Source organism: Halalkalibacter sp. HAAS-P013, from assembly GCF_056619925.1.
Genome location: NZ_JBWQTU010000019.1, coordinates 1 through 51,803, shown reverse-complemented (window position 1 = coordinate 51,803; position 51,803 = coordinate 1). Strand labels below are relative to the sequence as shown.

General features: G+C 39.6%; 51 protein-coding genes, 1 tRNA gene and 1 rRNA gene. 51 read left to right on the top strand and 2 right to left on the bottom strand.

Annotated elements, in window-relative coordinates:
- Nucleotides 1-339: hypothetical protein (locus AC1FXP_RS20600; RefSeq protein WP_480063855.1), on the bottom strand; the 339-nt coding region annotated here is incomplete at its 3' end.
- 149 nt (nt 340-488) lie between these two features.
- Nucleotides 489-779: an AbrB/MazE/SpoVT family DNA-binding domain-containing protein gene (locus AC1FXP_RS20595; protein ID WP_250098149.1), complete on the bottom strand. Its 291-nt coding sequence runs from the start codon at nt 777-779 to the stop codon at nt 489-491.
- Nucleotides 780-979: 200 nt separating this feature from the next.
- Between AC1FXP_RS20595 and AC1FXP_RS20590 the strand changes: the two genes are divergently transcribed.
- The 51 genes from AC1FXP_RS20590 to AC1FXP_RS20340 form a co-directional block, all read left to right on the top strand.
- A complete protein-coding gene (locus AC1FXP_RS20590) occupies nt 980-1,939 on the top strand; it encodes a DNA double-strand break repair nuclease NurA (protein ID WP_480063854.1) in 960 nt (319 codons plus the stop codon).
- 33 nt (nt 1,940-1,972) lie between these two features.
- Complete coding sequence (locus AC1FXP_RS20585; RefSeq protein WP_480063853.1) at nt 1,973-3,805, top strand: ATP-binding protein; 1,833 nt, start codon at nt 1,973-1,975, stop codon at nt 3,803-3,805.
- 392 nt (nt 3,806-4,197) lie between these two features.
- Complete coding sequence (gene metG / locus AC1FXP_RS20580) at nt 4,198-6,180, top strand: methionine--tRNA ligase (protein ID WP_480063852.1); 1,983 nt, start codon at nt 4,198-4,200, stop codon at nt 6,178-6,180.
- Nucleotides 6,181-6,247: 67 nt separating this feature from the next.
- Nucleotides 6,248-7,015, top strand: coding sequence for a TatD family hydrolase (locus tag AC1FXP_RS20575; protein WP_480063851.1), 768 nt, complete (start codon nt 6,248-6,250; stop codon nt 7,013-7,015).
- A gap of 229 nt (nt 7,016-7,244) precedes the next feature.
- On the top strand, nt 7,245-8,468 hold the full coding sequence (locus AC1FXP_RS20570; RefSeq protein ID WP_480063850.1) for a ubiquitin-like domain-containing protein: 1,224 nt from the start codon (nt 7,245-7,247) through the stop codon (nt 8,466-8,468).
- A gap of 191 nt (nt 8,469-8,659) precedes the next feature.
- The gene (gene rnmV, locus AC1FXP_RS20565) at nt 8,660-9,229 is read left to right on the top strand and encodes a ribonuclease M5 (RefSeq protein ID WP_480063849.1); all 570 of its coding nucleotides are present in this window, start codon (nt 8,660-8,662) and stop codon (nt 9,227-9,229) included.
- Nucleotides 9,223-10,104 (top strand): 16S rRNA (adenine(1518)-N(6)/adenine(1519)-N(6))-dimethyltransferase RsmA, encoded by an 882-nt coding sequence (gene rsmA, locus AC1FXP_RS20560; RefSeq protein WP_480063848.1) that lies wholly within the window; start codon nt 9,223-9,225, stop codon nt 10,102-10,104. The genes rnmV and rsmA overlap by 7 nt, the downstream gene beginning before the upstream one ends.
- Before the next feature lie 49 nt (nt 10,105-10,153).
- Nucleotides 10,154-11,011 carry a sporulation peptidase YabG gene (gene yabG, locus AC1FXP_RS20555; protein WP_480063847.1) on the top strand — a complete coding sequence of 286 codons (858 nt, stop codon included), beginning with the start codon at nt 10,154-10,156 and terminating at the stop codon, nt 11,009-11,011.
- Between the two features lie 1,037 nt (nt 11,012-12,048).
- Nucleotides 12,049-12,315: a biofilm formation stimulator Veg gene (gene veg / locus AC1FXP_RS20550; protein WP_480063846.1), complete on the top strand. Its 267-nt coding sequence runs from the start codon at nt 12,049-12,051 to the stop codon at nt 12,313-12,315.
- A 146-nt stretch (nt 12,316-12,461) separates the two neighbouring features.
- A complete protein-coding gene (locus tag AC1FXP_RS20545; protein WP_480063845.1) occupies nt 12,462-12,650 on the top strand; it encodes a small, acid-soluble spore protein, alpha/beta type in 189 nt (62 codons plus the stop codon).
- Nucleotides 12,651-12,861: 211 nt separating this feature from the next.
- Entirely contained in the window at nt 12,862-13,725 is an 864-nt protein-coding gene (gene ispE / locus AC1FXP_RS20540; RefSeq protein WP_480063844.1) for a 4-(cytidine 5'-diphospho)-2-C-methyl-D-erythritol kinase, read from the top strand.
- Between the two features lie 57 nt (nt 13,726-13,782).
- Nucleotides 13,783-14,634 (top strand): pur operon repressor, encoded by an 852-nt coding sequence (gene purR / locus AC1FXP_RS20535; protein ID WP_480063843.1) that lies wholly within the window; start codon nt 13,783-13,785, stop codon nt 14,632-14,634.
- Nucleotides 14,631-15,005: a RidA family protein gene (locus AC1FXP_RS20530; protein WP_480063842.1), complete on the top strand. Its 375-nt coding sequence runs from the start codon at nt 14,631-14,633 to the stop codon at nt 15,003-15,005. Before purR ends, AC1FXP_RS20530 begins: the two co-directional genes overlap by 4 nt.
- 262 nt (nt 15,006-15,267) lie before the next feature.
- Entirely contained in the window at nt 15,268-15,561 is a 294-nt protein-coding gene (gene spoVG, locus AC1FXP_RS20525) for a septation regulator SpoVG (RefSeq protein ID WP_034633708.1), read from the top strand.
- A gap of 149 nt (nt 15,562-15,710) precedes the next feature.
- Nucleotides 15,711-17,069 (top strand): bifunctional UDP-N-acetylglucosamine diphosphorylase/glucosamine-1-phosphate N-acetyltransferase GlmU, encoded by a 1,359-nt coding sequence (glmU, locus tag AC1FXP_RS20520; RefSeq protein ID WP_480063841.1) that lies wholly within the window; start codon nt 15,711-15,713, stop codon nt 17,067-17,069.
- A gap of 90 nt (nt 17,070-17,159) precedes the next feature.
- Nucleotides 17,160-18,110: a ribose-phosphate diphosphokinase gene (locus AC1FXP_RS20515; protein WP_480063840.1), complete on the top strand. Its 951-nt coding sequence runs from the start codon at nt 17,160-17,162 to the stop codon at nt 18,108-18,110.
- A 94-nt stretch (nt 18,111-18,204) separates the two neighbouring features.
- Nucleotides 18,205-18,837 (top strand): 50S ribosomal protein L25/general stress protein Ctc, encoded by a 633-nt coding sequence (locus AC1FXP_RS20510; RefSeq protein ID WP_480063839.1) that lies wholly within the window; start codon nt 18,205-18,207, stop codon nt 18,835-18,837.
- 112 nt (nt 18,838-18,949) lie between these two features.
- Nucleotides 18,950-19,507, top strand: coding sequence for an aminoacyl-tRNA hydrolase (gene pth, locus AC1FXP_RS20505; protein ID WP_480063837.1), 558 nt, complete (start codon nt 18,950-18,952; stop codon nt 19,505-19,507).
- A gap of 69 nt (nt 19,508-19,576) precedes the next feature.
- Nucleotides 19,577-19,804, top strand: coding sequence for an anti-sigma-F factor Fin (gene fin, locus AC1FXP_RS20500; RefSeq protein WP_332633205.1), 228 nt, complete (start codon nt 19,577-19,579; stop codon nt 19,802-19,804).
- A gap of 176 nt (nt 19,805-19,980) precedes the next feature.
- Nucleotides 19,981-23,502, top strand: a complete 3,522-nt coding sequence (gene mfd / locus AC1FXP_RS20495) for a transcription-repair coupling factor (protein ID WP_480063836.1) — start codon at nt 19,981-19,983, stop codon at nt 23,500-23,502.
- 182 nt (nt 23,503-23,684) lie between these two features.
- On the top strand, nt 23,685-24,224 hold the full coding sequence (spoVT, locus tag AC1FXP_RS20490; RefSeq protein WP_480063835.1) for a stage V sporulation protein T: 540 nt from the start codon (nt 23,685-23,687) through the stop codon (nt 24,222-24,224).
- Between the two features lie 130 nt (nt 24,225-24,354).
- Nucleotides 24,355-25,944 (top strand): putative polysaccharide biosynthesis protein, encoded by a 1,590-nt coding sequence (locus tag AC1FXP_RS20485; protein WP_480063834.1) that lies wholly within the window; start codon nt 24,355-24,357, stop codon nt 25,942-25,944.
- A gap of 2 nt (nt 25,945-25,946) precedes the next feature.
- Nucleotides 25,947-27,410 (top strand): bifunctional methyltransferase/pyrophosphohydrolase YabN, encoded by a 1,464-nt coding sequence (yabN, locus tag AC1FXP_RS20480; protein ID WP_480063833.1) that lies wholly within the window; start codon nt 25,947-25,949, stop codon nt 27,408-27,410.
- 12 nt (nt 27,411-27,422) lie between these two features.
- Nucleotides 27,423-27,680 (top strand): RNA-binding S4 domain-containing protein, encoded by a 258-nt coding sequence (locus AC1FXP_RS20475; protein ID WP_332633196.1) that lies wholly within the window; start codon nt 27,423-27,425, stop codon nt 27,678-27,680.
- Nucleotides 27,681-27,762: 82 nt separating this feature from the next.
- Nucleotides 27,763-28,074: a sporulation protein YabP gene (yabP, locus tag AC1FXP_RS20470; RefSeq protein ID WP_250098127.1), complete on the top strand. Its 312-nt coding sequence runs from the start codon at nt 27,763-27,765 to the stop codon at nt 28,072-28,074.
- Nucleotides 28,071-28,658: a spore cortex biosynthesis protein YabQ gene (gene yabQ, locus AC1FXP_RS20465; RefSeq protein ID WP_480063831.1), complete on the top strand. Its 588-nt coding sequence runs from the start codon at nt 28,071-28,073 to the stop codon at nt 28,656-28,658. Before yabP ends, yabQ begins: the two co-directional genes overlap by 4 nt.
- A 10-nt stretch (nt 28,659-28,668) precedes the next feature.
- Nucleotides 28,669-29,052: an FtsB family cell division protein gene (locus tag AC1FXP_RS20460; RefSeq protein ID WP_480063830.1), complete on the top strand. Its 384-nt coding sequence runs from the start codon at nt 28,669-28,671 to the stop codon at nt 29,050-29,052.
- A gap of 73 nt (nt 29,053-29,125) precedes the next feature.
- Nucleotides 29,126-29,647, top strand: a complete 522-nt coding sequence (locus tag AC1FXP_RS20455; protein WP_480063829.1) for a S1 domain-containing RNA-binding protein — start codon at nt 29,126-29,128, stop codon at nt 29,645-29,647.
- 146 nt (nt 29,648-29,793) lie between these two features.
- Nucleotides 29,794-29,870 (top strand) — tRNA-Met (locus tag AC1FXP_RS20450).
- A gap of 346 nt (nt 29,871-30,216) precedes the next feature.
- A complete protein-coding gene (gene spoIIE / locus AC1FXP_RS20445) occupies nt 30,217-32,724 on the top strand; it encodes a stage II sporulation protein E (protein ID WP_480063828.1) in 2,508 nt (835 codons plus the stop codon).
- A 314-nt stretch (nt 32,725-33,038) separates the two neighbouring features.
- On the top strand, nt 33,039-33,779 hold the full coding sequence (locus AC1FXP_RS20440; RefSeq protein WP_250098122.1) for a VWA domain-containing protein: 741 nt from the start codon (nt 33,039-33,041) through the stop codon (nt 33,777-33,779).
- Nucleotides 33,745-34,743, top strand: coding sequence for a serine/threonine protein kinase (locus AC1FXP_RS20435; protein WP_480063857.1), 999 nt, complete (start codon nt 33,745-33,747; stop codon nt 34,741-34,743). Before AC1FXP_RS20440 ends, AC1FXP_RS20435 begins: the two co-directional genes overlap by 35 nt.
- 18 nt (nt 34,744-34,761) lie before the next feature.
- Nucleotides 34,762-35,514, top strand: coding sequence for a threonine/serine exporter family protein (locus tag AC1FXP_RS20430; protein WP_480063827.1), 753 nt, complete (start codon nt 34,762-34,764; stop codon nt 35,512-35,514).
- A 22-nt stretch (nt 35,515-35,536) separates the two neighbouring features.
- The gene (locus AC1FXP_RS20425) at nt 35,537-35,986 is read left to right on the top strand and encodes a threonine/serine exporter family protein (RefSeq protein ID WP_480063826.1); all 450 of its coding nucleotides are present in this window, start codon (nt 35,537-35,539) and stop codon (nt 35,984-35,986) included.
- Nucleotides 35,967-37,367, top strand: a complete 1,401-nt coding sequence (gene tilS / locus AC1FXP_RS20420; protein WP_480063825.1) for a tRNA lysidine(34) synthetase TilS — start codon at nt 35,967-35,969, stop codon at nt 37,365-37,367. The genes AC1FXP_RS20425 and tilS overlap by 20 nt, the downstream gene beginning before the upstream one ends.
- A 21-nt stretch (nt 37,368-37,388) precedes the next feature.
- The gene (hpt, locus tag AC1FXP_RS20415) at nt 37,389-37,928 is read left to right on the top strand and encodes a hypoxanthine phosphoribosyltransferase (protein WP_480063856.1); all 540 of its coding nucleotides are present in this window, start codon (nt 37,389-37,391) and stop codon (nt 37,926-37,928) included.
- A 68-nt stretch (nt 37,929-37,996) separates the two neighbouring features.
- Entirely contained in the window at nt 37,997-39,988 is a 1,992-nt protein-coding gene (gene ftsH / locus AC1FXP_RS20410; RefSeq protein ID WP_480063824.1) for an ATP-dependent zinc metalloprotease FtsH, read from the top strand.
- A 198-nt stretch (nt 39,989-40,186) separates the two neighbouring features.
- A complete protein-coding gene (locus AC1FXP_RS20405) occupies nt 40,187-40,951 on the top strand; it encodes a type III pantothenate kinase (RefSeq protein WP_480063823.1) in 765 nt (254 codons plus the stop codon).
- A 21-nt stretch (nt 40,952-40,972) separates the two neighbouring features.
- Nucleotides 40,973-41,848, top strand: a complete 876-nt coding sequence (gene hslO / locus AC1FXP_RS20400) for an Hsp33 family molecular chaperone HslO (RefSeq protein ID WP_480063822.1) — start codon at nt 40,973-40,975, stop codon at nt 41,846-41,848.
- Between the two features lie 127 nt (nt 41,849-41,975).
- A complete protein-coding gene (gene cysK / locus AC1FXP_RS20395) occupies nt 41,976-42,899 on the top strand; it encodes a cysteine synthase A (protein WP_480063821.1) in 924 nt (307 codons plus the stop codon).
- 124 nt (nt 42,900-43,023) lie between these two features.
- On the top strand, nt 43,024-43,680 hold the full coding sequence (locus tag AC1FXP_RS20390) for a DUF421 domain-containing protein (protein ID WP_480063820.1): 657 nt from the start codon (nt 43,024-43,026) through the stop codon (nt 43,678-43,680).
- A gap of 259 nt (nt 43,681-43,939) precedes the next feature.
- Nucleotides 43,940-45,391 carry an anthranilate synthase component I family protein gene (locus tag AC1FXP_RS20385; RefSeq protein ID WP_480063819.1) on the top strand — a complete coding sequence of 484 codons (1,452 nt, stop codon included), beginning with the start codon at nt 43,940-43,942 and terminating at the stop codon, nt 45,389-45,391.
- Between the two features lie 13 nt (nt 45,392-45,404).
- Complete coding sequence (pabA, locus tag AC1FXP_RS20380) at nt 45,405-46,001, top strand: aminodeoxychorismate/anthranilate synthase component II (RefSeq protein ID WP_480063818.1); 597 nt, start codon at nt 45,405-45,407, stop codon at nt 45,999-46,001.
- On the top strand, nt 45,986-46,852 hold the full coding sequence (gene pabC / locus AC1FXP_RS20375) for an aminodeoxychorismate lyase (RefSeq protein WP_480063817.1): 867 nt from the start codon (nt 45,986-45,988) through the stop codon (nt 46,850-46,852). Before pabA ends, pabC begins: the two co-directional genes overlap by 16 nt.
- Nucleotides 46,849-47,646 (top strand): dihydropteroate synthase, encoded by a 798-nt coding sequence (folP, locus tag AC1FXP_RS20370; RefSeq protein WP_480063816.1) that lies wholly within the window; start codon nt 46,849-46,851, stop codon nt 47,644-47,646. Before pabC ends, folP begins: the two co-directional genes overlap by 4 nt.
- 3 nt (nt 47,647-47,649) lie before the next feature.
- Nucleotides 47,650-48,012, top strand: a complete 363-nt coding sequence (folB, locus tag AC1FXP_RS20365; RefSeq protein WP_480063815.1) for a dihydroneopterin aldolase — start codon at nt 47,650-47,652, stop codon at nt 48,010-48,012.
- Complete coding sequence (folK, locus tag AC1FXP_RS20360) at nt 48,009-48,518, top strand: 2-amino-4-hydroxy-6-hydroxymethyldihydropteridine diphosphokinase (RefSeq protein WP_480063814.1); 510 nt, start codon at nt 48,009-48,011, stop codon at nt 48,516-48,518. Before folB ends, folK begins: the two co-directional genes overlap by 4 nt.
- A complete protein-coding gene (locus tag AC1FXP_RS20355) occupies nt 48,488-48,685 on the top strand; it encodes a helix-turn-helix domain-containing protein (protein ID WP_480063813.1) in 198 nt (65 codons plus the stop codon). The genes folK and AC1FXP_RS20355 overlap by 31 nt, the downstream gene beginning before the upstream one ends.
- 26 nt (nt 48,686-48,711) lie before the next feature.
- Nucleotides 48,712-49,713, top strand: a complete 1,002-nt coding sequence (gene dusB, locus AC1FXP_RS20350) for a tRNA dihydrouridine synthase DusB (RefSeq protein ID WP_480063812.1) — start codon at nt 48,712-48,714, stop codon at nt 49,711-49,713.
- Nucleotides 49,714-49,843: 130 nt separating this feature from the next.
- The gene (gene lysS, locus AC1FXP_RS20345; RefSeq protein ID WP_480063811.1) at nt 49,844-51,343 is read left to right on the top strand and encodes a lysine--tRNA ligase; all 1,500 of its coding nucleotides are present in this window, start codon (nt 49,844-49,846) and stop codon (nt 51,341-51,343) included.
- 394 nt (nt 51,344-51,737) lie between these two features.
- Nucleotides 51,738-51,803: ribosomal RNA gene (locus AC1FXP_RS20340) — 16S ribosomal RNA — on the top strand; the annotation flags it as partial.

Genomic DNA, 51,803 nt, shown 5'->3' with positions numbered 1-51,803 from the left:
CCTAAAGGAGCGGGTTTCTCCTTTAGGCGCACGGCGAGAGGAGCCATCGCAAACCATGTTCGCACTGTTTAAGGAAGGAAGTAAGATTTCTTCCTTTGATTTAAGATTGAAGTGATGACTAGAGCCGCCGTAATCTCTTAAGCCTAAAGGAGCGGGTTTCTCCTTTAGGCGCACGGCGAGAGAAGCCATCGCAACATGTTCGCACTGTTTAAGGAAGGAAGGAAGTAAGATTTCTTCCTTTGATTTAAGATTGAAGTGATGACCAGATCCGCCGTAATCTCTTAAGCCTAAAGGAGCGGGTTTCTCCTTTAGGCGCACGGCGAGAGGAGCCATCGCCAATATGTTTGCACTTACTAAGGCAGAGAGAATTTCTCTTTCATCTAAACATAGAACCAACGAACAGCAAAAAAAGGTGGCTCACCGAGAACATACCAACAATATCAGGGATTGTGGTAGAACTAGGAGTAGCCACCCTTTTTAACAAGGAATTAAGCTTGAGTAGAACGAGATACGTACTCTTGAAGCTCTTTAATAATTTCTTTTGCACCTTGTGGGCTAAGAATGATCTTGCCATTAGCAATAGAAAGATTCTCATCAGAAACTTCACCTGTAACTTGGCAAGTCATATTCGGTTTGTATTTTTTTAAGATGATGCGATCATTATCAACATAAATTTCTAACGCATCTTTTTCAGCAATGTCTAATGTGCGACGTAGCTCGATTGGAATAACTACACGGCCTAATTCATCAACCTTACGAACGATTCCAGTAGATTTCATTGAATAAGTCTCCTCTCAGACTAAAAAGTAATTTATTTTTTCGGCGTCAATATTCGACAATTTTCTATCTGACTTTAGAGTACCAGTGTTTCCAAATCAAGTCAATTACTTTTTTATGTTAATTTAATATTAAAACAATTCTATCTCAAAGTGGAAACCGTTGATAAGATAGTATTTTTAGTGCGAGGTGATTACAATCTATGTTAGAAATTAACCATGGTCTTGTAGAAAAACTAAAAAAAATGAATCAAAATTTATTAACTATTTACCAAAAAACGCCTTCAGATAATTTAATTATTCGACAAAAACTTCAGTTGTCGAATGCGGAAATTCGACATATTCCTCGTTTTTCGACAAAGGCTTTGTCGGATTGGTTGAAAGGAAGAGAGTTAGCTGCTGTTGATGGCTCTGTGAACCAAACAAAAGGTGAGGCTCCACATATCCTCTATTTGTTTCAAGCGTTGGCAAAAACTACAAACGGGTATCAGTGCCAAGCTACCGATATTTATTCTCCTTTGCTGCACAGTAAAGTGGAAGAAAACGAAAGCACCCCGGCAAATTACCGTTCACATTTATTAGCTAAATTAGAATTAGAAGTTGCGATACAATTACTAGAAGAAAGACCATTAGCCATTTTGCTTATGGACGGAGCTTTGTATCATTACCGGATTGATACCCCGGACGAATGGGAAATGCTGCGTAAAAAGGCCATTGAGAAGGATGTGTTGTTAGTCGGTGTTTCTGAAGAGATTACGACGGAAAATTTAGTGAAACTAGAACCATTTCTACCGTATGAAAAACAGCCCCATACATATGATCGCGATTTATTGTTTGGTGTCCTTGAGCAGGAGGAAATGGTTTTTGTAGAAAAGATTCAAAGCAAAGCGGGATTGCAATCGGTCTGGATGAGGTTAACATCCGATCCTGCCATTACAGGCTTTGATGTGTTAGAGGAACAAGCTTCTTTTAAAGACGAGATTGCAAGTCTGTTGTTAACTCTCACACCGCGAGATGGGCGGGGGATTCCTCTTTGGTTAGACCATATTGATCGAGAGGTAAGAGTGACGGACAAGCTAGTCACAGCACTTGTCGAACAGTATATAGATCCTGATATTAGAAAGAAGTTTTTTGAGAAGAAACGAGTTTCTAGACCATATTGAGTGCATGAGTTAGGGAAGAAGGAGGAAAAGTAAATGCAAATTGTAGGTGTTACAACGCAGCATGAAGTGTATGTTGCCTCAAAAACGCATAAATTTCGAATGAATGAGATGCTTGTTATTGAAGATGCTTCCCTTTATCAGCCGAAAGGTGAAGTTGTCGAAACATTTTCATACAATCGCTATATTCCTATGGGATTTGATAAAGGCATTGCTGATGAACAAGTATTAAAGACGCTTGAACATATTGGATATGATATCGGAGCAGATGATATTCACTTAGCGAAGGTTCGATTATTTGAAGAGGCCATTCAACCAATCCAAACAGGAGCTAGTGTTCGTCATCCTCACTTTGATGAAATATCTGATTTACTAGTAAAAACAGCGCCAGAGGAAGGGCTTGTTTTAGGTGAGGTGAAATCGACTGATTTTATTGATTCGACATTGCCTGATTCGTTAAAAGGGTTGTTACATATTCACGACCATAATGGTTTGCGTGAGCAAAACGGAGTCCCGTTTGTTTTTGATATAAGAGCAATGCAGCAGTATCCGCATATTGGGGTGTTCGGTGGATCTGGTTCAGGAAAGTCATTTGGGCTTAGAGTCATGCTTGAAGAGTTAATGAAATTACAAATTCCAACTTTGGTCTTTGATCCTCATTTTGAAATGAATTTTGCAACGGAAGCGTTAGGTACAAAAGGGACCATTTCTTATCGAGAGCGTTATACAGTAGTCCAGATAGGGCAAGATGTTGGAGTTGACTTTTCCGCACTTTCAACTAGAGATGTTGAACGGCTGTTATCTGCTGCTGGATCGTTAACAGAGTCTATGGTTAATGTGATTCAATCGGTGCATAAAAGAAAAGATAGCTATCAGTCTTTTAGCGATAGAATTGCTAATTTAGCGGAGGCGTTAGAACTAGGAAAGCATAAGATTGAAGGAATGCTTAACGACGGGGGAATGACTAGAGATGAGTTAACTCGTTTTTCAACATTCCGGAAATTGCTTGATCAATATGGCAGCCTTCCTTTAGCTTCAGTGAAAGGAATTTCATGGCGTGTCAATCGGCTCTATCAAGCTGGTTTATTCCAGCAAAATATCAGAGCGATTGAGCAAGGAATTCATGCTGGAAAGCTTGTTGTTATTCAAGGGGCTGTATGGCTGTTGCAAGTATTTTCTAGTTATGTCATTGGCGCATTGTATGGGAAGCGGCGGTCATTTCGTGATGCTAAGCTCCAACAAAAGCAAGGGGATTTTTTCCCGCCATTTGTTGTTGTAACAGATGAAGCGCATAACTTTGCACCAAAGGGCTATGATGCACCGGCGAAATCAGTCTTAAAAGAGATTGCGCAAGAAGGGCGGAAGTATGGTGTCTTTCTGATCTTTGCTACGCAGCGCCCAACCTTGCTCGATGAGACGATTACGGCTCAGTTAAATTCTAAGTTTGTATTTAGAACAGTGCGCGGAACCGATATTCAAACGATTAAAGAAGAAACGGATTTAACGCATGATGAAGGAAAACGTCTTCCTTATTTACGCTCAGGAGATGTGTTTGTCTCATCTGCAATTATGGGACGGACCATGGCCATTCGAATTCGTATGGCGCACTCTGCTAGTCCGCACACTTTGAATCCGTTTGATGAACTGAAGAAAATGAAAGAACAAGACTCTGAACAATTGCTAAAAGCACTTGAATCTTTTTTTCCTTTAGCAGAAATGAATATTATGACTCACTTAACCAAACTAAACCAAGAAGCTGAAAAAAACTGGGATGTACAAACATGGAAACAGGAACTAGATCGTCTGAGCAGTGAAGGAGTTATTAAAAAAGAGAAAACTCCTTTTGCGACAATGTATAACCGCTCTTGACGAGAGACAGTGAATTAGGTATATTTTGGTTAGAATTTTGACATGATACATATGTATGCTAAAACATGTCTTAAAAATCGTTTTCGATATATGATGTCCAATGAAGGGATGAGTACAAGTAGAGATCTATAGGCAGCAATGCTATGCAGAGAGCCGGGGAAGCTGGAAACCGGTATAGATCCTAGTTGGAAGATGGTCCTGGGAGGAGCTTACTTTCGAGTGTTTGTACATAAGGGAGTAACGTAGCTGGCGTTAACAGAGGAAGTCTTAGACTTCATGAGCCTTCTTATTGTGAAATAAGAAGGGAATTTTGGGTGGTACCACGTGAGATGCTCTCGTCCCGATCGGATGAGGGCTTTTTGTATTGTTTTTTAAAATGAGGAGGAAGTATTGTGACAGATCAAAAAAAGACTTTTTATTTAACAACCCCAATTTATTACCCTAGTGATAAGCTTCATATTGGTCATGCTTACACAACTGTTGCAGGGGATGCAATGGCACGCTATAAGCGTCTTCGCGGCTATGATGTCCGTTTTTTAACAGGGACTGATGAACATGGACAAAAAATTGAAACAAAGGCAGCAGAAAAAGGCCAGACGCCTCAGGAATTTACTGATCAAATTGTTGCTGGGATCCAAGAACTTTGGAAAAAGTTGGATGTGTCCTATGATGATTTTATTCGTACGACAGAGGAGCGCCACAAAAAGGTTGTTGCACAAATTTTTGAGCGCTTACTTGAAAAAGGTGACATTTATTTAGATGAGTATGAAGGCTGGTATTCAATCCCTGATGAAACGTTTTACACAGAGCGTCAGCTAGTGGATCCTGTAAAAAATGAAAACGGAGAAATCATTGGTGGAAAGAGCCCAGACAGTGGCCACCCGGTTGAAAAAGTACGTGAGCAATCGTATTTCTTTAAGATGAGTAACTATTCAGATCGCCTCTTAAAGTTCTATGAAGAGAATCCGACCTTTATTCAACCAGAATCTCGTAAAAATGAAATGATCAATAACTTTATTAAGCCGGGATTAGAAGATTTAGCTGTATCTCGTACTTCGTTTAAATGGGGAGTACAAGTTCCTAGTAATCCAAAACATGTCGTCTATGTATGGATTGACGCCTTATCGAACTACATCACAGCCCTTGGCTACGGGAGTGAAGATGAGGAGTTATATAATAAATATTGGCCAGCTGATGTTCACTTAGTAGGGAAAGAAATTGTTCGTTTTCATACTATTTATTGGCCGATCATGTTAATGGCTCTTGATCTACCACTTCCGAGAAAAGTATTTGGTCATGGTTGGTTGTTAATGAAAGACGGCAAGATGTCCAAATCAAAAGGGAATGTAGTTGATCCGGTACCACTTATTGATCGTTATGGTCTTGATGCTCTTCGTTACTATTTGCTACGTGAAGTACCTTTTGGATCTGATGGAGTTTTCACACCAGAAGGGTTTGTGGAGCGAGTAAATTATGATTTAGCTAATGATTTAGGAAACTTACTGAATCGAACAATTGCTATGATCAACAAATACTTTGACGGCAACATTCCTGAATATGTTAAGGATGCAACACCGTTTGATGCGCCTCTTGTTGAGCTAGTCGAAGCAACAGTGGCAAAAGTAGAAAATGCAATGGAAGAAATGGAATTCTCGGTAGCCTTAACAGCGATTTGGCAGTTAATTAGCCGTACGAATAAATACATTGATGAGACACAACCATGGGTACTAGCGAAAGATGAAGCGAAAAAAGAGGAGTTAGGATCTGTTATGTATCACCTTGCCGAGTCGCTGCGTCAAGTATCGATTATGATTCAGCCGTTTATGACGGAAACACCGAAACGTATTTGGAAACAGTTGGGTCTTCCGAGCGATGTAACAGCTTGGAATACACTCGAAACGTTTGCTCAAATTCCAAGTGGTACAACGGTTGAAAAAGGAGATCCTATCTTCCCTCGCTTAGATATGGAAGATGAAGTTGCTCATATTGTTGAAATGATGGGCGGTTCTGTAAAAAAAGCTGAGGAAGAGACCGTTCCTGAAGTAGAAGAGAATGAAATTACAATTGATGATTTCACAAAGGTAGAATTACGTGTGGCAGAAGTCCTAGAAGCGGAGCCTGTAAAAGGGGCGGATCGCTTATTAAAAATTCAACTAGATCTTGGCCATGAAAAGCGCCAAGTTGTTTCCGGAATTGCCAAACACTATACACCGGAAGATTTGGTTGGGAAAAAGGTCATATGCGTAACAAACCTAAAACCGGTTAAACTACGTGGAGAACTGTCTCAAGGTATGATTCTAGCTGGTTCAAAAGGGAAGAAGTTGCAACTGGCAACGATAGATGGAAATCTGCCAAATGGAGCACAAGTAAAGTAAGCAATTAGGGGAGGGAGCATCGTATTCTCTCCTCTTAACTATTATCTTGAAAGGAAGTACATATAATATGCTATTTGATACACATGTTCACTTAAATGCCGATCAGTTTGATGAAGATCTTGACGATGTGATTGTTCGTGCAAAAGATGCTGGAGTTGAATACATGGTTGTCGTTGGCTTTGATGAAAAAACGATCAATCGTGCTTTAGACCTAGTTGGAAAATACGAATTTATATATGCAGCAGTTGGTTGGCATCCAGTAGATGCCATTGATATGACAGGTGGACATTTACAATGGTTAGAAGAACTAAGCTCACACCCAAAAGTTGTTGCGCTTGGTGAAATGGGTTTAGATTATCATTGGGATAAGTCACCAAAAGAAATTCAAAAAGAAGTGTTTCGTAAGCAAATTCGCTTAGCTAAAAAAGTTCAATTACCAATTATTATTCATAACCGTGACGCTGACCAGGATATTGTTAACATTTTGAAGGAAGAAAAAGCAAGTGAAGTCGGGGGAATTATGCACTGCTTTGGTGGAAGTGTAGAAATTGCTAAGGAATGTTTGGGTATGAATTTTCATATATCTCTTGGAGGTCCTGTTACGTTCAAAAATGCAAAACGTCCAAAACAAGTTGCCAAAGAAATACCCATTGATCGACTGCTAATTGAAACTGACTGTCCATATCTAGCACCTCATCCATTTCGAGGAAAAAGAAATGAACCTGCCTTTGTGAAACTAGTAGCAGAAGAAATTGCAGAGCTAAAAGAGATGGAATTTGAACAATTGGCTAAGCAAACAACAGCGAATGCAAAAGAAATTTTTGGCATTTCTTGATAGCGAATAATAACTTAATTTGCCGAGGCTTGTCTAATTGTTGCTTGATTCGAAACAGTTCTACAAACTTAGGTGGATGCATAGAGTGGACTTGTCGATAAGTTTTTGTTTCTTTTGCTCGCGTTTTCATAGATAATAAGATCAATGCGGCAATTAACAAAAATAGTGAGTTGACAAAAGGAGGTACAGTGTTTATAATTCGGACGTTGAGAGGGAGGAATTCATTGAGATGGAAACAAACAGGAGCCAACTCCTTCCTGCTATAGATTTTAGGAAAAAGTTGGTCATCTCCGTTATCAGTCTCATACTCTTTGGAGGCGTGATTACTTACGCTGTATACGAGGCGACAAAAGCAACAGTAACAATCTCTGTCGATGGAGAGGAAGTTACAGTGCAGACACATGCATCTACCGTTGCTGAACTGATGGAGGAGCAAGAATGGAAAGTCCAAGATTATGATTTTATAGATCCAGGGTTGGATACAGAGGTTAAAGGGAATCTGACAATTACGTGGGATCAAGCAAAAAAAGTCTTTGTAACAATTCAAGGTCATGAAGAACCAATATGGACGACTGCAGATGATGTGGAACAACTCATACAAGAATTAAATATTGATTTCAAAGAGGAACATGATTTAATTGCGCCAGCATTAAACGAAGAAATAACTGACAGAATGAATCTAATCTATGAATCTGCGTTTCAAGTTGAGCTTACTAGTGACGGAAAGCAGCATGAATTATGGACAACTTCGACGACTGTCGCTGACTTTTTAGAGAGAGAAAGTGTTACGATAGGTGAGCTTGATCGTGTTGAGCCGGGGTTAGATACAAGGCTTGACCGGGAATCAGAAATTCAAGTAATACGAGTAGAAAAAGTCACCGATGTGGTGGAAGAGTCCGTCGCTTTTGGAACAGTGACGAGAAAAGATAACTCATTAAGATCAGGAAAAGAAGAGGTTGTTCAAGCTGGAGAAGAAGGTACTGTCAACAAGCACTATGAAGTCGTGCTCGAAGATGGTGAAGAAGTCTCTAGAGAGCTTGTGAAAACTGAGACAGTCAAAGAAAGTACAGACCGCATAGTCGCTGTTGGAACTCAACCTGCCCCTACTGTGTCACGTGGATCGAGCTCAAGCAGCAGTTCGAGTGGATCTGCTCCTAGTGGTGGACGGACGTTAACCGTTACGGCTACGGCATACACAGCTGGTTGCAGCGGGTGTAGCGGAATTACAGCAACAGGTATTAATTTAAATAATAATCGTAATATGAAAGTAATTGCCGTTGACCCTAGCGTCATTCCTCTAGGCACGCGTGTCCATGTTGAAGGATACGGAAATGCGATTGCTGGAGATACTGGCGGTGCAATTAAAGGGAACAAAATTGATCTACACGTACCAACGAAAAACGAAGCACGTAGATGGGGAGTAAGAACGGTAAAAGTCACCATTTTAGATTAAGTGTCAGCCTAACACAGAGTGGTAATCCACTCTGTTTTTTTCTTATGGGCAAAGCAGCAACAATCATTGAAAGCATGAGCATTCAATCAATAGCTATGGCACTTTCCCCTTTATCTTTAAAATACATAAACCATATTAATTCAACCATTTTCCGGCTAAAATAGAACTAGCCTAATTGTTAGGGGTATATTATGAAAATAAAAGAAGTAATTGTCGTTGAAGGGAAAGACGATACGGTAGCTATTAAGAGAGCTGTCGATGCAGATACAATTGAAACAAATGGCTCTGCGATTAACGAAAGTACTCTTGCTCAAATTGCTCTTGCGCAAGAACGGAGAGGAGTTATCGTTTTAACTGATCCTGATTATCCAGGCGAACGGATTCGTCGAATTATTAGTGAACGAATTCCAGAATGTTTGCATGCTTTTTTACCAAAAAAAGAGGCGATATCTAAAAAGCAAGATGATCTTGGTGTAGAAAATGCAACTCCAGAAGCGATACGCCAAGCGTTGATTCATGCAAAACAAGAGGAAGATACAAAACAAGAGTCAGACGTCATTGATTGGCAGGACTTACATGCTGCAGGTTTAATAGCTGGAAGCAATTCGAAAAGAAGAAGAGAACGCATAGGTGAGATTTTGCATATTGGCTATGCCAACGGCAAGCAACTTCATAAACGACTGCAGAAATTTCGAATTACTGAAACTGAGTTCCAAGAAGCGATACAGCGTGTGTTTGAGGAGGAACAAAACGAATGGTAAAAGACATAGCAACACCAGCACGTACGAAGGAAATATTAAATAAGTTTGGATTTAGTTTTAAAAAGAGTTTAGGACAAAACTTTTTAATTGATACAAATGTATTAAGGAATATTGTTGATGCAGCAAGTATTAGTGAATCAACAGGTGTGATTGAAGTAGGACCAGGGATTGGAGCACTGACAGAACAATTAGCGAAACGAGCGAAGAAAGTCGTCTCTTTTGAAATTGACCAACGGCTTCTCCCGGTGCTAGATGAAACCTTAGCCCCTTATGACAATATAAAAGTTATTCACTCTGATGTTTTGAAGGCAGATATTCATCAAACGATAAAGGAGCAGTTCAAAGACACAAGTGACATTATGGTTGTCGCTAATTTGCCTTATTATGTCACAACGCCGATTTTGATGAAGCTATTAGAAGAGCATTTGCCAATTCGAGGCATTGTTGTCATGATTCAAGCTGAAGTTGCTGATAGAATTGCAGCAAAGCCTGGGACGAAGGAATACGGAGCGTTGTCCATTGCAGCACAGTATTTTGCCGAGGCTGAACGCGTGCTAACCGTACCTGCAACAGTGTTCGTACCACAGCCAAGAGTGGATTCTGCTGTCTTGCGTTTAACGGTTCGAGAAGAGCCAGCTGTGTCAGTTTCAGATGAGTCTTATTTCTTTCAAGTGTTCCACGCGTGTTTTGCGAATAGAAGAAAGACGATCCTTAATAACCTAGTACACAATCTAGGGCCTAAGGAAAGAAAAACGGATATTGAAGAGGCTCTGCATGAAGCAGACATTGACCCGAAGCGTAGAGGGGAGACCTTATCGCTTGAGGAGTTTGCCCTTCTAAGTGAAGCTCTTCTGAAAAGATTCCCGAGAACTTAGCACACATGCCCCCTTTTCCACATATTTTAAGTGGAGAGGAGGCGTGACAATGAAGCTGAATAAAGGGGATATCGTCGCTCGCCTTTCGTATCAGTGTGATTTGTTGTTTAGGGTAGTAGAAATTTATTCCGACTATGTAGAACTCGCTGGAGAGGATATGCGTCTACTTGCCGATGCCCCGTTAGATGATGTTGTCATCGTTTCAGAAGAAGAACGAACAGCATATGCAAAAAAGGCGAGAGAACTTGAGGAAAATTCATATCGACTTTTCAGGCAAGATGCAAAATTGATGAAACAACGAGGAGATTATCAAGTCACATCAGGGTACAAGAGCGAAACTGCTTATTTTGAATTACGAGGGCGTGTCCTTCATATTGACGGTGATGGCCTATACCTTCGTAAATGTACAGAATTATATAATAAATTAGGTGTTCCGGTATATGGAGTCCACCTTCCTGAACGAGAAATGCCAGAACAGATTGGTTCGTTATTAGAAATGGTTAAGCCGGATATTGTGGTTGTAACCGGTCACGATGCATATTTGAAAGCAAAAGGAGATGAACGTGATGTGCGTTCATACCGCAATACAAAGTACTTTGCTGAATGTGTACGGATTGCACGCAAACATTCGTGGCACCGTGATGATTTAATTGTTTTCGCTGGTGCTTGTCAATCTCATTTTGAAACACTCATTAAAGCTGGAGCTAATTTTGCTAGTTCTCCTGACCGTGTGAATATTCATGCTCTTGACCCTGTTTATATTGCTTCAAGAGTGAGCCTGACTTCGTTTATGGACCGAGTTAGTCTAGCTGATGTACTGCGTAATACAATTAGCGGTGAAAAGGGACTAGGTGGAATTGAAACAAAGGGTGTAATGAGGCGTGGTATGCCAATGAAATACGATTGAAAAAGAAGGCCCTTAGATCGGGACCTAGATTGGGTAAGGTCTAAGGTTTTTTTGTTTTCACAAAAGAGAGGTTCGCTCTTTTTCAATATGGGGAAAAGAGCGGCCATTTGCGATGACTCCGCGCAAAGTATTGTTTGCATAAGGTTGTTTTCGCATACTTTGTTGTTTTGATTGGGTACGTGCTCCTCACATGTTCGTTCCATTGCGCTCCAGCCACTCGCACCCGCAAGGAGGTGCCGAGCCGCTATTTCTCCTATTTCTTTTGATCGTTGGAGAGTAGGGAATTTCTATCTTTCCGCTCAACAAAGCGGACGGGATGGGAGGGCCGACTCCTGCAGGAGGGAAGGGCAGGTTGAAATCCACCGGCGCAGCCGGTTAGTTCAACGCCCGCCTGCGGAAAGCGTGCCCCCCATCCCGGGAGCGAGGTCGAAGCTCCTTTTTAAGTCCGAAATAAACGAGCACTTTTTAGCGGATTCGAGGAAGTGGCAATGGCTCCACACGTTGCGCGCCTGCTAGGAGAAACCCACTCATAGCAGGCTTTAAGACACAGCAACGGTTCCGCTCATTGCTTAAAGGCCACTGAAAAAGGTCAAAACCGTACCTTTTTCAGTGGCCTCCCTCTTTATCCCGCAGGAGTCGAGTGACTTCCGCTCCATTTCACTAAGGGAAAAAACTTTCTTTACAGCAAAAATCTTTACAAAAACTAGCCTTATCATAAAAAAGGGAAGAACGACAGGTTTGCGAAGGCTCCGCTCGTCGTGCGCTTTTTGAGAAACTCGCTCAAAAAGCTTAAAACATAACGACGGCTCCGCGCATCGCATCGTTTTCACAAAAAAGAGAAGTTCGCTCTTTTTTGTGAAAACTTACATAATTTTTTTTGTTATTGGCATACTAAGGTCGAATTGGTAGTGGGGATAATTTATTTTTTCGTCAAAATAGATTGACAAAATTCTTGTTCACTTGATATAATTTTAAATTTATTTGACGAAAAGTGTAGATTGTGCTATACTACACATACAGTGAGGTGGGGTGTCGTAATGGCAAAAACGTTAATAGACATTAAGCGTGCATTAGATGCTAATGTTGGTAAGAGAATTACAATCAAGGCAAATGGTGGTCGTCGGAAAACGTCGGAGCGTTCTGGTCTTCTTGAGGAAACATACCCTTCTGTGTTCATAGTGAAATTAGATGAACAACAAAATGCATTTGAGCGCGTATCTTACAGTTATGCTGATATTCTTACAGAAACAGTAGAACTTATGCTCTGTGAAGAGGGTATTGATTCAACAGTTCTTAAGGTATAATCCGAACTAGATATACGATATACAGACAAATATAACCCTCTGAAGGCTGAATTCAGAGGGTTATATTTGTCTTGATTTGAGTAAATACTATGTTTGTCGTGTATAAAACGACATTTTCTGATTTGCAGAAAAGGAGTTGTTGTGACATGAGCAGGCGAAGAGGAATTATGTCTGACCAATTTAAAGAGGAACTTGCGAAGGAACTAGGCTTTTATGAAACAGTTCAAAAAGAAGGCTGGGGCGGAATACGTTCAAGGGATGCTGGAAATATGGTCAAAAGGGCAATTGAAATCGCCGAAGAGCAGCTCGTCCTTCAACAAAACGATCGAAAGTAATTATGGTGAAGCCAGAGCGAAAGCCTGGCTTCTTTGATTATTATTATTATTTCTAGAGCGTGACAAAAAGACACATTTACTAATGAAATTTTCTTATTCCTTTTTGTTATGTGATAATATGACTATATTGTAGAAAAAGAGACAATAGGTGGTATGTTGATTAGACAAATGATAAAATAGCCTAAGCAAATGGATATAGAAGGTGACGAGTGTGAGATGTTCAGTAAAAGCACCAGCGAAAATTAATTTGTCGCTTGATGCAATAAGGAAACGGGAAGATGGATTTCATGAGGTTGAAATGATCATGACGATGGTTGATCTTGCTGATCGAATTGATCTAACTGCTAGAGAAGATGGGGCTATCAAAGTGGACGTATCAGAAGGATTTGTCCCTAATGATCATCGGAATTTAGCTTATCAAGCTGCTGACCTTTTGAAAAAACGGTATAACGTTAAAAAAGGTGTTTCAATTTATATCACAAAACGAATTCCTGTTGCTGCTGGATTAGCTGGTGGGTCTAGTGATGCAGCTGCTACATTAAAGGGGCTAAATCAGTTATGGCAGTTAGGATTGAGCATGGATGAACTTGCTGTGCTTGGTGCTGAAATTGGATCTGACGTATCGTTTTGTGTATACGGAGGAACAGCTCTTGCTACAGGACGTGGAGAGTTAATTCAACAAATTTCGCCCCCTCCTCCTTGTTGGGTGATCCTTGCTAAGCCGCCAATAGGAGTATCAACTGCAGAAGTGTATAAACGTTTAAATGTGCAAGAAATAGAACATGCCAATACAAAAGCAATGATCGAGGCAATTGAGCAACAAAGCTTTGCAGGCATTTGTGAAAACTTACATAATGTACTTGAGTCAGTTACGTTGGACATGTATCCAGAAGTACGAAATATTAAAGAACAAATGATTCGTTTCGGTGCTGATGGCGTATTAATGAGCGGAAGTGGACCAACTGTATTTGGACTAGTTGAACATGAATCAAGATTACATCGTGTTTACAATGGACTTAGGGGATTTTGTCAAGATGTCTACGCTGTCAGGTTAATTCGTTCAACAGACTCTTGATTAAAACCGAACGAACGTGATATATTAAATTAAAATATTCGGTTTTATGGAGGTCGTATGAAAAAGCTTAAACGTAGTGGTCGTCTTGTTGATATGACCTATTTTTTACTGCAACACCCTCATGAGGTCATTTCCCTTACTCATTTTTCTGAACGTTATCAATCCGCTAAGTCTTCCATAAGTGAAGATTTAGTCATTGTAAAAGAGATTTTTGAAGGTGAAGGCTATGGCTCTCTTCTAACTATTTCGGGAGCTAGTGGTGGAGTCAAGTTCATCCCTCGTATTCACCCCGAGCAAGCTGAAGAATTTGTCAATGAGGTGATTGAACAGCTTGCTGTACCTGAGCGGATACTTCCAGGTGGGTATTTGTACATGATGGATCTTCTTGGAAGTCCAAAGTTCATTCAACGTTTGGGACAAGTCTTTGCTTCCGTTCTAGCCAATAAAAAGATAGATGCCGTCCTAACTGTTGCGACAAAAGGAATTCCTCTTGCTTATGCGGTTGGTCAGTATTTAAATGTTCCGGTTAGCATAGTTAGACGAGACCACCTTGTCACAGAAGGGTCAATGGTTAGCATTAATTATGTATCTGGCTCCTCGAAACGAATTCAAACGATGACGTTAGCGCGTCGAAGTTTAGCACCAGGGTCAAGAGTATTTATTGTCGATGACTTCATGAAAGCTGGCGGAACGATAAGAGGAATGATGGATTTGCTCGAGGAATTCCAAGCCGAGCTAGTAGGGATAGGTGTATTGGTAGAGTCTGTTGGAGTCGAAGAACGCTTAGTTGATGAGTATATGTCAATAACGAAGCTTTCAAATGTAGATGTTAGAAACAAAACAATTATAGTAGAACCAGGTAGCGTGTTAGAGTTATTACAAAAGATGGAATTGGAGGAGAACAAATGAAAACGATCCATACTAATTTAGCACCAGGTGCAATTGGACCATATTCTCAAGGGGTAATTGTCAACAACATGTTTTATAGTTCCGGACAAATTCCTTTAACGGCTGAAGGGGAATTGCTACAAGGAACAGTAGAAGAGCAAACTCATCAAGTATTTAAAAACCTTAACGCTGTGCTAGAAGAAGCCGGTGCTTCATTTGAAACCGTCGTAAAAGCGACAGTATTTATTAAAAACATGGATGATTTCCCACGCATCAATGAAGTTTATGGAGAGTATTTTCATACACATAAGCCTGCAAGATCATGTGTAGAAGTGGCTAGACTACCTAAAGATGTGTTAGTTGAAATTGAAGTCATTGCATTAGTAAAGTGATCGCTAAAAGAGTGGTTATAAGCCGCTCTTTTCTTTTTTTGAATCAAACATTTAAATAATTTTAAAATAGTACCGTATATAGGTCAGAAATTTAGCCGAAATATTGTAATCGCTTTCGTTAAAGGGTGGTGGAAAAGCCGGCTTTCTTAGGAGTTATATAATCAATATAAAAATTAAAAAAATTTTTGACTAAAGAAGGAATTCCAAAATTTATAGAGAATTGTGTAAGTAAGAATAAACAAATATTAGGTGGTGGCCAACAATGCAGGTAACAGATGTGAGATTGCGTCGAGTAAATACGGAAGGCCGTATGCGAGCAATAGCTTCGATAACGATTGACCATGAGTTTGTGGTGCATGATATTCGCGTAATCGATGGTAATAACGGGTTATTTGTAGCAATGCCAAGCAAGAGAACCCCAGATGGCGAATTTCGCGACATCGCACACCCAATCTCTTCACAAACAAGAGAGAAAATTCAAACAGCGGTACTAACAGAGTATGACAAAGCAGGAGAATACGAGGAAATAGAATTTGAAGAAGCTGGAGCTTCATAGAAACAGAAAGAGTCCTAGGTAGGGCTCTTTTTTTTTACAAAAAGAAGTGACAAATTTGTTGTCATTGCTAATGAAACTGATATTTCCTTGAAAAGCCCACGGTTTTAAGATATATTCGTAATGGAAAACGCAACACCTGGAGGGGAATTATGAGCAATCGTTATGCAGTGATATTAGCAGCTGGTCAAGGAACAAGAATGAAGTCGAAATTATACAAGGTGCTTCATCCTGTTTGTGGAAAACCAATGGTTCAACATGTTGTTGATCAAGTTTCTAGCTTGGGATTTGAAGAGAAAGTTGCTGTTGTTGGGTTTGGTGCAGAAGTTGTTCAACAACAATTAGGAGAAGGGGTCTCTTATGCTGTTCAAGAGGAGCAATTAGGCACAGGTCATGCAGTTATGCAAGCAGCGAGTATGTTAGAAGGCAAGGAAGGTACGACAGTTGTACTATGTGGTGATACGCCACTGTTGACGGCAGAAACGATTGATCAATTACTTACATGCCATGATAAAGAAAAAGCCAAAGCAACGATTTTAACAGCTGTCGCTTCTGATCCTACAGGATACGGCAGAGTGATTCGTAATAAAGAGGGTCTTGTTGAACGTATTGTCGAACATAAAGATGCAACAGAAGAAGAGCGAGGCGTAACGGAAATTAATACAGGGACGTATTGCTTTGATAATGTAGCGCTTTTTGAAGCTCTAAAAAAAGTCGGAAATGATAATGTTCAAGGAGAGTATTATCTTCCTGACGTCATTGAGATCCTCCAAAAAGGTGGAGAGACAATCTCGGCATACCAAACACCTTCTTTTAATGAAACACTTGGTGTAAATGACAGAGTGGCTTTAGCTGAAGCAGAAGTGATTATGAAGCGTCGAATTAATAATCATTGGATGAAGCAAGGTGTAACCATTATTGACCCAAATAATACTTATATCTCAACAGAAGCTTCTATTGGTCAGGATACTGTTCTTTATCCTGGAACAGTTATTTTAGGTACGACAACGATTGGTGATAATTGCATAATTGGTCCGAATACAGAGATTAAAGACAGTAAAATTGGTAATGGGACGAACATTCGTCAATCTGTAGTGTATAATAGTGAAGTTGGAAACACTGTTACTATTGGACCGTTTGCACATGTCAGACCGGACTCGACAATTTCCGATGATGTTCGGATTGGAAATTTCGTTGAAGTGAAAAAATCGGTAATGGGTCAAGGGAGCAAAGCTTCACACTTAAGTTATATTGGTGATGCCGAAGTGGGCAAGGATGTGAACTTTAGCTGTGGCGCAGTAACGGTCAATTACGATGGCAAAAATAAATTTAAGACAGTCATTGAAGATGGTGCTTTCATTGGTTGTAACGCTAATTTAATTGCACCTGTAACAGTTGGAAAAGATGCATTAGTAGCAGCAGGGTCAACGATTACGGAGGACGTTCCAAGTCAATCTCTTTCTATCGCTCGAGCTAGACAAACGAATAAAAGCGATTATTTGAAGAAGTAATGCTTTTAGCTTTTCTTTGTATCTTCAATTTTGATTAAATATATAAAATTAAAAATATAAGGTTAATTAGAATACCGGAGGGAAAATATAGTGGCTAAATATGGTGATCCTAGCTTAAAGGTTTTTACGTTAAATTCAAACAAAGGTCTTGCGCATGAGATAACTGAACATATAGGCGTACCTATGGGGAAAAGTTCTGTTACTCGTTTTAGTGATGGGGAAGTACAGATTAACATTGAAGAAAGTATTCGTGGTTGTGATGTCTATCTTATTCAATCTACTTCTGCTCCGGCTAACGAACACATCATGGAACTTTTGATCATGATTGATGCGCTGAAGAGAGCATCAGCACGAACAATTAATCTTGTTTTGCCTTACTATGGTTATGCTCGTCAAGACCGAAAAGCACGTGCTCGTGAGCCGATCACAGCTAAGCTTGTTGCAAATCTAATTACAACAGCTGGTGCAACAAGAGTGCTTACTCTTGACTTACACGCTACCCAAATTCAAGGATTTTTTGATATCCCTGTAGATCAGTTAATGGGTGTACCGATTTTAGCTGACTACTTTTCTGAAAAGCAACTTGATGATATTGTCATTGTTTCTCCAGATCATGGTGGGGTAGTACGTGCTCGCAAAATGGCTGATCGCTTAAAAGCCCCAATTGCAATTATTGATAAACGTAGACCGAAGCCGAATGTTTCTGAAGTTATGAATATTGTCGGAAACATTGAAGGGAAAACAGCGATTATCATTGATGATATTATTGATACAGCTGGTACGATTACACTTGCGGCTAATGCATTAGTCGAGCATGGTGCAAAAGAAGTGTATGCGTGCTGTACGCACCCAGTATTATCAGGGCCAGCTATGGAGCGTATTAATAATTCCAAAATCAAAGAGCTTGTCGTAACAAACTCCATTGTTTTAGAGGATGAGAAGAAAAGTGAGAAGGTAACAGAACTTTCTGTTGCTGCTCTAATGGGTGAAGCCATTATTCGTGTACATGAACACGCGTCTGTAAGTAAGTTATTCGACTAAGCCACCATTCTAAAATTGCTAAAAAAAGGTTTAAATACTCTTTTTAAGGGAACATATGATATAGAGGATTTAAATCTAATTTGAGGTGATTACTATGGCAACTGTTTTACAGGCAAATCCAAGAGATGACCTTAGAGGGTCAGCTACGAGAAAGATTCGCAAAGAAGGGTATGTTCCTGCTATCTTGTATGGTAACAAAATTGAAAGTCAACCAGTTGCTGTCATGAGTGTTGATCTACTCAAAACAGTTAGAGAAGTAGGGAAGAATGGATTGTTCTCATTAGATGTAACAGGGAAAAAGAAGCATCAAGTCATGATTCATGATATTCAAATTGATCCTCTAAAAAACGAATATACACATATTGATTTCTTTGAAGTAGACATGACTTCTGAAATTGATGCGAATGTTCCAGTAAGATTAACGGGTGAAGCTCCTGGAGAAAAAGAGGGAGGAATGGTTTCACACTTATTGTATGAAGTAGGTGTGAGATGTTTACCTGCTGATATTCCAGAAGAGATCACAGTAGACGTGTCTAGTCTAAATATTGGGGATTCTATTCAAGTGGCAGACATTCGTTCGCAAGCTTCAGTTGACATAACGAGTGAAGATGATGAAACAATTGTCACGGTACAACCTCAGGCCGCTGAACAAGAAAATGGCCAAGCTCCTGAAGAGCAGGCTGAAGAGGCAGAGGAAGTTGAAGAAGGTAAGTCAGAAGAAGAGTAAGGATAAAGGTGTCTCAAAGGTATGGTATGCCTTTTGGGACACCTTTTTATAGAGTGAATTATGATCCAACTGTTGAACCGTAAAGTAGAAATAAAGTCAAGGGGATGTTCAAGTGAAATTAGTTGTTGGCTTAGGGAATCCAGGACCCAAATATGCCGGAACCCGTCACAATGTTGGATTTGATTGTATTGACTATTGTGCAGAGCAAGTAGGGATAGAATTAGATCAATCAAAGTTTAAAGGTGTATTTGGAAAAGGGATGATCAATGGTGAGAAAGTCATTCTTCTCAAACCTCTTACATATATGAATTTGTCAGGAGAAAGTGTTCGATCATTAATGGACTATTTTAACATCGATGTAGAAGACGTACTTATTATCTATGATGATATGGATTTACCAGTAGGAAAAATTAGACTACGTCAAAAAGGAAGTGCTGGTGGTCATAATGGAATTAAATCATTAATTCAACATTTGGGGACACCAGAATTCAAACGTATTCGAGTCGGAGTAGACCGTCCACAAAATGGAGAATCAATTGTAAATTATGTTCTAGGTACGTATCGACCCGAAGAACGTGAGCATGTCGAACAAGCCATTATCCAATCTTCAAAAGCGGTTGAAGCATGGACGACAAAGACTTTCCTTGAAGTTATGAACGAATTTAATTAAAATCGTATAGAGAGACTTTTTACTGTTAATAATAATGGGTACTTAATATAGCAAAAGGAGGCTTTTGCCTTGACTATCCATTATCATTGCCGTCATTGCAAGACAAATCTTGGCGCAATTGATCAGCAAATGCAGTCTGAGTCTTTAGGTTTCAATCATTTAACAAACGACGAACGAACAGATATGGTGTCGTACCATTCAAATGGAGATATGCATGTACATGCAATCTGCGAGGATTGTCACGAAGCGTTAACGAGGAACCCAGACCTATATGAGTTGGATCATCTTATTCAATAATTTAAGGATTAACAAAGCTTTGGTTACTAACCAAAGCGTTTTTCTGTTATGTCATGCAGGATTCTAGTCATGAAGAAAGAATAGAGAAAAGAGAGTAAGAATATAGTAGGCAAGAGGAATTGAGTTACATATATATAAATGAATACTGAAGGTGAAGAAATAACAGGGGGAACATCATGTCAGGATTGCAACAATATTTACGTACTAACGATGAGATAAAAGCGGTTTCAGATAGTTTAGATGCAAATATGAAAGAACAACTTATTTCAGGTTTAACAGGATCGGCGAGAACGTTGTTTATGTCATCGGTCTATTTAGAATCGAAAAGATCGATGCTCGTTGTTACTCACAATTTGTTTCAAGCGCAGAAGCTTTATGAAGATTTAGTAGGACTTTTATCGGAAGAGGAAGTCCTCCTATATCCAGTTAATGAATTAATTTCTGCTGAAATTGCGATAGCAAGCCCAGAAATGAAGGCGCAAAGAATCGATGTATTAAATAAGCTCACTCAATCATTTCAAGGAATTATTATTGCCCCATTAGCAGGGGTGAGACGACAACTTCCACCAGCGCAATTGTGGAGAGACTGTCAGATTGATATCGGAGTCGGAACAGATATAGGTGATATTTCTACATTGCTTGAGATGCTCGTTATGATGGGCTTTCAACGGGTGGAAATGGTTGCTGCGCCGGGAGAAGTGAGTGTGCGTGGAGGCATTATTGATCTGTATCCATTAACAGAATCGGATCCAATAAGAATTGAGTTGTTTGACACAGAAGTTGATTCCATTCGAACGTTTGAAGTGGATAATCAGCGCTCGAAAGAAGAACGAAAGAACATCATTATCGGACCTGCTCAAGAAGTTCTCTTACATAAAGAGCATTATCAACAAGCAGCAAACCGTTTATCAGAAAGCTTAACAACAACTTTGAAAAAAGTGAAGGCAAAAGAAACGAAAGAAAAATTATCACAACATATCTCGTATGAAATTGGACAGCTAAAACAAGGGTCGACGTTTCAAGGAATGTATAAATATATGTCACTCTATTATGAAGGGCAGCATTCACTTTTATCGTATGTGTCGAGTGATACGGTTGTTGTCATGGATGAGATTTCAAGGGTTAAAGAGATTTCTGATAATTTAGAGAAGGAAGAAGCGGAATGGAACATGGCATTGCTTGAGCAAGGAGAAATTGTTCATGATGTCTCGATGTCTGTTCCGGTTTTTGAAGTGCTTAAACATTCTCCTCTATCAATTGTCTATTTGTCCCTTTTCCTAAAGCACGTTGCAGCAACAAATCCAGAAAATGTGATGACGATTTCATGTAAATCGATGCAACAATTTCATGGACAAATGGAGCTTCTTGTATCCGAAGTCAACAGATGGGTTAAAAGCAATCAAGCTGTTGTGTTTCTTGCTGCTTCTAAGGAACGTGCTAACAGGCTTTCGCTGAACTTAGAAGATGAGGGAATCGATACAAGAATTATTGAAAAAGCTACGGAGCTAGTTGGTGGCCGAGTTCAGATTGTTGTTGGTAGCTTACAATCAGGATTTGAACTTCCATCAAGTAAGCTTGTCGTTATTACTGAGGAAGAAGTGTTTGCTAAGAAGCAATCAAAAAGGCCACAACGTAAGCAAGCCATCTCTAACGCCGAGAGAATCAAGAGTTACTCGGAGCTTAAGGTTGGCGATTTAATCGTTCACACAAATCATGGGATTGGGAAATATCTTGGTGTTGAAACGCTCGAGATTAACGGCTTGCATAAAGACTATCTTCATTTACGGTATGCAGGAAATGATAAGCTTTACGTCCCTGTTGAGCAAATTGATCAAGTTCAAAAGTATGTAGGTTCAGAGGAGAAAGATCCAAAAATATACGCCCTCGGTGGGAATGATTGGAAGAAGGTAAAGAAAAAGGTTCAGTCATCGGTAGAAGATATTGCTGATGATTTAATTAAGCTCTATGCAGAACGTGAAGCTAGCGTTGGTTTTGCTTTTTCTGAAGATAACAATGAACAGGCTGAGTTTGAAGCGTCTTTCCAATATCAGGAAACAGAAGATCAAATTCGTGCTATTTCGGAAATTAAAGAAGATATGGAAAAAACACGGCCGATGGATCGACTGTTATGTGGAGATGTTGGATATGGTAAGACGGAAGTTGCTATTCGTGCTGCTTTTAAAGCGATTATGGATGGCAAACAAGTAGCCATTTTAGTACCAACAACAATATTAGCCCAACAGCATTATGAAACAATTAAAGAAAGATTCTCAGACTTTCCAATTAATATTGGTGTATTAAGTAGGTTCCGTTCTAAAAAAGAACAAACAGAAACATTAAAAGGAGTAAAGGCTGGATCAGTTGATTTAATCGTTGGGACCCACCGCCTCCTTTCAAAAGATGTCTTGTTTAAAGATTTGGGCTTACTGATTGTCGATGAAGAGCAGCGTTTTGGAGTAACTCATAAAGAAAAAATTAAACAGTTTAAAGCAAATATTGATGTCCTTACATTGACAGCAACCCCGATACCGAGAACGTTGCATATGTCAATGCTTGGCGTGCGTGATCTGTCCGTCATTGAAACGCCTCCTGAAAATCGTTTTCCTGTTCAAACGTATGTCGTTGAATATAATGCTGCACTAATTCGTGAAGCGATTGAACGTGAAATGAGCCGAGGTGGGCAAATTTATTTTCTTTATAACCGTGTAGATGATATTGAGCGAATGACAGAACAATTAGGCATGCTCGTTCCTGATGCTCGAATTAGTTATGCTCACGGGCAAATGAATGAGCGTGAACTAGAAACGATTATGCTTGAATTCTTAGAAGGAAATAGTGATGTGTTGGTGACAACAACCATTATCGAGACGGGCGTCGATATTCCAAATGTAAATACGTTAATTATTTACGACGCTGATAAAATGGGACTATCCCAGCTTTACCAAATTCGAGGACGAGTCGGTCGTTCAAATCGAGTTGCGTATGCATATTTTACGTATCAACGCGATAAAGTACTAACGGAGGTAGCAGAAAAACGATTGCAAGCAATCAAAGAATTTACAGAGCTTGGTTCTGGTTTCAAAATTGCGATGCGTGATTTGACGATTCGAGGCGCAGGTAATCTTTTAGGTGCTCAACAGCACGGATTTATTGAGTCGGTCGGGTTTGATTTATATTCGCAAATGCTTAAGGATGCGATTGAAGAACGAAAAGGGGATAAGCCTAAGGAGCCTCCTTTCCAGGTCGACCTTGATGTCAAAATTGATGCTTATATTCCGGAGTCATACATTCAAGATGCGAAACAAAAAATTGAAATGTATAAGAGGTTCAAAGGTGCAGAATCAGTTAGTGATTTAACTGACTTGAAGGACGAGATGTTCGATCGTTTTGGTGAGTATCCAACGCAAGTGGACTTTCTTCTTCGCTTAACACATATCAAATTAATCGCTAATGAGGAAAAAGTTGAACAAATTACAGAAATAAAAGATCAAATTGAAATGATTTTATCAGAAGAAACCTCTAAAAACATGGATGGGGCGAAACTGTTTGAAGTATCTCATAAATTAGGACGAGAAATTGTTTTAGGTACAGCAGGAGATAAAATCAAATTTGTGATCAAAACAAAATCTTTAAGTGATGAACAAGTGTTGCTCTTTATTGAAAAGTTACTTCAGGGGCTTCAAGACGCGAAAAAGTAGTAAGTATTTGCCTTGCTTTACTAAATGGTGGAATATATGGGGTGTTTAGCCTATCAAACAAATTCATGAATTGGTGAATAGTTCTTTTTTTACGAAAGATACTATTGTTAAGAAAAGAAATGGTTATTTTCTTACCACTTACCATCAAGTGAATACATCATTAGAAAGTGAGGCAATACAGTATGAAAGCTACAGGTATCGTACGTCGTATTGATGATTTAGGACGGGTTGTTATCCCGAAAGAAATCAGGAGAACACTTCGAATCCGAGAAGGAGATCCTCTCGAGATTTTCGTTGATCGTGATGGCGAAGTGATTTTGAAGAAATACTCGCCTATTTCTGAGTTGGGTGATTTTGCTAAGGAGTATGCGGAAGCGCTTTATGATAGTTTAAATCAATATGTTCTTATTGCAGATCGCGATACTTTTATTGCGGTTGCAGGGGCACCTAAGAAAGAGTATGCCAACAAGAGCATCGGTGAAATTGTTGAAAAGGTTATGGATGAAAGAAAAACGAAGCTGGAAACGACAGCAGGAGAACATAACCTCGTTGGTGACCATTCGGATGATTTAAAAGGATACGTAATTACACCGATTATTGCAAATGGAGATCCAATAGGTGCTGTTGTAATCTTTAGTAAAGAACAAGAGCTTTCGGGCACAATTGAACAGAAGCTCGCAGAAACAGCAGCAAGCTTTTTAGCTAGACAAATGGAACAATAAACATAAGGTTGGTTAAAGCTCGTCTTCTTTTGGAGGACGGGCTTTTTATGCGAGAACAGGCACTATCAGCACTTACTTACAACATCTGTCTTTGTTATGGTAAGATGATGGAAAGAAAGGTGAGAATCATGTGAGAAATAAAGATTTATTACAAGGCGTAGCCATTCTTTCGGCTGCGGCATTGCTTGCAAAAATATTAAGTGCTGCTTACCGAATACCCTATCAGAATTTGTCTGGTGATATGGGCTATTATGTCTATCAACAAATCTATCCCCTTTATGGGATTATCATAACACTTTCAATGTATGGCTTTCCTGTTGTACTTTCAAAGCACCGAGCGGAATTGTTAGCAACGGGGAGGAAGGAAGAAGCAAGAAAGATAACGAGTGTGCTTTTTTATGGATTACTACTATTAGCAGTTCTAAGTTGGTTGCTTCTATTTTTGCTTGCTCCTATGATTGCCGAAGTAATGGGTGATGAGAAGCTAGTTGGACCAATTAGAGCAATGAGCTATGTTGTTTTTTTACTTCCATTTTTAAGTGTTGGACGAGGATATCATCAAGGAGAAGGAGAACTAATTCCAACGGCAGTCTCTCATATTGTCGAACAGTTTATTAGGGTTCTACTTATATTAGCACTTACATACTTTTTTGTGACATCAGGCTTTGATGCTTATCAAATTGGAGCTGGCGCAGCATATGGGTCTTTATTTGGTGGACTTATTGGGATTATTGTATTGCTATTCTTAACAAAGGCTGTATGGATGAGAGAGCTCATTCATCCAAAAGAGCTCAATGGTCCAAACATCCTTAAGCAAAATTGGGGAATGTTTAAGCATAGCTTGTTTATTTGTTTAAGTGCGCTTATGTTTGTACTCATGCAACTTGTCGACGCGTTTACAATTATCAGACTTTTGCAAATGAGTGGTGTAGATCCAACTGTAGCCTTTCCAACTAAGGGAGTTTATGATCGTGGCCAGCCTCTTATTCAATTGGGGACGGTGTTAGCAACAACGTTAACATTAGCACTTGTTCCAATGCTTTCAAAGGCTGTCGCAGAGCATAATATACATATGGCAAAGAAGTATCAAAATCTTTCTTACCGCTTGGCGTTTTTAATTGGTGGAGCTGCAACGGTTGGACTTTTTATCATTATTGAACCGACTAACCATATGCTTTTTACAGATACAACAGGTACGAATGTATTGCGTGTGCTTAGTTTAGCCATTGTTCTTAGTTCGTTTTTCGTAACAGTTTCTGCCGTTTTACAAGGATATAATTACACGTATTTGCCTGCAATAGCAGTAGGAATAGGTTTTATAACAAAATTGTTATTAAATGTCTTGTTTGTTCCTATTTTTGGAACAATAGGAGCAGCATGGTCAACTGTCATTGCGGTATTATGTATGGTCATCTATTTACTAGCGGCATTGAATGGAAAGAAACAGTTGTACTTTGGCTCTTTTCTATCTTATGGCCGCGTTGGTGTTGTTTTAATTGCGATGGGGTTATTGACGTCGTTATGGAAAAAGTGGCTATCAGCTATACTTCCTATGGATGATCGATTAACTGATACAATCATCGCCCTCACGTCAGCAGGAGTTGGTGGTTTAGTTGTAGCCTACTTTTTGTTTGCGTTATCTATCTTTACAGATGAAGAGTGGAGCAAGATTCCTAAATTAAATAAAGTAAGGGCACGGTTTGTAAAAAGGAGAAGGTGAATGTGAAAAAAATTAATATTATTGGATTAGGTGCAGGTGATCTTGAACAAATGCCATTAGGGATATACCGACACCTCAAGAATGAACAGATCATTTACACTCGAACAAATGATCATCCGGCTGTGACGGAACTAGTACAGGAAGGTGTAGAGTTTCATTCATTTGATGACATTTATGAACAACATGATGAGTTTAATTCTGTATATGAAGCTATTGCACAGCAACTACTGCAAATGGCAGAAGAGAAAAAAGTGATTACATATGCAGTTCCCGGGCACCCGCTTGTTGCAGAAAGGACGGTTCAACTTCTCTTAGAAGAACAGAGAAACCATCAGGTGGAGCTTTCTATTTTAGGAGGACAGAGCTTTTTGGATGTCATGTACACCTCATTGCAAATTGATCCAATTGAAGGTTGTCAAATCGTTGATGGTACGGCATTGAAAAGAGATGAGTTAGAGCTGACTCATCATATCATTATTGTTCAAGTGTACGATGCGATGATAGCATCTGACGTTAAATTAACATTAATGGAGCGCCTTCCGGATGATTACGAAGTGACGATCGCTACAGCTGTCGGCTCTCGTGAGGAGCAGTTGGTAAAGGTTCCGTTGTTTGAATTAGATCGTGTAACAACATTGAACAATTTAACAGCTGTTTACATCCCACCTGTAAGCAAAGAGGAAAACTTGTATGGAGAATTTTCTAAGCTTCGTGAGGTTATTGCGACATTACGTGGGCCGAATGGATGCCCTTGGGACCAAAAGCAAACACATGAGACATTAAAAAAATATTTTGTCGAAGAAGTCTATGAAGTGATAGAAGCAATTGATGAAGAAGATGATGAACATTTGATAGAAGAACTTGGAGATGTTCTTTTACAAATTATGCTCCACTCACAAATTGGAGAAGATAACGGCTTCTTTTCCGTACGAGATGTCATTTCAAGTGTGACAGAAAAGATGATTCGTAGACATCCGCACGTATTTGGGGAACTAACGGTTGAAAATGCTGATGATGTAGTGAGCAATTGGGATGAGATTAAGAAACAGGAAAAAGGACAACAAGAAGAATCAATTTTATCATCTATTCCAAAAGGTCTTCCAGCTTTAATGGAGGCAACTAAACTGCAAAAGAAAGCGGCAAAAGTTGGTTTTGATTGGGATGACGCTGCACCGATGTGGATGAAACTCCAAGAAGAGCTTGGGGAGTTCATGCTTGAGATCAAAGCAAATGATTCTGAAAAAATGCACAAAGAACTAGGAGATATTCTTTTTGTTGTTGTCAATCTTGCCCGGTTCTACAAGATTGATGCAGAGGATGCTTTACAAAGCACGAATCGAAAGTTTAAAAAGCGTTTCGGTTATATTGAGACTGCTTTGCAAGCAGAAGGAAAAAATATTCTGGAAATGACATTAGAAGAGCTCGATCAAAAATGGGAAGAAGCTAAACAATATGATTCCAAATAGGGGGAATATACGATGCGTCTAGATAAATTTTTAAAAGTTTCTCGATTAATCAAACGTCGTACGTTAGCAAAAGAAGTATGTGATCAAGGGCGTATTACAATAAATGGCCAGGTAGCTAAAGCTGGTTCAGCGGTGAAGGCAGGAGATGAATTAGTCGTTCGCTTTGGTCAAAAACTTGTAACTGTTCGAATTGACGATGTCCGTGAGATTGTAAGAAAAGATGAAGCCGCTACGATGTATACGATTATTAGTGAGGCACCGGTATCGTAAGTAACAAAAAGAGATAGCTTGTTCTAATTTGAATCCCTTCCTCATACACTGCTATGAAAGCATATGGAGGAGGGATTTTTGGATGGATCAACATTATGAATTTGGTACACCAATGGGACGTGAACGACAAACGAACGACCACGATGTCATCCTAAAAGGAAGAAGGCAATTAGATATTACAGGTGTGAAACAAGTGGAGAGTTTCGATAATGAAGAATTTCTTTTGGAAACGGTAATGGGCTTCTTATCTGTACGAGGTCAAAACTTGCATATGAAAAACTTGAATGTCGAGCAGGGGATTGTTTCCATTGAAGGGAAGGTATACGATTTAATTTACCTTGATCAAAATCAACAAGACAAATCAAAAGGTTTCTTCGGGAAGTTATTTAAGTGACGCTGACAGTGCAATTCTATACGATGTTATCAATGGCTGCAATGGGCATGTACATTGGTGCAGCTATTGATACGTATGGACGATTCACTCGTAAACGAAAAAAAACTTCTTTCAATTGGATCGTTGCTTGTAATGATGTATTGTTTTGGCTCGTGCAGGCTCTCATCGTTTTTTATGTGTTGCTGCAATCAAACTATGGCGAAATACGCTTTTATATTTTTTTAGCTTTAGTATGCGGGTTTTCTGCCTACCAAGCTTTATTTCGAACCTTTTACCAAACATTACTCGAGCGTATAATTGAAATAGTTATCCAATTATACCGAATAACGATAAAACTTTTTACAATATTATTGATCAACCCTGTTAAGTACTTATTGAAACTCCTCTATTCCTTATGTATTATGGTATTAACAACTTGTTTGACAGTTCTGTTGTTCTTGCTTCGCCTCATTTGGAGACCAATAAAATGGGTGTTACTCCTTCTTTATAAATGGACAGGACTACACAAACAAGTAAAAAAAGCACAACCCATTTTACGTAAAATAAAGGGATTTTTCCAATCAATGAGGAAGAAGAAAGAATAAGGGGTGATGAATGATGGTCACAGATCGTACGTCTAGAGTGAGAGAGATGGATAAATCCTATATCCAGCAACGAGAACAAGAACTAGAAATGGCGGCAAGAAAGAGAAGGGGTCTCTTTCGTAGGCTAAGTGTAATAGCCATATTCGTTGTAGCTTTAGGTAGTATTGCATGTGTGTCAATCTATACCCAAGCTTCTTCATTAGAGGAAAAAAAGCAAGACCAAGTGGCGTTAGAAGAGGAACTCAAACAACTGCAACTCGAGGAAGCCAGGTTACGAGAGGACATTAAGAACTATAATGACCTTGACTATATTGCTGAGATTGCAAGAAGAGACTATTATCTAACGAAACCTGGTGAAACTTTGTTTAAATTACCTGAATCATCGTCAAATTGACACGTTTTTTTCTATTCGGGTATAATATAAAAAATGAACATTTTCAGATTTCTTAAGGAGGATCTATTTTTTCATGTCAATCGAAGTAGGCAGCAAGTTACAAGGTAAGGTTACAGGAATCACTCATTTTGGTGCATTTGTCGAGCTGCCGGGTGGTTCAACTGGCCTTGTACACATTAGTGAAGTCGCTGATAATTATGTTAAGGACATTAACGAATTTTTGAAGGTTGGGGACGAAGTAACAGTTAAAGTCGTAAACGTTGAAAATGACGGTAAGATTGGACTTTCCATTCGTAAGGCGGTTGATCGCCCTGAACGACCAGCAGCTCCTGAACGACCAGCGCGACCAGCGCGACCAGCGCGTCCAGACCGTCCAAGTCGCCCTTTCAACAATTCACAACGTCCAGGTGGCGGCCGTCCACAAGGCGGAAATCGCCCACAAGGTGGTCGTGGACCAAGACCCAACCAAGCACGTCCATCTTTGTCATTTGAAGACAAAATGAGCCGCTTCTTAAAGGATAGTGAGGAGCGCATCTCAACATTGAAGCGTCAAACAGAATCTAAACGCGGGGGTCGAGGCGCCCGTAGAGGATAACTTGCTGCTCAAATGCGAGGGACATTTAGGAAGAGGATGACTTATGCTGAAGTCATCCTCTTTTAATGTAAGGAAAAAATTTGTGAGTTTTTATTGACTTATCATTCAGTTGTTAGTATACTAATTAATGTCGCAATTGACGATTTGGCGGTGTAGCTCAGCTGGCTAGAGCGTACGGTTCATACCCGTGAGGTCGGGGGTTCGATCCCCTCCGCCGCTACCAAATACATAATTATAACCTGTACTCGTTGGAGTGCAGGTTTTTTTGTTTTGAATGAAGGGAGTCAAAGAGAGGGACTGACTCCAGAAAAAGGTGCGAAGCTAGAAAAGTGATGAGGCCTGCTAAAGAAATAACTCTCAAGTAATAAATATCTCTCCTCACCTTTCTCCAAAGACTGCAATAATCCACCATAATAATAGTTTCTATGTCAGATTCTTTATCTATTGCTACCTATTTTGGCCGAAAGAAGTCGAACGCTTTTTGGTATTCGTCCTGCGATTTTGACAAAAAATGAAGCTTCTATCTGTTTATAATGGGTACACGAATAAAACTAGGGTGGTGGATGTTGATGATTCAGAAGTTGACGAAAGAATGGACGGAACCCGCTGAAGAAGGAAGGACTTTACGGAGTAAGTGGACGAGCTTTGGTAAAGGAGTAACTCAAAAACTTGCTTCTGGTGCAAAAGCGGCTATTTATCAATATGGTTTAATGGTCGCTATTGTTGGTTTCTTACTCGGGAGGGCAATGATCTTATCTGAACTTACGCCATTTGTCCTGCCGTTTTTAGCGGCTATTTATATGCTGAAACGTGAGCGTGCACCAATTGCAGCACTTTCGTTAGTTGCTGGGGCAATGACTGGATACCATGGACAGGTTGGTTTTGTTGTTTTGGCAATCATTGCGTATGTGCTTATTCAAAAAGTAGTTGCCAAGTACGTTCAAAATCCAACGAAAGCACTGCCGTATACTGTGTTTGGAGCTAGTATGGCAACTCGTTTAGGAATTGTCTTTTTCTTAGAGGGGACGATTTCGAACTATGCTTTAATGATGGCTACTGTCGAGGCGGGACTAAGTTTTATTTTAACAATGATTTTCTTACAGAGTGTTCCTATTGTAACATCTCGTAAAATGAAACAGCCGCTTAGAAATGAAGAAATCGTTTGTTTGATCATTCTACTGGCTTCTGTTATGACAGGTACGGTAGGATGGATTATTTATGATATGACAGTTGAACATGTTCTTGCAAGGTATTTAGTTCTTGCTTTTGCTTTTGTAGGAGGTGCTGCAATTGGTTCGACCGTAGGTGTTGTGACAGGATTGATCCTTAGTTTAGCTAGTGTGGCAAGCTTGTATCAAATGAGTTTGCTAGCTTTCGCCGGTTTGTTAGGGGGTCTCCTGAAAGAAGGAAAAAAAGTTGGTGTTGGGATCGGACTTCTCGTAGGGACACTGTTGATAGGCTTGTACGGCGAAGGAGCTACACAAGTGTCCGTCACATTAATGGAATCGATGGCAGCCATTTTAGTCTTCTTTTTAACACCTAAAAGTGTATTTTCAAATTTGGCTAGGTATATTCCAGGTACAGTTGAACATTCCAAAGAGCAGCAACAATACTTACGAAAAATAAGAGATTTAACAGCTGGTAGAGTTGAACAATTTTCAACTTTGTTTCAGACGTTATCAAATAGCTTTCAAACCCCAGCTCAAATGTCTAATACAGAAGAAGTAGAAAGAGACGTTGACTTTTTCTTAAGCAATGTTACGGAAAAGACTTGTCAGACATGTTTTAAAAAGGAACGCTGCTGGGTACAGAACTTTAATAAAACATATGATTCTATGCAACGTATTATGACGGAAACAGAAGAATATGGAGAAATAAAAGATCAGGTGTTTATGAAAGAGTGGAAAAAGGAATGTATTAAACCGGAGAAGGTCGTACAAGCAATTAGGCATGAGCATGGTCAATATCAAGCAAACCAAAAGCTTAAGCGACAAGTGATGGAAAGTCGTCGGTTAGTAGCTGACCAACTGCTAGGTGTTTCTCGTGTGATGGGGGACTTTGCAAAAGAAATTCAAAAAGAAAAGGCAGCTCATCATTACCAAGAAGAGCAAATGCTAGATGCCCTTCGTGAAGTGGGATTAGAAATTGGGCATATTGATATTTATAGTTTAGAAAAAGGAAATCTTGAAATTGAAATGAGCATATCTTCTGACAATGGTCATGGTCAATGTGAGAAGGTCATTGCGCCGATTCTTTCTGATTTGTTAAGTGAAACAGTCATTGTAAAAAAAGAGGAGGTAGGATTTTATCCGAATGGCTTTAGTCATGTATCGTTTGGATCTGCGAAACAATTCGTAATAGATACAGGCGTGGCTCATGTTGCTAAAGGAGGGGCTTGGGTATCAGGTGACTGCTACTCAACAATTGAGTTAGGTTCTGGAAAGTATGCCATTGCGATCAGTGATGGAATGGGTAATGGAGAGAGAGCTCACTTGGAGAGCAATGAAACATTACAATTGCTTCAAAAAGTTCTTCAATCTGGCATTGAGGAGACAGTCGCGATTAAATCGGTGAATTCCGTTTTATCGCTTCGTACGACAGATGAGATTTTCTCGACACTTGATTTAGCAATGATAGATTTGCAGGATGCGACTACTAGATTCTTGAAAATAGGTTCAATCCCAAGTTTTATTAAACGGGGAAACAATGTGATGAAGGTTGAGGCAAGCAATCTCCCGATGGGAATGATTCAAGAATTTGATGTTGATGTGGTAAGTGAACAATTAAAAGCTGGTGACCTGCTTGTCATGATGAGTGATGGAATCTACGATGCTCCTAAGCATGTAGAAAATAAAGAAATGTGGATGAAGCGATTACTAAGTGAACTAAAAACGGATGATCCACAAGAGGTGGCGGATGTCATTCTAGAAAAAATAATCCGGAATGAACAAGGGAACATTGATGACGATATGACAGTCATTGTCGCAAAGGTTAAACGAAACACACCAAAGTGGTCAGCGATTCCACTATATAAATCGCCAAAACTAGTAAAGAAGAGAGGAAGGAAATCTTCGTAAAAGGGATAAAAAATTGAAAAAATAGATGACATCATTGACTAACTAAAATTAGTTTTTTAGAAAGGGGGGGTAGCTTTTTTCTTGAATGGCTAGGTTCGAGGGATGTGCAATGGCTCCGCGCGCCGTGCGCCTTTAGAGAAGAGCACTCAAAAGGCTTAAGAGACAACGGCGGCTCCGCACATTGCAAGAGTTTTAAGAAAAAAGGGAAGGTCGTCCTTTTTTCTTAAAACTCTTCGACAAAGTTCCTCTTAACGTATAAAACCTCTAAGGCTAGTGAATGATGGTAACATCTGATTACTTGGAGGGGATACAAAGTGAGTAAAGGTACGTTAAAGCAGATTTTGTTGTTAACAGACGGTCATTCAAATCAAGGTGAGGATCCAGTGGCGATTGCGGCACTTGCTAGAGAGCAAGGAATTACTGTAAATGTAATTGGTGTCGTAGATGGGAATCACTTAAATGAACAAGGAATAGAAGAAGTAGAAGCGATTGCGATGGCAGGGGGCGGGGTAAGTCAAGTTGTCTATGCAAAGCAGTTAGCACAAACTGTTCAAATGGTTACTAGAAAAGCAATGACTCAAACGATTCATGGTGTTGTCAATAAGGAGCTCTCGCAAATTCTTGGTGGAAATCAAGAGATGGAAGACCTTTCCCCAGCTAAAAGAGGCCAAGTAATGGAAGTAGTAGATGAGCTTGGTGAAACGATGAATTTAGATGTGCTTATTTTAGTAGATACTAGTGCTAGTATGAAAAACAAACTACCGATGGTTCAAGAAGCATTAACTGATTTATCTATCAGTCTTACTTCGAGAATGGGAGCGAATCGCTTTGCCTTGTATTCATTTCCCGGGAAGAAAAAGGATATCGATAAGTTACTTGATTGGTCGCCGCAGCTTAATTCACTTTCAGGAATCTTTCAAAAGCTTTCTTCTGGCGGGATTACTCCAACGGGTCCTGCTTTGCAAGTTGCCCTGCAGAAGTTTACAAAGTCAGGCTCAAGAAGGAGTTTGATGGCTGGTGATGAAGAACAGCTACTCGAAGAATCAGGCATGTGAATTACAATCTGGAGCCAAAGTTGTTGGAAAATGGCATAGTCATCCTTATAAAATTATCCGTCCTCTTGGGGCAGGAGCAACAGGATCTGTCTACTTAGCTGATTCGGCTAAAGGTTTAGTTGCTTTAAAAGTGGGTATGGATAGTATGTCAATAACATCAGAGGTTAATGTATTAAAACATTTCTCGAAGGTTCAAGGACAAATTCTTGGACCTTCTTTGCTAGATGTCGACGACTTAGTCACATCAGAGGGGACCTTTCCATTCTATGTAATGGAATATTTAAAAGGGACTCAGTTTATTGAGTATATGCAAAATAAAGGGGCAGAATGGCTTGGTATTTTAATGATTCAATTACTTGGAGACTTGGACCGCTTGCATACGGCTGGCTGGGTATTTGGAGATTTGAAACCAGATAATGTCCTAGTCGTTGGCCCGCCTGCTAGAATTAGGTGGCTTGATGTAGGAGGTACGACACTAGTTGGCCGTTCAATCAAAGAATATACGGAGTTTTATGATCGAGGTTATTGGGGACAGGGTTCTCGTAAAGCGGAGCCCAGTTATGATTTATTTGCAGTAGCAATGATGATGATCAATTGTGCCTATCCAAGCAGGTTTGAGAAGCAAGGTGAGAAAACACTTGTGCAGCTGAAACAACGAATCGATGAAAAGGCGTTGCTTATCCCTTATCGAGACGTAATCTTAAGGGCCCTGCAAGGAAAGTACCATTCAGCTATAGAGATGAGAAAAGATATGGTTAAAGCTGTTTCAAAAAGTTCTAGCTATAAACATATTCCAGTAAAAGAGAAAATGAAGCAGAAAAACAAACCAAAACAAGTGAAAGGATCACGAAAACAAAGTGGACCGAAAAAGGAAAAGAAATCTTCTTACTTTGTTGAAATCTTCCTGCTTTCCTCTTTTCTTCTATTAGCTTATATCCTATACTTATTTGGACAAATGATGTAGGGATGAAGGAGAAATGAAATGAATGCCGATCGGATGATGGATATATGTTTGCTTGCTGGTGAAATCATGCTTACATATGGCGCGGAAACGTATCGAGTGGAAGAGACTTTGGAGCGAATGGCTAAATCAGCACAGTTTAAAAATGTCCATAGCTTTGTAACGACAACTGGGATCTTCCTATCGTTTGAGGATGATGGCAAGGGTGATGTCATGCAGATGATCCGTGTTGATGATAGGCTGCAAGACTTAAATAAAGTGACGCTTGTAAATCAAGTTTCAAGAGAATTTGTGAGTCGAACAATTACGGACGACGAGGCACATAGAAAGCTTGAAGAAATAGCAAAAGCACCTATGAACTACTCTCCACTACTCCTGCATTTTTCCTCTGGGACTGCTGGTGGTGCTTTTTCCTATTTGTTCGGGGGGAATTTATACGATACGATTCCAGCATTTATGGCAGGATTTGTCGCTAGCTGGTGCATTGTTATGATCCAAGACTATACAAAGGTTAAGTTCTTTGCCGAATTCATGTCTGCATTTTTAGGTGGAACGGTAGCTATTTTTCTCGTTCTTTTAGGACTGGGGGAAAACCTAGACCAAGTCATTATAGGTACATTAATGCCTCTAGTCCCTGGAATTCCACTAACAAATGCTGTTCGAGATTTAATGTCAGGTGATCTTATTGCTGGTGTGAGTCGAGGAGCTGAAGCGGTCATAACGGCTCTGTCGATTGCAACAGGAATAGCACTAGCGATCGCTCTATTTTTATAGAGATGGGTTCGGGAGGAAAACAATGATTATTGAATTAATATTTTGTTTCTTTGCTACAGTAGCATTTGGTGTTATTTTTAATGTTCCAAAGCGCGTCTTATGGATTGGTGGGGCAATTGGTGCCCTAGCCTGGTACATTTATTCGTTGTTGCCGGCGCTTGGTATGTCAGATATTTTCGCTACAGCAGTTGCTTCATTTATTTGTGCTACTGTTGCTCATCTGTTAGCAAGGAAATTTCGTGTTCCAGTTACAACTTTTAGTATTCCAGCAATTATCCCTTTAGTTCCGGGGAGTAGAGCTTATTTTACAATGCTTGCATTTGTAGATGGTGACTATTTAAATGGGTTGCAATTAGGAATTGAAACGATGCTTCGAGCTGGAGGTATCGCGGCAGGGCTTGTGTTTGCTTTATCAATTTTCTCCATTGGTAAAGGAGGTATTGGACAGCGCTATGAAATCAGACGTCCATAATTTTATAAAACGGCATTATCTATTTGAAAATTGTAAGCTTGTCATCGTTGCTGTTTCTGGCGGTCCAGATTCCATTGCTCTCCTTCACTACCTCTGGTCGAATAAAAAACACTATCAAATTGAAGTCGCTGCTTGTCATGTTCATCATCAACTAAGAGGGGAAGAGGCTGATGAAGATGCTCTCTATGTAGAGCATTTCTGTAAAGGGCGTGGCATACCTTTCTATCAGAGGCGTGTGAATGTGAAGGAGTATGCATGTGAAAATAATGTGGGCACTCAAGTAGCTGCCAGAGAATTGCGTTATTCTTATTTCAAAGAGCTCCTGTCGCGGTTTCCTGATAGTATTCTAGCAACAGGTCATCATGGGGATGATCAAGTGGAGACCGTACTTATGAGGATGGTTAGAGGAAGTCTCCCCTTATTTACATATGGAATTCCAGTCAAACGTAAAATTGGACAAGGTGTAATAATTCGTCCATTTCTAGGAATAACTAAAGAGAAAATTGAGCAATATTGTATAGAAGAATCATTGCATCCAAGACGTGATTCAAGCAACAAATCGTCTGCTTATACAAGGAATCGTTTCCGAAAAGAAATCCTCCCTTTCTTAAAAGAAGAGAATCCGATGGTCCATACTCATGTACAAAGAAAGAATGAATGGGAAACGGATGATCAAAGTTTGTTAATGGCTTTAGCAGAAGAAGCGAAGTCTACTATTACTACAAAAAAAAGTGAACGAAACGTTACAATTTCCCGTATTGCTCTTCTTAACATAGCCCTCCCTTTACAAAGAAGGGTGATTCATCTAATATTAAATTATCTTTACGGGAAAAATTCACCATTGATTACGTCTATACATATTGAGCAAGTGCTCGAAATGCTTCAACATGGGAAACCATCAGCCGATCTTCATTTCCCAGACTGTACCCTCATCCGACGTGAGTATGATTTATGTCATTTTATGAAAGATCATACAAATGAGGTTGAACAAGTAGTCCAAACGCTGCCCATTCCTGGGAGTCTTTCGACGAAAACATGGATTATTGAGTCATATGTGACAGAGGATCAGGATATAGTTGAAAAGGACAACCAAATCATCTTGGATTATGATGTTGTCTCGGAGCCTTTACTTGTTCGAAGTAAGCAACCATTCGATCGCATGACGTGCAGGGGGATGGATGGGACGAAGAAAGTAGGACGACTGTTCATTGACAGGAAGATCCCGAAACAAGAAAGGGAACATTGGCCCATCATTATTGATGGTGAAGGACAAATTGTATGGGTGCCATTTTTACACAGGTCTAAAGTTGCCAATGTTGGACACGATACGAAAAAGGTATTAGTATTGACAAGCTATAGGAACCAGAGATCTTATGAATAGTAGGAGGTTTGTTTGACATTGATAAGGGACGAGATTAAAGAAATACTTATTTCTGAGGATCAAATACAGGAAAAGTGTAAAGATTTAGGGAAACAAATAACAGAGGAATATGAAGGGAAGTTTCCTTTAGTCATTGGTGTATTAAAAGGTGCTATGCCTTTTATGGGCGATTTAACAAAGCGCATTGACACTCACATTGAAATGGACTTTATGGACGTTTCTAGCTACGGAGCAGGCATGGTTTCTTCAGGAGAAGTGAAAATTGTTAAAGATTTAGATACGTCTGTTGAAGGCCGTGATGTGCTCATTTTAGAAGATATTATTGATAGCGGTCTAACACTAAGTTACCTTGTTAAGCTTTTCCACTACCGAAAAGCCAAATCAGTGAAAGTAGTAACGCTATTAGATAAACCAGACGGAAGAAAAGTTGATCTCATTCCTGATATGGCTGGATTCACGGTTCCTGATGAGTTTGTCGTTGGTTATGGACTCGATTTTGCAGAACGATATCGTAACCTGCCTTACATAGGAATATTAAAGCCAGAAATTTATGAGAGTTAATGTTTGTGAACGAAAGAACAATTATGGTACGATAAACAAAGCTGTATTGTCGTGGGAGGAGGTCAAGGATGAATCGTATATTCCGTAATACTATTTTTTATTTACTTATCTTTCTCGTTATTATTGGAATTGTAAATGTCTTTAGTACTGATCAAGCGCAAGTTGAAAACGTTACGTTTACAGAATTTACTGAAAGACTTGAGCAAGGTCAGGTTAATGAGCTTGCTGTTAAGCCAGTAAGGCAAGTTTATTTAATACGAGGACAATTTACTGACCAACAAGAGGGAGAGTATTTTGAAACATATGTCCTGCAAAGTGAGCAAACTGCAGATCTGCTATTTGGACCAGGAGGAGCTGCTGCTGGCTTTGATGTCGATGTTCAACCTGCTGATGAGACAAGTGGTTGGGTTACATTCTTTACATCAATCATTCCTTTCATCATTATCTTTATCTTATTCTTCTTCTTATTGAGCCAAGCTCAAGGCGGCGGTGGCCGTGTCATGAACTTTGGTAAGAGCAAAGCTAAGCTAGTAAGTGATGATAAGAAGAAAGCGAAGTTTAAAGATGTTGCAGGGGCCGATGAAGAGAAGCAAGAGCTTGTTGAAGTTGTTGAATTCTTGAAAGATCCACGTAAGTTCTCTGCTATTGGTGCACGTATTCCAAAAGGGGTTCTTTTAGTTGGACCGCCTGGAACAGGTAAGACCTTGCTTGCAAGAGCAGTTGCTGGTGAAGCAGGCGTACCGTTCTTCTCAATTAGTGGTTCGGACTTCGTTGAAATGTTTGTTGGTGTTGGTGCTTCTCGTGTACGTGACTTGTTTGAGAATGCGAAAAAGAATGCACCATGTATTATCTTTATTGATGAGATTGACGCAGTTGGTCGTCAACGTGGAGCTGGACTTGGTGGTGGACACGATGAGCGTGAGCAAACATTAAACCAGTTACTAGTTGAAATGGATGGTTTTAGTGCGAATGAAGGGATCATTATCATCGCAGCGACAAACCGTGCTGATATCCTAGACCCTGCCTTATTACGTCCAGGACGTTTTGACCGTCAGATTCAAGTTAACCGTCCAGATGTAAATGGCCGTGAAGATGTCTTAAAAGTACATGCTCGTAACAAGCCATTAGATGATGATGTTGATTTACGAGCAATTGCAGAACGAACTCCAGGATTCTCTGGTGCAGACCTTGAGAATTTATTAAATGAAGCTGCTTTAATTGCCGCTAGAAATAATAAAACAAAAGTAAATATGATCCATGTTGAAGAAGCGATCGATCGCGTTATAGCTGGACCTGCGAAAAAGAGTCGTGTCATTTCTCCTAAGGAGAAGAATATTGTTGCTTGGCACGAAGCTGGACATACGGTTGTAGGTGTTAAGCTTGAGAGTGCTGACATGGTTCATAAAGTTACCATTGTCCCAAGGGGGATGGCTGGTGGTTATGCAGTTATGCTTCCTAAGGAGGATCGTTACTTTATGACGAAACCTGAGTTGCTTGACAAGATTATTGGACTACTCGGAGGGCGTGTAGCTGAGGAAGTTCAATTTGGTGAAGTAAGTACAGGGGCTCATAATGACTTCCAACGAGCAACGGCAATTGCTCGTAAGATGGTGACAGAGTATGGAATGAGTGACAAGATGGGGCCAATGCAGTTTGGTTCTGGAAATTCTGGTGGACAGGTTTTCTTAGGCCGAGATATTCAGAATGAACAAAATTATAGTGATGCATTCGCTCATGAGATTGATCTAGAAGTACAGAAGATTATTAAAGAGTGTTATGAACGCTGTAAACAGATCTTGACTGAGAATAAGGCAAGTTTAGATCTTGTTGCAGAGACGTTAATAAAGATCGAAACTCTTGATGCAGAGCAGATCAAATCGTTAATTAACGAAGGGAAGCTTCCTGATAATCATCATACGAATAAGTATTTAGATGGGGGCAGTGAGGCGGATATGAAGGTGAATATCAACTCTAAAAAGGATGAAGAAACAACTCCTGAAGAGTCTGATGATAAGAAAGACGAGGAGCCTTCTACAGAAGATAAGAAAAAAGATGAATAATGATCAGGGGATGTCATATTGGCATCCTCTTTTTATATGTCTTATGACCAACCTGTAAGTCCAAATGGAAGCATAAAAGTGGTGCTTGTTTTATAATAAACATTGGTTAAATAAAAATGGTCTGTCTGTTATTGTGTTTATTTGCACAAAATAGTAGAGATAGCCTTTAGTATAGAGAGAAGTTGGCGGTGAGTACATATGATAATGGTAGTAGATGTAGGAAATACAAACATCGTATTAGGTGTCTATAAGGGGAAAGAGTTGCACTATCATTGGCGAATTGCAACGAGCAGGCAAAAGACAGAAGATGAATGGGCTATGTCATTAAAAGGCTTATTCGAACATGAAAGATTATCGTTTGGAGAAATAGAGGGAATTATTATTTCTTCGGTCGTTCCCCCGATCATGTACACATTAGAACTAATGTGTAAAAAGTATTTCGGCATTAAACCAATGGTCATTGGCCCAGGTATTAAGACTGGCTTAAATGTCAAATATGACAATCCAAAAGAAGTAGGTGCGGATCGAATTGTCAATGCAGTTGCAGCGATTCAACTTTATGGCAGTCCGCTTATCGTTGTTGATTTTGGTACAGCAACGACATATTGTTACATTAATGAGGATAGACAATATATGGGTGGAGCCATCTCACCAGGGATTTCAATTTCTACAGAAGCATTATATACAAGAGCATCTAAATTACCAAGAATTGAAATAGCAAAGCCAAAGAATGTACTTGGAACAAATACTGTCCATGCGATGCAAGCGGGAATATTTTACGGTTATGTTGGTCAAGTAGACGGTATTGTTAACAGAATGAAAGCCCAAGCTAGTACAGTTCCAACTGTCATTGCAACAGGGGGAATGGCTTCATTAATAGCTTCAGAAACTGAGACCATTGATGTAGTCGAACCGTTCTTAACGCTAAAAGGGTTACAAATGATTTACGAAAAAAATGCTTAAGAAAAGAAGGGAAATAGGATTATGGAAGATTATTTAATTAAAGCTATTGGATTTGAAGGGAAAGTAAGAGCGTACTCATTAGTAGCGACAAATATGGTCAATGAAGCAGTTAGACGGCAAGGGACATGGCCTACAGCGTCCGCAGCCTTAGGTCGTGCGATGATGGCCAGTACGATGATGGCAACGATGCTAAAGGGTAATTCAAAGCTAACGGTTAAGATTGAAGGGAAAGGCCCAATCGGTGCGATTATGATTGATGCTAATACGAAAGGTGAGACAAGAGGATATGTAACAAATCCGCATACTCACTTCGATTTAAATAACCAAGGGAAACTGGATGTTGCGCGTGCTGTTGGTACAGAGGGTTTTCTTTCCGTTGTAAAAGACCTAGGGTTGAAAGAAAACTTTACAGGTAGTGTACCACTTGTATCAGGAGAGCTAGGTGAAGATTTTACGTATTACTTCGCATCATCTGAACAAACACCTTCTTCTGTAGGGGTTGGAGTCCTTGTTAACCCTGATAACTCGATCTTAGCAGCGGGTGGGTTCATTATTCAAATCATGCCAGGTGCGGATGATCAGGTTATTGATGAAATAGAGAAACGTCTTTCTATGATCCCGCCTATTTCAAAACTTGTAGAAGCTGGTATGCCACCAGAAGAAATGCTCTATGCACTTTTAGGTGATGATAATGTAAAAATTCTCGATAAGTTACCAATTGCATTTAAATGCCAATGTTCAAAAGAGCGTGTTGAAAATGCCATCATCAGTTTAGGGAAAGGCGAAATCCAGGCGATGATTGATGAGGACGGGGGCGCGGAAACTGTTTGTCATTTTTGTAACGAGATTTATAAATTAACAGCAGACGAATTAAAGGAATTGGCAGAACAAGCGTAAAAAGCAATTACCTCAATTTTGAAAAAAACAGGGAAATTGTAACATGTTGATTGACTTATCAGAAAACGTTTGATACTATAATCTTAATAAAACCAATAAATTTACTAGGGATTGAGGGGGCGTCTTTATGACAGTTGTAAATTCAGTTACAGAACTTATCGGCCAAACACCATTAGTTAAATTAAATCGTCTTGTATCAGACAAGCATGCAGATGTTTATTTAAAATTAGAGTATATGAATCCAGGAAGCAGTGTAAAAGATCGTATTGCTCTTGCGATGATTGAAGCAGCTGAGAAGGCAGGCGTATTAAAGCCTGGCGTAACAATCGTTGAGCCTACAAGTGGTAACACAGGTATTGGACTTGCGATGGTTGCAGCAGCCAAAGGGTATAAAGCAAAGCTAGTTATGCCTGAAACAATGAGTATGGAGCGTCGTAACTTATTACGTGCTTATGGTGCAGAGTTAGTATTAACTCCAGGGCCAGAAGGTATGGGTGGGGCGATTCGCAAAGCGACAGAGCTCGCGAAAGAAGAAGGACACTTTATGCCACAACAATTTGAAAATGAAGCAAACCCTGAGATTCACCGTAATACAACAGGAAAAGAGCTTCTTGAGCAAGTTGATGGACAAATTGATGGATTTGTTTCTGGTATTGGGACAGGTGGAACAATCACAGGTGCAGGTGGGGTACTAAAAGAAAACTTCCCGAATCTACACATTGCAGCAGTTGAGCCACAAGATTCACCAATTCTTTCAGGTGGAAACCCTGGCCCTCATAAAATCCAAGGAATTGGTGCTGGATTTGTACCAACAATCTTAGATACAGACATTTACGATTCAGTTATTCAAGTTTCAACTGAACAAGCGTTTGAATATGCACGTGCTGCAGCGCGTGAAGAAGGAATCTTAGGTGGTATTTCTTCTGGTGCAGCGATCTATGCAGCTCTTCAGCTTGCTGAGAAGCTTGGACCAGGTAAGAAAGTAGTAGCAATTATTCCTTCAAACGGTGAGCGTTATTTAAGTACACCATTATATCAATTTGAAGATTAATGCATAACAGAAAAAGACTATGAGATTAGGTCTCATAGTCTTTTTTGTATTGATTAAAGTGCATTGAATTGTATCGGGAGGGAATGATAAGAGTTGATTAGAATGTGAAAGGAGCATACGAAAAGTGAGTGAAATTATTGTTATTTTGCTTAGGACAATTGTAGTGTTTATCATCATTCTAACGTTTTTTAGATTTATGGGAAAAAAAGAATTAGGAGAATTAAGTTTACTAGATATTATCGTTTCTCTTATGATAGCAGAACTTGCTGTAATTGCCATTGAAGATCCAGAAGTATCGATGGCAAGGGGATTAGCTCCTATTTTTTTATTGATCCTAATCCAAGTAACCCTAACTACAGTGAGCTTAAAAAATCAACGATTTAGGGACCTCATTGAGGGGCGCCCAGTCATGATTATAGAAAATGGGAAAATCAATCAAACGAATATGAGAAAGCAGCGGTACAACCTTGATGATGTCTTATTCCAACTTAGAGAAAAAGGAATTTCTGATATTAGACACGTTGATTTTGCTATTTTAGAAAGGTCAGGGAACTTATCAATTTTCCGTAAAGATGATAATAGTTCCCTCTTCACTCTCCCGTTAATCCAAGATGGTATCATCCAAGACGACCACTTGAAGGTCATTCAAAAGACGAAAGAGTGGTTGTTATCGGAATTAGCAAAACGAGGGTACGAACAGATTAGAGATATATTTTATTGTAGCTACATGAAAGGGCAATTTTTTATAGAAGAGAAAGATAAGAGGACTATTGGCAAGTGATTTGTAAAATTGGGAAATTTAGTAATCTCTTAAAAATGTAATTCAAAAAGACGGCAATGGCTCCACACGCTACACGCTTCTAGGAGAACCCCACTCCTAGAGGCTTAAAACCTTGTAGCGGTTCCGCTCATTGCCTATAGTCTGTTCAAAAAGGGAAAAAATCACCCCTTTTTGAACAGACTCTTTAATAATTTGTTTTTACCTCTCTTATGTTCTCATGTAGAATAGACAAAAAGGAATCGAGACGGGAGTGAAGGCGTTGCAACAGAATAAGACGAAATCATTAAACCGGACAAGCAGAGTGAAGTCTTTCTCTCTTGGTCAAGAAAAATGGTTTGAAAGTTACCGGGCATTAGCAGCAAGTGAATCTCAACATGTTCTGTTAGAGAGTGGAAGAGGGGGGCGTTATCATATTATCGGACTAAAACCTTTTGCGACAGTTTCTGGAAAAGGACAGACATTGTCTTTTGAAAAGGACGGGCACATTGAAACGAAAAAAGGTCCGTTACTTGAAAGTTTAAAAGACGTTCTGGCACCATATTCTCAAGAGACAATTCCAGATTTGCCTCCTTTTCAAGGTGGAGCAATTGGGTACTTTTCGTATGATATTGTCCGGGAAATCGAAAACTTGCCGGAATTAGGGGCAGATGACTTAGCTTTACCTGATTTATACTTTATGCTTTTTAACGAAGTGTTTGTTTATGATAATGACGATGAGGTCATGTGGGTCATACTTCATGGGCAAAAGCATGAAGGTGAGGTACTAGAGAAAAAAGTAGAACAATATGCCAAGTGGTGGAAAGAAGGCAGCCGGGATAAAGTTGTACGAAGCCGAACAAAGGAGGGAAGAGAATCTACTGTTAAGTCTTCCTTATCTGAAGAAGCCTTTTGCGAAGCTGTTGAAAAGATTAAAAAATATATAGCAGCAGGAGATGTCTTTCAAGTTAACTTATCGTTAAGGCAATCAAAGGAAATGGTGACTGAGCCATTCCATGTGTATGAAGTATTACGAAAGCTAAATCCATCACCATATATGAGTTATTTTCAAACCCCTCAATTTCAGTTTGTAAGTGCCTCACCTGAGTTATTGGTTAAAAAAAATGGTTCAGAGTTAAGTACAAGACCTATTGCTGGGACTCGTTCACGAGGAAAGAACGAGCAGGAAGACCAACAGCTTGCTGATACATTAATTAATAATGAAAAGGAACGGGCTGAACACGTTATGCTCGTTGACTTAGAAAGAAATGATTTAGGTCGTGTTTCTACTTATGGAACAGTAGAAGTCGATGAGTTGATGGTGATAGAAAAGTATTCACATGTAATGCACATTGTGTCCAATGTAAAAGGGGCGTTATCAGATCAACATGACCTCTATGATGTCATTCGGGCAACGTTTCCAGGAGGAACGATTACAGGTGCACCGAAAGTAAGAACGATGGAAATTATAGAAGAGCTTGAACCTGTTCGAAGAGGCATTTATACTGGATCTATAGGCTGGATCGGATTTGATGAGAATATGGAGTTGAACATTGCTATTCGTACAATGGTTTGCAAAGATGGAAAAGCCCACGTGCAGGCTGGTGCTGGTGTTGTCATTGATTCAATTGCAGCTAATGAATACAAAGAGTCATTAAAGAAAGCTAGAGCACTTTGGCATGCGCTAGAGACTAGTGAAGAAGAGTTGAGTGAAGATATTGTCAGTTTGAGTTGAGGAGGGGTTTTTAATGATATTAATGATTGATAACTATGATTCTTTTACGTACAATTTGGTTCAATATTTAGGAGAAATGGGGCACGAATTAGTTGTCAAACGTAATGATCAAATTACGTTAGAGGAAATCGAGGAGCTCGCTCCTGATTTTATTATGATTTCACCAGGGCCAAAAAGTCCAAACGAAGCAGGGATAAGTTTAAATACCATTAAGCATTTTGCTGGAAAAGTTCCTATTTTTGGGGTTTGCCTTGGGCATCAATCAATTGCTCAAGTTTTCGGAGGAGATGTGATTCGTGCTGAACGCTTGATGCATGGGAAAACGTCGGATATTACTCATAACAATGAAACCATTTTTAAGGGGCTGCCTTCCCCGCTGACAGCAACAAGGTATCATTCACTTATTGTAAAGAAAGAGACGCTGCCAGATTGTTTTGTTGTAACAGCTGAGACAAGTGAAGGAGAAATTATGGCCATTCGCCACCGTGACTTGCCGATAGAAGGGGTTCAATTTCATCCAGAGTCTATTATGACAGCAGAAGGCAAGCAGCTCTTGCGGAACTTTATAGAAACGTATGGCGAGGAGAAATCAACGTGTTCGTCTATATAAATGGTCAGATTGTAAGCAAAGAGCGGGCGGTCGTCTCAGCTTTTGATCATGGATATATGTACGGTCTAGGTCTGTTTGAAACATTTCGCGTTGATGATGGTCATCCATTTTTATTGGATGACCATTTTCGACGTTTACAGGACGGCTTAAAGACGATAGGAATAAGCTGGTCGATGGAGCGGGAAGTTGTTCTAGAGATTATTCAAAGGTTGCTTTTGGCGAATAACTTACAGAGTGCTTATGTAAGGTGGAATGTATCAGCTGGCTCACAAGATCTTGGTTTGTATACAGGAGAATATGAGGAGCCAACAGTAATTGTTTATATGAAGCCGCTCCCTTTGGTCCAAGCGGATTCGAAGCAAGCGAAAGTTCTAACGATTAAGAGAAATACTCCAGAAGGATCGACGCGGTTAAAGTCACATCATTATTTAAATAATGTTTTGGCAAAACGCGAAATAGGCGATGATAATACAGTGGAAGGGATTTTTTTAACTGAGGATGGGTTTGTTGCAGAGGGAGTAGTTTCCAATCTTTTTTGGGTGAAAAATCAAGTTGTTTATACACCATCAATAGAGACAGGGATTTTAAACGGGATTATAAGACAGTTTATTCTTGCGTTATTAGAGAAAAAAGGGATTCCGTATGAGCTTGGTTTTTATCGTTCGGTCGATGTGATGAATGCAGATGAGGCATTTATCACAAATTCGATACAAGAGGTTGTTCCTTTGTCCTCTTTTAACGGAAAGAAGTATAAAGCGGAAGCAGTATTAACTGAACAATTAAAGCGAATGTTTTATATTTATCGGAAACAGCTTTGGAGTAGATCGGACCTTAAAGGAGGAAGCGAATGAGTAAGGACTTAGAGAGTAAGCGCACACGTATAATGGGGATTTTAAATGTCACGCCAGATTCCTTTTCGGATGGGGGAAAATATACGGATATAGAACTTGCCGTCAAACGTGCAAAACAACTTGTCGAAGATGGTGCTGATATTATTGATATCGGTGGTGAATCGACGAGACCAGGGGCAAAGCAAGTAGAGGAAGGAGAAGAAATAAGGCGAGTCATTCCAATCATTGAAGCAGTCGCAAAAGAAATCAATGTACCGATTTCGATTGATACATACAAAGCAGAGGTAGCCAAGCTTGCGATTGAGGCCGGGGCCAATATTATTAATGACGTCTGGGGAGCAAAGTGGGACAAGAATATGGCAAAGGTCGCTGCAGATTATAAAGTCCCGATCATACTGATGCATAATCGAAATGATGCAACTTATCGCAATCTCATGGAAGAGGTTATTCATGATTTAGAAGAGAGTATTTCTATATGTATAGATGCCGGGGTTGAAAAAGAAAGTATTATATTAGACCCTGGAATTGGTTTTGCTAAAAGTCATGAAGAGAATCTTGAAGTGATGAGAAACTTGAACTTAATTGTGAAAATGGGGTATGACGTATTGCTCGGTACATCTAAGAAGTCACTCATTGCAAAAACATTAAATCTACCTGTTGATGAGCGCGTAGAAGGGACAGGAGCAACGGTTTGTTTTGGAATTATGAAGGGATGTCAAATTATGCGCGTACATGATGTGAAAGAAATGTCTCGAATGGCGATCATGATGGATGCCTTAGTAAGGAGTGAGTAAACGATGGATAAAATTTATATGAATCAGCTCGCTTTTTACGGTTATCATGGTGTTTTTCAAGAAGAAAATAAATTAGGTCAGCGGTTTCTTGTTGATTTAATTTTACATGTAGACTTGAAAAAAGCGGGAACAACAGATGATCTTCAAACGACGATTAATTATGGAGATGCCTATAAGAGAGTTAAGGATATAGTTGAGGGAAAACCTTACAAGCTAGTTGAATCCGTTGCAGAAACTATTGCAAGTGATTTACTTAGCGCCTATGAAATGTTACAGGAAATTACAGTGAAAGTGATAAAACCCGATCCGCCGATCCCAGGACATTATCATTCTGTAGCTGTAGAAATAACGAGGTCAAGATCATGATGCATGATGTATATATCGCGTTAGGGTCAAATATTGGTGATAGAGCTGACCACTTGGAAAAGGCAATACAGTTGCTAAAAAAACAAGAAGATATTCAACTAATTACACGTTCGTCGATTTATGAAACAGATCCAGTTGGATATGTAAATCAGCAATCGTTTTTGAATATGGTCGTGCATATAAAAACAACAAAGCCAGCAAGGGAAATATTGGATGTAACCCAGTCGATCGAGCGTCACTGCGGGCGTGAGAGAGAGATCAGATGGGGTCCTCGAACAATAGATCTTGACATTTTACTGTTTGACGGAGAGAATGTGATGTTGGAGAACCTAATTATCCCTCACCCAAGAATGTGGGAAAGGGCATTTGTGATTGTCCCACTTATGGAAATTCATTCGACTCTTTACGCAGAGAACCTTGAACAAACGATTCAAGAGATATATGATGAACTACCAGATAAAGAAGGGGTAAGGAAATGGAATCCACAAACTACGGCAAAAAAATAAGAGCTTACCGAAAGCTCAAAGGATATACGCAACAAGAATTTGCAAAACAAGTAGGGATGTCTGTGTCTGTTTTAGGTGATATAGAAAGAGGCAATAGGCAGCCGAACGATACATTGTTAGAACAGATGGCGAAAGTTTTAAATATATCAAAGTTTCAATTGCTATAAGACCGTTTTTTTGGGAGGTGACAGGTATGTTAAAGATCGGAAATATTGAATTGAAAAATCAAGTTGTGCTTGCACCAATGGCGGGTGTATGTAATCCAGCCTTCCGATTAATCGCAAAAGAATTTGGTGCTGGTTTAGTCTGTGCGGAGATGGTTAGCGACAAAGCGATTCTACATGGAAATGAGAAATCGCTAAGCATGTTATATGTCGATGAACGTGAGAAGCCATTAAGCTTACAAATTTTTGGCGGTGAAAAAGAAACATTAGTAGAGGCTGCTAAATTCGTTGATAAAAACACAAATGCAGATATTATTGATATTAATATGGGATGTCCAGTGCCAAAAATTACGAAATGTGATGCTGGTGCAAGATGGTTGCTTGATCCAAACAAGATTTATGAAATGGTTGCATCAACAGTTGAAGCAGTAGATAAGCCTGTAACAGTAAAAATGCGTATCGGCTGGGATTCTGATCATGTTTATGCAGTAGAAAATGCCCGTGCAGTTGAACGTGCAGGAGGCAGTGCAGTGGCTGTACATGGCCGTACACGAGTTCAGATGTATGAGGGTAAAGCGGATTGGAATATTATTAAGGATGTAAAAGAAGCTGTGAACATTCCTGTTATCGGAAACGGAGATGTAACAACTCCACAAGAGGCACGGCGTATGTTAGATGAAGCGGGTGTTGATGGTGTTATGATTGGACGCGCAGCGCTAGGCAACCCTTGGATGCTTTATCAAACGATACAATACTTGGAGAATGGTACACTTGCTGATGAACCAACTCCACGTGAAAAAATCGATGTGTGCATGATTCATTTAGATCGCCTTATTAAATTAAAAGGCGAACATGTTGCTGTTCGTGAAATGCGTAAGCATGCAGCGTGGTATTTAAAAGGGATGCGTGGAAATGGCCGAGTGCGTGATAAAATTAATAACTTTGAATCAAGAGATGATGTAGCAAATACTCTTTATGCATTTGTAGATGAGTTAGAAGCTCAAGTGGCTGAGCAATCAAGTGCTGTTTGACTTTTTTAATAGACTTCACTATAATTCGTTTGTAATTATTAAACTGTCAGTGTGATACGCTGGCAGTTTTTCTACATATAAAAACAGACAAAATAGGCTAAAATGATTGATGATAGAGGAGATGATGTATATGACTCAAGAGCTTGAGTTAAATGATCAGCTAGCTGTACGTAGAGACAAGTTAGCAAAACTGCAAGAACAAGGACAAGACCCTTTTGGCGGACGTTTTGAGCGCTCACATACGGCAACTTCGATGAGCGAGGCATTCGGTGAACAAACAAAGGAAGAACTAGATGAAGCAGGTCATGAAGTGACTCTTGCTGGACGGATTATGACAAAGCGCGGCAAAGGGAAAGCGGGATTTGCTCATATTCAAGACTTAACAGGACAAGTACAGATCTATGTTCGGAAAGATGCAGTTGGCGATGAGCAATATGATTTGTTCAATACAATTGATATTGGTGATCTTGTAGGTGTAACGGGTACAGCGTTTAAGACAAAGGTAGGAGAGCTTTCTATTAAGGTTACCGATTTTCAATTGCTTTCTAAATCACTAAGACCGTTACCGGATAAATTCCATGGATTAAAAGATATTGAACAGCGCTATCGTCAACGTTATGTCGACCTCATTGTTAATCCAGAGGTGAGAGATACGTTTGTGTTACGTAGTAGAATTCTGCAATCTATGCGTCGTTATTTGGATTCAAAAGGATATTTAGAGGTAGAAACACCGACAATGCATTCAATTGCAGGGGGAGCTTCAGCTCGTCCATTTGTTACACATCACAATGCATTGGATATGACTCTTTATATGCGAATTGCCATTGAGCTGCATTTAAAGAGACTTATTGTTGGAGGTTTAGAAAAAGTTTATGAGATTGGTCGTGTGTTCCGTAATGAGGGTGTATCAACTCGCCATAACCCTGAATTCACAATGATTGAGCTGTATGAGGCATATGCTGACTACAATGACATAATGGAATTGACGGAGGAATTAGTTGCTCACATTGCTAGAGAAGTACTTGGGACAACTAAGGTTACTTATGGTGAATACGAAGTGGATCTAGAGCCAAAGTGGAAACGAGTACACATGGTTGATGCAATTAAAGAGAAGACTGGCGTTGATTTCTGGAAGGAAATGACTGATGAAGAGGCGCGTTTAATTGCGAAGGAACATAAAGTACACGTGAAAGAAACAATGACATATGGACATGTTGTTAATGAGTTCTTTGAGCACTTTGTCGAAGAGGATTTAATTCAGCCGACATTTATTTATGGTCATCCTTTAGCTATTTCGCCGTTGGCTAAGAAAAATCCAGAGGACCCTCGTTTTACAGATCGCTTCGAATTGTTTATTGTTGGTCGTGAGCATGCTAATGCATTTACGGAGTTAAATGATCCAATTGATCAACGTGAACGTTTCGAACAGCAGCTCGTTGAACGTGAGCAAGGGGATGATGAGGCTCATATGATGGATGAAGATTTCGTTGAAGCACTTGAGTATGGTATGCCGCCGACGGGTGGACTGGGAATTGGGATCGACCGTCTAGTTATGCTATTGACGAATTCTCCGTCAATTCGTGATGTTCTTTTATTCCCGCAAATGCGCCACCGTGAACAAGGCGAGTAAAAGCTAAGTTGTTTCTTGTAACAGAATAGTTAAATGGGGCATGATTCTAGTAGAATACTTAGCTTTAATTCATGCCCCTTTCTTTTTGTTGAGCTTTCTCTGGATATTTAATTCAACTTTTTTTAAAAAAAGGGTTGCAATAAAAATGCAGGGGTGTTATATTATTTCTTGTCGCCAAAACGATTTGAAAAATTAACAAAAAAACAATTTGACATTAAATTTTGTTTTTGTTATGATAATCAAGTCGCTGAAAACGACACGTTAGTTCTTTGAAAACTGAACAAAAGCCAAGCGAAATAGAGATACATGATATCTCGTCAATTTTTCTCATCAGTTTTAATAAAAACGATGAAGTATCGTTAGCGATACATTTTGAGCTAATCAGCTTGCCATTTTTATGGAGAGTTTGATCCTGGCTCAGGACGAACGCTGGCGGCGTGCCTAATACATGCAAGTCGAG

Bases quoted from the DNA above. Each gene is read 5' to 3' on its own strand.
- dusB (WP_480063812.1), top strand. From the start codon at position 48,712: ATGTTAAAGATCGGAAATATTGAATTGAAAAATCAAGTTGTGCTTGCA.
- AC1FXP_RS20530 (WP_480063842.1), top strand. From the start codon at position 14,631: ATGAAAACGATCCATACTAATTTAGCACCAGGTGCAATTGGACCATAT.
- AC1FXP_RS20585 (WP_480063853.1), top strand. From the start codon at position 1,973: ATGCAAATTGTAGGTGTTACAACGCAGCATGAAGTGTATGTTGCCTCA.
- spoVT (WP_480063835.1), top strand. From the start codon at position 23,685: ATGAAAGCTACAGGTATCGTACGTCGTATTGATGATTTAGGACGGGTT.
- AC1FXP_RS20575 (WP_480063851.1), top strand. From the start codon at position 6,248: ATGCTATTTGATACACATGTTCACTTAAATGCCGATCAGTTTGATGAA.
- rnmV (WP_480063849.1), top strand. From the start codon at position 8,660: ATGAAAATAAAAGAAGTAATTGTCGTTGAAGGGAAAGACGATACGGTA.
- mfd (WP_480063836.1), top strand. From the start codon at position 19,981: ATGTCAGGATTGCAACAATATTTACGTACTAACGATGAGATAAAAGCG.
- purR (WP_480063843.1), top strand. From the start codon at position 13,783: ATGAAAAAGCTTAAACGTAGTGGTCGTCTTGTTGATATGACCTATTTT.
- folK (WP_480063814.1), top strand. From the start codon at position 48,009: ATGATGCATGATGTATATATCGCGTTAGGGTCAAATATTGGTGATAGA.
- veg (WP_480063846.1), top strand. From the start codon at position 12,049: ATGGCAAAAACGTTAATAGACATTAAGCGTGCATTAGATGCTAATGTT.
- AC1FXP_RS20355 (WP_480063813.1), top strand. From the start codon at position 48,488: ATGGAATCCACAAACTACGGCAAAAAAATAAGAGCTTACCGAAAGCTC.
- pabA (WP_480063818.1), top strand. From the start codon at position 45,405: ATGATATTAATGATTGATAACTATGATTCTTTTACGTACAATTTGGTT.
- AC1FXP_RS20475 (WP_332633196.1), top strand. From the start codon at position 27,423: ATGCGTCTAGATAAATTTTTAAAAGTTTCTCGATTAATCAAACGTCGT.
- AC1FXP_RS20460 (WP_480063830.1), top strand. From the start codon at position 28,669: ATGATGGTCACAGATCGTACGTCTAGAGTGAGAGAGATGGATAAATCC.
- spoVG (WP_034633708.1), top strand. From the start codon at position 15,268: ATGCAGGTAACAGATGTGAGATTGCGTCGAGTAAATACGGAAGGCCGT.
- AC1FXP_RS20430 (WP_480063827.1), top strand. From the start codon at position 34,762: ATGAATGCCGATCGGATGATGGATATATGTTTGCTTGCTGGTGAAATC.
- AC1FXP_RS20405 (WP_480063823.1), top strand. From the start codon at position 40,187: ATGATAATGGTAGTAGATGTAGGAAATACAAACATCGTATTAGGTGTC.
- glmU (WP_480063841.1), top strand. From the start codon at position 15,711: ATGAGCAATCGTTATGCAGTGATATTAGCAGCTGGTCAAGGAACAAGA.
- yabP (WP_250098127.1), top strand. From the start codon at position 27,763: ATGGATCAACATTATGAATTTGGTACACCAATGGGACGTGAACGACAA.
- AC1FXP_RS20590 (WP_480063854.1), top strand. From the start codon at position 980: ATGTTAGAAATTAACCATGGTCTTGTAGAAAAACTAAAAAAAATGAAT.
- AC1FXP_RS20570 (WP_480063850.1), top strand. From the start codon at position 7,245: ATGGAAACAAACAGGAGCCAACTCCTTCCTGCTATAGATTTTAGGAAA.
- hslO (WP_480063822.1), top strand. From the start codon at position 40,973: ATGGAAGATTATTTAATTAAAGCTATTGGATTTGAAGGGAAAGTAAGA.
- rsmA (WP_480063848.1), top strand. From the start codon at position 9,223: ATGGTAAAAGACATAGCAACACCAGCACGTACGAAGGAAATATTAAAT.
- AC1FXP_RS20510 (WP_480063839.1), top strand. From the start codon at position 18,205: ATGGCAACTGTTTTACAGGCAAATCCAAGAGATGACCTTAGAGGGTCA.
- AC1FXP_RS20435 (WP_480063857.1), top strand. From the start codon at position 33,745: ATGAAGAACAGCTACTCGAAGAATCAGGCATGTGAATTACAATCTGGA.
- tilS (WP_480063825.1), top strand. From the start codon at position 35,967: ATGAAATCAGACGTCCATAATTTTATAAAACGGCATTATCTATTTGAA.
- cysK (WP_480063821.1), top strand. From the start codon at position 41,976: ATGACAGTTGTAAATTCAGTTACAGAACTTATCGGCCAAACACCATTA.
- yabG (WP_480063847.1), top strand. From the start codon at position 10,154: ATGAAGCTGAATAAAGGGGATATCGTCGCTCGCCTTTCGTATCAGTGT.
- AC1FXP_RS20595 (WP_250098149.1), bottom strand. From the start codon at position 779: ATGAAATCTACTGGAATCGTTCGTAAGGTTGATGAATTAGGCCGTGTA.
- AC1FXP_RS20425 (WP_480063826.1), top strand. From the start codon at position 35,537: ATGATTATTGAATTAATATTTTGTTTCTTTGCTACAGTAGCATTTGGT.
- ftsH (WP_480063824.1), top strand. From the start codon at position 37,997: ATGAATCGTATATTCCGTAATACTATTTTTTATTTACTTATCTTTCTC.
- lysS (WP_480063811.1), top strand. From the start codon at position 49,844: ATGACTCAAGAGCTTGAGTTAAATGATCAGCTAGCTGTACGTAGAGAC.
- AC1FXP_RS20455 (WP_480063829.1), top strand. From the start codon at position 29,126: ATGTCAATCGAAGTAGGCAGCAAGTTACAAGGTAAGGTTACAGGAATC.
- folP (WP_480063816.1), top strand. From the start codon at position 46,849: ATGAGTAAGGACTTAGAGAGTAAGCGCACACGTATAATGGGGATTTTA.
- spoIIE (WP_480063828.1), top strand. From the start codon at position 30,217: ATGATTCAGAAGTTGACGAAAGAATGGACGGAACCCGCTGAAGAAGGA.
- folB (WP_480063815.1), top strand. From the start codon at position 47,650: ATGGATAAAATTTATATGAATCAGCTCGCTTTTTACGGTTATCATGGT.
- AC1FXP_RS20545 (WP_480063845.1), top strand. From the start codon at position 12,462: ATGAGCAGGCGAAGAGGAATTATGTCTGACCAATTTAAAGAGGAACTT.